The following is a 57,671-nucleotide window of genomic DNA, read 5'->3' as shown; positions in this document are numbered from 1 at the left end:
CAACAATTCGACGGACTCTGGCTCGGCCCGAAGATTCTCGGCGACAGCGTCGGCATCACACCGTTCTGGGTCATCACGTCGATCATCATCGGCGGCAGCCTGTTCGGCCTCGTCGGGATGTTCATCAGCGTGCCGGTCACGGCGATGATTCAAGTCGTATTCTCACGCTTGATCGACTACCGGCTCAGTCGCAAAAATTTGAATGAATTGTTATGACACATTGACGATTTAGATTGACACATTTCACAGAAATATCATAATCTTGAAGAGAAGACAGTCCAATGCAGAAAGGAGAGGTACCAATGTCAGTCATTCCACGCTCGCACGTCCAAGTCCATATTGACCGGCAGGCGCCTCTCCGTGATTTGAATCCGTGACGTTCGCCTGCCTTCCGAGGCATGTCTAAGATCGTAGGGACGCGTATGCCTTTGTGCATGCTGCGTCCCTTTTTACATTCCAATAATTAAAGCAGGTGAACCTAATGATTCAATCACTCAAACGACTCGACCGCAATATTTGGATCCGTTTCCTCGGGGAGACGATCACCGGCGTCATGATGTTCATGATCGCGCCGTTCCTTGTCCTCTATTACAGTGACAAGCTCGACAGTTATATCCAGGTCGGTGTCATCATGGCGACCGGTCCGATCATGGCCCTCATCGGTTCGGTCGTCGGCGGACGGCTCGCGGATTTGTATGGCCGCAAACCGATCATGATGATCGCCATCCTCGGCGATGCGCTCGCGCTCGTAGGTTTCGCGTTCGCCGAGACGTTTTGGCCGCTCCTCCTTTTGAACGCCATGCTCGGCTTGACGAACTCGTTGTTTCATCCGGCCGCGAGCGCGATGGTGGCGGACGTGACCGAGCCCGAACAGATGAACGAGGCGTTCGGCCTGTTGCGGATGGGCCATAACATCGGGGCGGCGCTCGGCCCGCTCCTCGGCAGCGCCGTCCTGTTCATCGACCGGCAGTATATCTTCTTCTCGGCGTCATTCGTCTTTATCCTTTATGCGCTCGTCCTCGGCCGCTTCATCCGGGAGTCGCTCCCGGAGACGACCGAGGACGATACACCGTCTAACCGGGACGTCCTACGGGTGTTCTATAACGATAAGGTGTTCCTCGTCTTCATCTTCGCCGGTGTGTTCATCTCGATGGGCTTCTCGCTCATCGAGAGCATGTTGCCGCTGTTCTTGCGCGAGTCGATGCCGTCGTTCACCGACCGTGAGAATCCGTTCGCCTATATGCTCGCCTTGAACGGCATCATGGTCGTGTTGTTCCAGTTCCCGATTGCCTCGAAACTCGGGCGCAAGCCGTTCGGCAACGTCATGCTCGCCGGGGCGACCATCTTCGGGGTCGGCATGATCCTGATCGCGGTCATGCCGCGTCTCCTCTACTCCCTCGGGACACCGTACCTCGTCCTCGTCAGCGTCTTGCTCGCGGTATACGCGTTCTATACGCTCGGTGAGATGATCATGTCCCCGGTCCAACAGACGTTCATCGCCTTGATCGCTCCGGAGAATATGCGTGGGGCCTATAACGGGGCCGCCAGTATCCAATGGTTGATCGGCGGGGTGACGGCTCCAATCATGGCGAGCCTATTCTTCGATCAGCGGGCCGGTCATATCGCCTTAATCCTCGTCGGGGCGGCCAGCTGTGTGTCAGGCCTCATCTACTGGCAGCTCGGACGTCGCGTCAGTGCGGCCGAAGCGAAACAAAAGACGGCTTGACCTATATAAATCACACTGAACCTAGTCGTTTAGTGTGATTTTTTAATTCGTTGCAAATTCGTTAAATTTTGAATATTTGCTTCTATTATTCTTTACAAACATAATGATTCTTTTTATGATAATACGGTTAAGGAGGGATCTTTCATGGAAAGGATCGATAAACAGAAAATTGTGGACAGCGTGCCACAAAAAGGTTTTTTCGGACAGCCTAAAGGGTTGTTCACGCTATTCTTCACTGAGTTTTGGGAACGGTTCTCGTATTACGGGATGCGTGCCATCCTCGTCTTCTACATGTATTACGAGGTATCAGATGGCGGTCTCGGTCTCGACCAGAACGTCGCCTTGTCCATCATGTCGGTGTATGGCGCACTCGTCTACATGTCGGGGGTCATCGGGGGATGGCTCGCTGACCGTGTGTTCGGGACGTCCCGGTCCGTCTTCTTCGGCGGTGTGTTCATCATGCTCGGTCATATCGTACTGTCGATTCCTGGTAGCCTGACGTTCTTGTTCATCTCGATGGCGTTGATCGTCATCGGGACCGGTCTCTTAAAACCGAACGTCTCGAGTATCGTCGGTGACCTGTACAATGAGACGGACCGTCGTCGTGACGCCGGGTTCAGTATCTTCTATATGGGGATCAACCTCGGTGCCTTCATCTCGCCTTTGATCGTCGGTGGGGTTCAAAAGAGTTATGGCTTCCATTGGGGCTTCGCCCTCGCCGCGGTCGGGATGTTCATCGGTCTCGTCGTCTTCATGGTCACGAAGAAAAAGAATCTCGGTCTCGCCGGTTCATACGTACCGAACCCGTTGACGCCGTCTGAAAAGAAAAACGCGATCAAGTATACGACGATCGCAGTCGTCCTCATCGGTGGTCTGTTGGCTGTCTTGATTCCACAAGGATTGTTCACGATTAACACGTTCATCGGTCTCGTCGGTGTGTTCGGGATCGCGATTCCGACGATTTATTTCATCGTCATGTATCGTAGCCCGAAAACGACGGAAGTCGAGCGGTCACGGATTATCGCCTATATCCCGCTCTTCATCGCCTCGGTCATGTTCTGGGCGATTCAAGAGCAAGGCGCGACGATTTTGGCCAGCTATGCCGATAAGCGGACCGACCTTGAATTTTTAGGGTTCACGCTGTCACCTGCCTGGTTCCAGTCGCTCAACCCGTTATTCATCATCATGCTCGCTCCGGTGTTCGCATGGCTTTGGGTCCGACTCGGTGACCGTGAGCCGAGCATCCCGACGAAGTTTGCCTTCGGGATTTTGTTCGCAGGGTTAAGTTTCTTGGTGATCTTGCTCCCGGCCTACTTCGGTGGCCCCGACACGCTCGTCAACCCGCTCTGGCTCGTCCTCAGTTACTTCATCGTCGTGCTCGGTGAGCTCAGCCTGTCGCCGGTCGGTCTGTCGGCGACGACGAAACTCGCCCCGGCCGCCTTCTCGGCCCAGACGATGTCACTCTGGTTCTTGTCGAACGCGGCGGCACAAGGGATTAACGCCCAGCTCGTTCGTTTCTATTCACCAGAGAACGAGATGCTCTACTTCGGGATTATCGGTGGAGCAGCGATTGTACTCAGTATGATTTTGTTCGCTCTCGCCCCGGTCATCAAAAAGTATATGCGCGGGATTCATTAAGCGTAAAAGCCCATTCCTCGGCCGAGGAATGGGCTTTTGTATACGTTGCTTATTTACGGACTTGGATGAGCGACAAGTAGCGGTCAATCAAGTCATGGTTGAAGTAATCATGGAACCGGTCCGACTTGAGCGATTGAATTGACTCATGGAACGTCGCCGGGAGTGACGAGATGCCTTGGCTCTCGATTTGCTTCGCCGAGTACTCGAACAAGTCGTCCTCGTTCGGTGCCGACGGCTCGAGCTGTTGCTCGATGCCCTCGAGTCCGGCATAAATCAATGCCGCAAGCGCGAAGTACGGGTTCGCACTCGGGTCTGGGTTACGGACTTCGACGCGCGTCGCGCTTCCACGTGACGCCGGGATCCGAATCATCGAACTGCGGTTCGACGGGCTCCAACAGATGTTAACCGGTGCCTCGAAACCTGGCACGAGACGCTCATACGACTCTGGGAGCGGGTTCGTGAAGATGGCCGTCGCGCGGGCATGCTTCAGAATCCCTTCGATGAAGTGACGGGCCGTGAGCGATAGACCGTAGTCTGACTCCGGCTCTTCGAATGCGTTCACCGTCGGGTTGCCGTCCTTGTCGTTCTTCCATACCGAGATGTTGAGGTGCATCCCCGAACCGTTCACGTCACGGAGCGGTTTCGGCAAGAACGATACTTTTGCACCTTTCTCTTGGGCTGCCAATTGAACGATTTCTTTGAAGAACTGGATGTTGTCGGCCGTGTGGAGCGCGTCATCATATTTGATCCCGATTTCGTGCTGGGCCGGTGCGACTTCGTGGTGGACCGCCTCGATGTTGAACCCGACTTCGCTCAAGCGGTTGGCGATATGTTGGCGGACCTCATACCCTTTGTCTTCCGAACGTGTCGAGAAGTAACCCGCCTCATCGTAAAATTCACCATTCTCGTCGAAGATGAAGAATTCTGGCTCGGCGCCGACGAAAATCGAGTAGCCGTCACGTGCAGCCCGCTCGAGGGCATCTTTCAAGACGTTGCGCGGGTCGAACTCGTAACGTTCGCCGTCCGGTGTGCAGACGTCACAGAAGAAGGCGAGAATGCTCTCGTCCCCATCCTGCTCGTAGCGTGGACAATCTAAATCCGGTCTCAAGAATAGGTCTGAGTTTTTGATGGAAGAAAAACCGGCGATGGATGAACCGTCAAACATCGTCTTCCCTTCAAAGACTTCCGGCAACAATTTTGCAGAGAGAGTCAGTAGCTTCAAGTCTCCAAGCACGTCGGAGAAGTACATGTGGATTTGTGTGATCCCATTCTCCTGAACCGTTTTTTCAATCTCTTCTTGCTTCTTCCTGTTGCCATCCTTGTCTGTTCCGAATAGATTAGCCATGATTCTAAAAAACCTCACTTAAGTTATTTGACAGATCAACACTGTCATGACGTATCCTTGCGTACGCTTCTCCTTAAGTCATAACCGACTTTAAAAATTGTTAAACCCCTAATTTTATTCTTTAGGTTGAAAGTGGCTCATTCCGTTGCCACTTGTTATGATGGGGAGAGACTGAAAAGAGAGGAAGAACGCTGTGAATATTTTTATGACCGGTGCGACCGGATTTTTGGGAGGACGGCTCGCCCGCGAGCTGATTCATTGTGGGCATACGCTGTGCGTCCTCGCCCGTACACCTGAGAAAATGGAGGCGATGTTCTCACGGGACGAACTTCGCTCCATCACCGTCCTAGCCGGGGATTTGACGGCCCCGTTCCTTGGAGCAGACGAGCGGTTCATCACCGACCATGACCGTTCCATCGACTTGGTGCTCCACATGGCGGCCCTCGTCAAATTCGATGAGGAGCTCCGTGAGGAACTGTTCGAGACGAATTTGACCGGGACGAGACAAGCGCTCGCGCTCGCAAAGGCGCTGCATTGCCCTCGCTTCTTCCACGTCAGCACGGCGTACACGCTCGGAGCACGCGAGGTCGGCGATGAGACGTTGTATGCGACCGACCAGACGTTCCATAATCCGTACGAGGAGAGCAAGGCGCACGCCGAACAGGCCGTCTGGGCGGAACGGGACCAGCTCGACGTCTCGATTTTCCGTCCCGCCATCATCGTTGGGGACTCGAAGACCGGCGAGGCCGACTCGAAGTTCACGATGTACGGCTATATGCGCGCCCTCGAGGTGTTCAAGCGCCGTCTCGAGCGCCGCGGGGCACCGGATGGACCGATTCGTCTGCTCGGCTCGGAGACCGGCACGTCGAACCTCGTCCCGGTCGATTACGTGACCGATGTGCTCCTCGCCGCCATCGAACACGCCAAGCCGGACACGATTTATAACGTGACGAACGATGACCCGCCGCGCAATGTGACCATGCTCGACTATATGAAGCAAGCGCTCGCGTTCCCGCACTTGAAGATCACCGAGACGCCGACGTCTTCGCTCAGCCAAGCCGAACAGACGTTCAACGAGATGGTGAAAGTGTTCAACCCTTACTTGAATCGCAATATCGCGTTCGACGACGCCAACACGAAACGTCTGTTAGAGGACGCCGGGTACAAACCGCTCGACTTGAACGAGCGTTCGCTGCGCCGGATCGTGAACGCCTATTACGAGACAAAATGACGAAAAGAGCCGGGACTGACGAGGTCAGTTCCGGCTCTTTTTATGGTTTGTCGCAGACGAGGACGATTTTCCCGGCCTGAATCTCTCCTTCGAGCGATTCGACCATCTCTTTCGTCAGACCGAGGCTCTCGAGCTGCTCGATCCGGTCATCCGAATTTTTTGTAAACTTCGACATGAGTGACTCCCACAGCCCTTTTTCAGTGATGCGGTATGGTTGCACACCCGCTTCTGCAGCGAGCCGCACCGTCAATTCTTCATCTCTCGCAAATAAGTAAATGTGCTCGTTGACACATCCCCCTGACACCATCCCGTTCACTTCATGGTCGACCGAGGTCATATCCCGCACGATTCTTGTTTCTAACATATTCATCCTCCTAAACGTCCGCTGATCTAAAATCGAATAATATACTATTCCCGAAAAATGAGTCACAAAACCCATTTCGTTCAGCGATTTGAAAAAGAGGGGTTCAAGAAAACGTGGCAGTCCAGTCCTCGATTCCGAAATGGTCGACGATGCCTTGGATGCGGGTCCGTTCGTCCGATTCAGACGACACCTCTTCGCGACTGACCCGAACGATATTAATGCCGGTCTGCCAGTCGATCTTTCCAGACCGATAGCCTGCTTGTTGTAACAACCCGGCAACAATCTCGAGCTTCTCGCGCTCGGTCGATTTCAACGTATGGCTCACTCTCACGCGTGACACTCCTTCCCGTTCCAAACCGTATTGTATCATAGGGGCGGACAACAGATGCGACACCGATTTCTTTGATGCTATACTACATATAATGAGACAAGGAGTGATGTTGATGCCGAGACAGGATATGAACACGATCATGCTCGACTATATGAATGAGAAAGAAGATTACGAGGCGTTCGCAGCCAAGCTGAAGTTACTCCTCAGCGAGCTGTTGAACGACGCCGGCATCCAGTTCCACTCGATCGTCGCCCGGGCGAAGGAAGCCGAGAGCCTGTATGCCAAGTTATCCCGCAAACCGTATCAATACCGGTCGTTGCGCGACGTCCAGGATTTGGCGGGGATTCGGATCGTGACCTATTTCCACGACGATGTCCGTGCCGTGGCCCAAATCCTCGAGGATGAGTTCCGGATAGACCGCGAACAGTCGATTGATAAATCCACGTTGCTCGACCCGAATGAGTTCGGTTATTTGTCGGTCCATTACGTCGTCGGCTTGAGCGACACGCGGCTCGCCCTCGGGGAGTACCGTCGCTATGAGGACAAAGAAGCCGAGATTCAAGTCCGGTCCATCTTGCAGCACGCGTGGGCCGAAATCGAGCATGACCTCGGTTATAAGAACCCGAACGCCGTGCCACCGGAAATCAAGCGCAGCTTCAGCCGTGTCGCCGGGCTCCTCGAGATTGCCGACTCCGAGTTCGTCAATATCCGCAAACAGTTGCGGACGTTCGAACAAGAGACCGTCGAACGGATCGTCGAATCGCCCGATAAGGTGAGTATCACGCGAGATAATTTGAATTACTATATCGCCAATGACGTCACCGTCGAGAAGCTTGACAACGCCATCTTCCAGAGCGATTGGCTGCTCGACACCGACTTGTCGACGATCATCGAGCTGACGCGTATGTTCCATTACGCGGAGATTCGCACGTTCCAGGACTTGAGCGACACGCTCGACCTTTACTTCAATCGGGCTATCCAATGTGCGACGCTGTTGCCATCGTCTCTCCTGCCCCGTCAAGGGATGGGTGTCGTCTATGCCGTCCTCGCGAAATTGCTCGCAGAAGGCGATGACCAGCAGATCGAGTTCTTCTTCCGACGCTTCTATCCGGATTTGAAACATTACGACGAGGTCATCCAAGAACTTCGTACCCGCGAAGAGCCATCATAACTTTACAGACATCATGTTTTTGTTGTAGAATGTTTTTATGTTCTGAAATATATGCAAATAATGATATTTTATGTAGGAGGTATTCTTGAGGATGACAACACCTGTACAAACAGCATCCCGCCGTCAGCTCGTCGCCGATGCTGAGCGAGGGATTCGCATGAACTATCGCGGAGTGAAAAAGAACCTCCGGTCGATGTTCTCACAATACTTGACGCGAAACGAATTTTTCATTCTCCGCTCGCTTTGTCAAAACAGTCCTCAAATCGCCTCGGCTCTATCGAACGAGTTCCAATTCTCGGCTTCGATGATTACCGCTCTCGCGGATGAACTCACGAAAAAAGGGTTGATCTCCCGCGAACGCAGCGAACGTGATCGTCGTGTCGTCGAATTGCAAGCGACTGAAGAAGGCCGTGCCCTGTTCGAGACACTGGAAGACATGAAAATCGAGTATTTGATGGACGTGTTCACCGATTTCTCAGATGACGAATTGATTCTTCTGTCAAGACTGCTTGACCGAATGGACGCATAAGAACGACTGGGCCGATTATTGCGGCCTGGTCGTTTTTTGTTTCGCCACGCTACAACAAAAAACCCGAGTATGGTTGGACCACACTCGGGTTCATTCTTGATTTAAGACTTGACGATCGCCGTGACGACGATTCGGTCCCGGTATCCATACTCTGGGTCATAAGGGCCCGTACAAGTGATTAGCTGGAGCCGTTCCGCCTGGGTCGCCGCAAAAATCGAGGCGAGCGGGACGTCTTCGAGCCGATACCGTTCGACGGAAACGACTTCATACGCGATTGCCTTTTTGCCACGCTGGAGCGTCACCGATTCTCCGAGGCGTAAGTCGCCAAGGTTCGCGAAGATGGCCGGACCACTGAGGTCATCGAGATGACCAGATAATACCACGTTTCCGGTCGCCCCTGCTTTCGCCCCGTACCGATACCAGCCGACCTCATCTGTCTCCGTCGGAGTATCCATCCGGTCGAGTCGGTCTTTCCCGACCGGTTGGATGACCGCGTTGACATCAATTGACGGAATCTTCAGTCGTTTTGGGATAAATGTGTCGGTACGGAATGACTGCCGATCAATTTCGGTCGTTTCTAGGACGAGCGGTTCGGCGAAGCCGACCGTCGTCAATTTCGCGTCCGCATCCGGTGCGTCTGCGCCCGGTGCAATCATAAGGAACGATAACGTTCCGATGAAGAGTAGTTTAAGCGTCTTGCTTCTGACGACGAAAGACGTAGAAGCCAGCTGCTGCTGCACCAAGAACCGCTGCTGCGAGCAACCAGTTCATCGATGCTGTCTGAGCGAGACCACCTTGACCTGTGTCAGGTGCTCCAGCCATTTCCCCACCGTCTGCTGCGAGAAGGACTTCAAACGCTGGTTCGCCTTCAAGGAGTCCGATGGCGAATGCCGTGTAGTTTTTACCGCCTTCGAGAGCGACACCGTCAAGTGCCTTCACGACGTCAGTCGCGCCGGCCGGACGAACTTCAAGGTCATACGTGCCAGCGTCGAGTGTACCGTAGTCACTTACTGCTTTGAACTCGAGGTTCGAGAAGAGTGGGTCGCCGCCTTTAGGAGCGACATCGACTGCCGGTGCGTCAGGTGCGAAGTGAGCGACGCGGACTTTCGATTTTCCATCTTCGAAGTTCGCATCGTCTTCCATTGCTGCGATCTCGATGTTTTCAAGTTGACCGATTGCTGCCGCTGTGTAGAATTTGCCTGCTTCGATTGAGAGGTCTGCCGCAACGACGACCGTCTCTGTATCACCAGCTGGCTTGATTTCCACGTTGTAATCTCCAGCCGGGAGAGTCAAGTAGTCTGTGAGCGCTTTAAACTCTGCGCCTTCGACCGCGACTTCACCATTGACGTACACATCTACTGCAGGTGCGTCAGGTGAAGCGTGGAGTACACGTACCATCGCGTTCTCGTGTCCATCTGCACTGACCGGCACGATGAGTGCGAACGCCAAGGCGAGTGTACCAAGTAAAGACATCAATTTCTTCATGTGAAATTTCCTCCTTTTTCTGCTTGGGTTGACCGATTGACTGTATACAACAAGTTTGATGCGGTGCTGCAATGTGTGCTACATCTGATTGCTATGTAGCTGGTGACATCTTAAATTTAAGACAACGGAGCAACGGCGTAAAGGTGACGGTATGCTCTCAATATGCCGCTCAGCACATTTGAAAGAAACCGCTTTCTTTACATTAACCAGACTTCCCCTTCCCTATTATTTAAAAACCCCGTAACGCGTAACGTTACGGGGTTGAATGTGCTTTTGCCCAGTCGATGTCATTTACGAACACCGCATCGACGCCGAGTTGACTGAACCGCTCTAGGTCGTGGACTGTTTTCACGGTATAGGGACGTACGGAGAGACCTTCGTCCTGAAGATGAAGAATCTCTTCATCGGTCATCGTCAGGACATTCGGATGAACGGCGGTCGCGCCGACTTTCTTGCAATATGCGACGAGGTCATATAGCGGTTGTGCCAACAATACGGCACACTCAATTTCTGGCGCCAATTGGTTCAAACGCTGGAGCGTCGAATGGTTAAAAGAAGAGAACATGACTTGTCCAACTGGAAGACGCTGGTTTCGAATGGTGTCAATCAAGAGTTGTTCAATACCAGGATACCGCTCGATATCCGTCTTGACCTCGAGATTGAGGACCATCGATGTCCCTCGGCACAGATCGATCAGTTCGTCTAACGTCGGAATCTGTTCTTGGATAGCGAACGTGACACCGGCATTATAGCCTCGCAGCTCTGATAAAGTCATATCGGCGACACGTCCACGCCCATCTGTCGTCCGATTGATCGTCTCATCGTGGATAAGGACGAGCTTTCCGTCCTTTGTCATGTGCACGTCCGCCTCAATCCCATCGCTTTGTGCTTCGAGTGCTGCCCGGAACGCCGTCATCGTATTCTCCGGATGATGGGCCATCACCCCTCGGTGCGCGAAAAGTTTCATTCGTTTTCGCCTCAGTTCGTTTTGTATTTGTTCGTCAAATAGCGGATGAGCGGGCGGACCGAGATGTCCTCTCCGGTCACTTGCTTGATGAGTTCGTTCGGGGTCAGCGCTTTACCATGGCGGTGGACATTGTCCTCGAGCCATTGTTTGATTGGACCGAACGTGCCCGTGCTGATGAGCGACTCGAAGTCAGGATGCTCGTTCTTGAGTGATTCCGTCAATTGAGCGGCGTAAATCAGACCGAGGGCGTAACTCGGGAAGTAACCGAACGACCCGCCGGCCCAGTGAACGTCTTGTAGGACGCCTTTCGAATCACTCGGCACATCGACACCTAGATATTCCTTATAGAGCGCGTTCCATGCCGCTGGCAAATCCTCGACCGACAAATCACCTTGGATGAGTTGCTTTTCAAGCTCATAGCGGATGATGATATGCAGGCTGTATGTCAGTTCGTCCGCCTCGATCCGGATGAGAGACGGTTTCGCCTCGTTCACGCCGGCATAGAACGTATCAAAATCTATGTTCTGCAACTGTGGATGCTCGGATTGAAGGCGCGGATAGACGCTCTTCAAAAACACCTCGCTTCGTCCGACAAAGTTTTCAAAGAAGAGGGACTGTGACTCATGGATGCCCATCGAGGCACCGCCCCCGAGACCGAGTTCGTCGAGTTCAGAGTCGATTTGCTGTTCGTACGTCGCGTGCCCGGCCTCGTGCATCGTACCGAACAAGGCGTTACGGAAATCGGTCTCATCATATTTCGTCGTGATGCGCACATCGCGACGGTTGATCGTGATCTCGAACGGATGCACCGTGGCATCGAGACGGCCGCGCGTCAAATCATAGTCGACGACACGCATCCAGTCCTCACACAGTCGTTGCTGAACGGCCTTGTCCATCGACCAGTCGAGCACTTGGACCGGTTCAGGCAGCTGACGGATCAGCGGGACGAGCTCGTCGCGAAGCGTCCGGAACAATTCATCGAGCTGGTCGACGGTCATCCCTGGCTCATAATCGTAAAGGAGGGCGTCATACGGATGCGATTCGTAGCCGAAATAGTCGGCGAACTTCCGCTGAAATCCGATGATTTTCTCGAGATATGGGGCGAACATGTGCCAGTCATTCTGATCCTTCGCTTTCTCCCACGCCGTCTCAGCCTCAGAGACGAGCGTCACATACGCCTGATATTCTGAGGACGGGATTTTGGCATTCCGTTCATATTGGGTTTTGGCGACCGCGACCGAACGCAACTCGATCGGTGTCAAGTCCTCCGTCTCGGTCATCTCGGCCAACAGTGCCTTGAAGGATTCGCTCGTCTGGCGTTTGAACGCCTCGGTCGACAGATAACCGATTGTCTCGGCCCGTAGCGGTGCCGACTGTTCCGGCATCTGGGTACGCATGTCCCAATACAGTAAAGAAATCGCCTCGTCGAAGGCACGCAATTGTTTGAAATGGTCACGCCACTGCTTTGTTAGTTCCATTCTGATTCCACCCCTATGACAGTTATATCGTTACTTCTTTACTTTAATATAGACGACCCGCGTTGCCTATTGTTTCGGCACATCGATTTTCCGATCATAGGCGAGCGGTTGTGTCGCCGGTCCTTCCAACACGTTTCCTTTCGTGTCGAACCGTGAACCGTGGCACGGACAATCCCATGAGCGTTCCGCATCGTTCCAATTGACGGTACATCCCATATGGGTGCATCGTGTCGAGACGAGATGGCATTCGTTGTCGAGGTCACGGTACGCGCCGACCTTCTTGCCGTTTACCTGGACGATCCCGCCTTCATCAAGTTGCAGGTCGTCGAGTGTACCCGGTCTTTCCAGTGACCCTTTGACGAATTGAACGGCCGTGTCGAGGTTCGTCTTTAAGAATTGCCCGACGTCGGCCGGTTTCAATTTCGAGCGTTGTGGGTCCAATAAGTCGTTGAACCGATTCGGGCGCCCGGTCAGTCGATCGGCCAGCAACAGTCCGCCGGCAATCCCGTTCGTCATCCCCCATTTGGCGAACCCGGTGGCGACGAACACGTCCGGCTCACGGCTGAACATTTGCCCGATGTACGGGAGGTGGTCCAACGTGATCAGATCCTGGGATGACCAGCGGAAACTCGCTTTCTTGGCCCCGAACGAATCATGGGCGAAGCGGTCCAAGCGGTCATAGCGCGAGCGGGTCTCGGTGACGTGTCCGCTCAAGTGTCCTTCGCCTCCGACGAGCATATACGTCTTGTCGCCATCCTTGAACGTACGGAACGACCGGCTCGGCTGATCGACACTCAAATACATACCGTCCGGGACGCTCTGTTCCGTCTCACAAGCGACGATATAGGAACGCTCGACCTCAAACTTCGAGAAGTACAGCCCCCGGATGTCGTTGAACGGGTAATGGGTGGCGACCACGACCTGATTCGCCTGGACCCGTCGCCCTGTCGACGTCGTGACGATCGGGCGCGGTCCCGAACTGATTTCGGTCGCCCGTGTCTTCTCGTGGAGTCTCCCGCCAGCCGCGACGAAGCGGTTGGCGAGCTCGTGTAAGTATTTGACCGGATGCATCTGGGCCTGGTCGCGAATGACGATCGCTTGTTTGACCTCGAACGGGAGGACCGCCTTCACTTCCTCGGTCGCGTCTCCCCCGGGCAGCTCAAGTTGTGCATACGCCTCGCGCTCAGCGACGAGTTGACTCGACCCATCGATTGAATATAAATATGAATCTTTTGTCTCGAAATCGATGTCGAACCCGGCCTCGACCTGTTGCCGCAAATAGGCGAGTCCCTGCTCGTTGAACTCGTAATAGAGGCGCGCCGTCTCTTGATTGAACGTCCGAATCAATTTGGAATAGACGGTCCCATGCTGAACGGAACATTTCGCGGTCGTGTGGCCGGTCGTCCCCCGGCCGATTTCAGTCGCTTCGAGCAAGACGACTTGCTTGCCGCGCTGTTGCAACTCATATGCCGTGACGAGCCCGGCGATTCCTGCCCCGATGACGACAATGTCACACGAAATAGAGCTCTCAAGTCGCGGATAAGGTGTTGCCGCATTGTGCTGACGCCAGAGTGAATTGGTGAACGGATGACGATGCATAAACGTACCCCCTCTAAATAAGATAAGTGTCTGTTACTGTGTATACCCCTTCCGATTCATTTCATACGCCTCAATTATTGACCTGATTCTTGATTTTGAAGACGATTTCAGGAGGCCTCATCCATTATGGTAGAAAAGTAAACAATGAAGGAGCGATTATCTAGTGAAACGAAACCGCAGACATCGAAGAAACACGTACATCATGAGGCGACTCTTTGTCGGCCTCGCCATGATTGGATTACTTGCCATCATCCCTGCATTGATCGGCTTTAAACAAGAAGCAGAACCGAAAACCGTTGCGCCGGCCGCGGCCGCCGTACCGGTCAAACAAGGACCGTCGTTCCCCGAGATTCCAATCAAACCATGGACGACTCAACCGCTCGTGTCGCCCGACACGGCCGAACTTCTCGTCGGGTCGATGGCGTTCGTCAATTTGACAGATGGCCAGGTGCTGATTGACAAGAATGGTGCCGACCGCGTCTTCCCGGCCAGTACGACCAAACTGATGACCGCACTTCTCGCTTATGAGAAGGCCGTCGCCGAGAAAGAACTCGATCAAAACGTCGTCATCGTCAAAAAATCTACTTTGGATATCCCATGGGACAGCCATATTGTCCATCTCGCGGTCGGTGACCGCTTGACCGTTCGCCAGGCCTTATACGCGACATTGCTCGAATCAGGAAATGACGCGGCCAATAGTCTAGCCGAGTACGTGAGCGGCTCGACGAATGAGTTCGTCGAACTGATGAACGCACGCGCCCAAGTGCTTGGACTGACCGGGACCCAGTTCCGGAATGCCCATGGCTACTCCGACCCGAATCATTATACGACCGCGCTCGACATGGCTCGCATCACGTATGCGTTCGGCACTTATCCTGAACTCGTCGAGATTGCCGGAACGTATGAATATGAGGCAAAGTTTAAAGATGCTGCCGGAAATCAAAAGCGACGCTGGTGGTATCATCTCGGATCGGCCGTCAATGAACGGAGCATTCATTACTCGAAACTCGTCACAGCGACCAAGACCGGCTATACCGACGAATCGGGCTATACGATGGTGTTCTTGATGGAGCGGGATGGGAAACAATATGCCTTGGTAACGATGCAAGCCAAATCCGGGCAGACGTTCCCGACGATGCGTTCTGTCGAAAAAATCGCGTTCAATCTCACCACCGAATGATTTAAGCAATCAAACGACGGTTTCTCTCTGCAAAGGGAGAAGCCGTCGTTTGCGTTTAAAGACATAAAATATGACGAGTTATATGACAAATAGATGACACAGAAGTGTCACGAACATAACTAATTGTCAGAATGTTTAAACTTTAATCACGAAAAATAATGCACTCATCCGTTGATACTATGCGCTTTAGAGCCGTTTTTATGAAAACATGACAGTTTGCAATGATTTCCGTGGTCCGTTATGGTTAGTCACAAGTTCGCCTAGTCATTCAAGTTTGACTCATTTGTGTGAGACACACACATGATTGAACCGTGATTGATTGAATCGACACAATTGAAAGCAAACAGGAGGTAATCAAATGTTATGGCAAGAATGGGTATCCATCGCGCTTTACCTCGTGATGATGCTCCTCATCGGATACGTCGCTTATAAACGGACGACCGATTCATCAGATTATATGTTAGGTGGCCGCAAGATGGGGCCAGGTGTTACCGCCATGTCAGCCGGAGCTTCGGATATGAGTGGTTGGATGTTAATGGGACTTCCGGGCGCAATGTATGCCACGGGATTATCAGCGATTTGGTTAGCCGTTGGATTGGTCATCGGAGCTTACTTGAACTACTTGTTAGTCGCTCCCCGTCTACGTGTCTTCACAGAGATGGCAAATGACTCGATCACGATTCCTGACTTTTTAGAGAATCGGTTCCGAGATCACTCGAACTGGCTACGGATCCTGTCTGCATCCGTCATCATCATCTTTTTCACGTTCTATACGTCAGCTGGACTTGTCTCTGGCGGGAAGTTGTTTGAAAGCTCATTCGGGCTCGACTATCAGACAGGTGTCATCGTGACGATTAGCGTCGTCGCACTATATACACTGTTCGGCGGTTTCACAGCCGTCAGTTGGACGGACTTTGCGCAAGGTGTCATCATGTTCCTCGCTCTCGTCCTCGTCCCAGTCGTCGCCTTGACTGACGTCGGTGGTGTCTCGAACGCCGTCGATACGGCTTCGACAATCAACACGGAATTGTTCGACCTGTTCAAAGGAACAACGACGCTCGGAATTATCGGTCTCCTCGCTTGGGGACTTGGGTACTTCGGTCAACCGCACATCATCGTCCGCTTTATGGCGATTCGTGATGTGAAATCATTGAAGACGGCACGCCGTATCGGTATGGGCTGGATGACAGTCTCAATCATCGGTGCCGTCATGACTGGACTTGTCGGGATCGCCTACTTCCGTGGTCAAGGCAATCCTCTCGCTGACCCGGAGACGGTGTTCATCCGTTTCTCAGAAGTATTGTTCCACCCGTTCATCACTGGATTCTTGCTCGCTGCAATTCTGGCAGCGGTCATGTCGACGGTATCGTCGCAGCTTCTCGTGACATCTTCGGCTTTGACAGAAGACTTCTATCGCAAGTTCTTCAATAAAGATGCCAGTGAAAAAACGATGGTCCTCGCCGGTCGAATCGGCGTCTTGACGGTCGGACTTGTCGCGACACTCATGTCGCTCAGCCCGTCGAACACGATTTTGACGCTCGTCGGTTATGCTTGGGCCGGTTTTGGCTCAGCGTTCGGTCCAGCGATTCTCTTGTCACTCTACTGGAACAAGATGACGCGCCAAGGTGCACTTGCCGGTATCCTCGTCGGGGCCATCACGGTCATCGTTTGGATCGTCACCGGACTCTCGACGGTCATCTATGAAATGGTGCCAGGCTTCTTCCTCAGTATGCTCGCCATCGTGCTCGTCAGTACGTTCACGAGCCAAAGTGAGCAGAAACGGATCAACCGTGAATTCAGTGAAATGGAAGCTGAACTCGCCGTTGCGAAAAAAGAATAACATCAATCAAAAAACGCGGGCCGTTCGGCTCGCGTTTTTTGTTGCGCACGGTCACGTATCCTTATTCTAACGCGGCTCGTTTTATAAATGACTGTGACAATGGATTAAAGAAAAAACCACAGACATCTTGTCTGTGGTCTGAATAAATTACATCGCTCTCGCCATGAACCATAGTTGAATGAAGAATGGCACGAGGACGAGCACGAGCATCGCGTTGCGCATCCGACGATTCCGGTTCCAATAATACGCCATCAAGACGAACGGATGAAGCGCCGTCAGCTGGTAAGGGTTGAACCAGAACCAAGTGAGCAACAAGACGATAAAGAAATATAGGACCGAGCGCTGTTTCGTGGCACGCCATTCTCGCCACATATCGAACGCCCCTTTGAAGAACACAATAAACGTTACTACCCAAAATACCATCACAATCACACTATTCAATGATTAGACCACCTTCATGAGACATTTTCGATATAGAATCCGCCCCAGTAGATATGCCGATACGTGTACTCTTTCCCACTCTCTGCCGTGATGATAATTTCATCCTCTGTCAACACGAGCACGTGTACTGGAATCTCACCTTTTCGAAGCATCGGACTGAACAATTGGAACTGCTTGTTCAACCACTTCCGTTCTGTGAAGTCACGGTAATGGTGTAAGGCGAGCGAAGGATGGACCAAGAACACGCCTAGCACAAAGGCGATGGCCCCTGGCGATGCTGAGACTTCAAGCAGTAAAGAGAAGACGAGGACGAGCGATAGCACCGCATAGCCGAATTCGAGTAACTCCATCAACGAAGCCCGGCTCGCAATCACGTACTGCATGACACGGAACGCCACATACAGCAACAGACTGACCGCCACATACTGGGAAAACGGGGCACTGCTCATCGAAACGTCTAGATAGAACAAGACCGGTAGTAACATAACCCACTTCCATAATTGTAAGGCGAGGTAAAACAATGTTTGATCGATGAAACGACGATTGTGTACGAGCCGTTGCATATCCATGTTTCCCACCTCCGATTAAAAGATGTGACCTTAACCGTATCATTCCCTGAATCAAAGAATGATAACAAGCATTTACACGTCAACCGGATATTTCTTTTCGTTCGATAAGCGTGGCGTTTAACAGCCCCCCGAGAAGGATGACCGAGGCCGCCAAATAAAACCAGATCAGCAAGATGATGAAGGCACCAAGTTGACCGTAAAACTGTTCATAGTTTGCATACTGTGAATAGTAGCTGAAGACGTTCGAAACTGTCAAGATGCCGATGGTAGCAAACGCCGCCCCGGCCCAACTGTCACGGAATGTTCCGCGATGGCTCGGCAACCACTTATAGACGAGCAAGAAGACGCTGAACAGGACGAGCGTGCCGACAATCCAACGGAAATAGAACCAGATTTGCGCATAGCGTTCGACGATGTCGTCAATAAAGATGATATGTGTCGCCAACTCCCTGAGCGCGGTCTCGATGACCGGGATCAGTAGCGAGAATGGCAAGACGAACATGAGCGCGAGCGTCACGGCGATGTCTTGCAAGACGCCCCGCCAGAACGCTTTGTTTCGGATCAGTCGATAGGCGTCGTTCAAGGAGCGAACGAGCGATTGGACGGCCATCGAAGAGATCCAAAGTGCCGGTAAGATGCTGAGCGAGGCCAAGCGTAGTCTCGAATCATCAAAAATGGCCTCGATGTTCCCTTGTAACAATCGATAACTCGCCTCGGGCATCACCAAGGACAACGCCGAGATGACGTCTCCGCTCGAGAACGGCAGCCACCCGACGATACCGAGGACGAACAATAGAAATGGGAATGTGGACAGGATGAAATAGTAAGCCAACATCGCGGCTTGATCGAAGAATCGTTCGGCAAAAAATCGTTTGAATGTGTGAAGAAAGGGTTGTATCATGTCGTGCGCTCTTTTCTATTTTTATTATATAAATACGGTACGTGAAATAAAAAGATTCAACAAGCAAAGGCAAGGCTGGCGCTGTGCGTCAATCCTTGCCTTACGCTCAACTAATATTCTCTCGTTTCGCTTCCCATGCTTCGACGTGCTCTTTCCCTGGCAGCTCGACGTCGTCCCGATTGAACACCGGATCGCGCCCTGCTCGTTTCTGGGCCACGTAATCATCAAGCAACAGTTTTGCGACTTTACTGAGCCGGAAGATGGCGTACATGTTGACGAGTGCCATCAGACCCATGAAGATGTCGGCGATCGACCAGACAAGCCCGGCCGAACGGACCGAACCGAACAACACCATCCCGATGACGGCAATCCGGTAAATGACGAGATACACTTTCCGTTCCGAGATGAACTCGATGTTCGTCTCCCCGTAATAATAGTTTGCCAAGATCGAGCTGAAGGCGAACAATAAAATCGCGATCGTCATGAGCGATGTCGCGACCGGCCCGATCTCGGTGAGGAGCGCCTCTTGGGCAAGTTCGATGCCTTGGAAATCTTCTGAACCCGGCACGCCGGAGATGAGGACGATCATCGCCGTCGCCGTACAAATAAAGAGCGTATCGACGAACACGCTGAGTGACTGAATGAGACCTTGCTTGACCGGGTGACTGACCTCGGCGGTCGCAGCCGCGTTCGGGGCCGACCCCATCCCCGCCTCGTTCGAGAACAAGCCTCGGCGAATCCCTTGCAAGACGGCCGCACCGACCGCTCCGCCAAGCAGTTGTCGGAACCCGAGCACACCTTCTGAGAAAATGGCCGAGAATACGGCCGGGACGACCTCCAAATTCGTCAAGACGACCCACAGGGCGAGCAAGATATAACCGCCAGCCATGATTGGGACGATAATCCCTGACAGCGTCGAGATGGACCGGATCCCACCGAAGATGACGATCCCCGTCACGACGGCCAAAATAATTCCGATCCAAAGCGTATCGATCTCGAAGACGTTGTTGACCGACAAGGCGATCGTGTTGGCCTGGACCGAGTTGAATGCAAATCCAAACGCGAACGTGATCAGAATGGCGAACACGACGCCGAGCCATCGCTGGCCGAGCGCCCGTTCGATATAGTAGGCCGGTCCGCCGCGCCACGCCTTGCCGTCATGCACTTTGTACACTTGGGCGAGCGTGCTCTCAACGAACGCTGACGCCGAACCGATCAACGCGATGAGCCACATCCAAAACACGGCACCCGGTCCCCCGAGTGCGATCGCGGTCGAGACGCCGGCGATATTCCCGGTCCCGACCCGTGCTGCCGTCCCGATGGCGAACGCCTGGAACGACGATACTTGTCCTTTTTCGTGCTTGATCCCTTTGACGAATAACAGCTTGAACATCTCGGGCAGCATCCGGAACTGGACGAACCCCATCCGAATCGTGAAATAAAGCCCACCGGCAATCAATACAAAAATAAGTACGTACGTCCATAACAAATCATTCGCCTGCATGACGAGCTCGCGAATGTCCATGCGCATCCCCTCCTTTTACGGAGTTATTACCCGCTCGACGGACCGCAGAAACGAGACGGTCAGCGCGAAGCCTCTTCTAGTATGCGTTCACAGAGCGCATGCGTCGTCAGACTATCAGCAGCGAGCACCGACTCGTTCGGTTCGCCGTTCAGTAGCTTGATGAACGCATCGATCATCGTCGTGAAGCCGCGACGCATAAGGTTCGACTCCCACGGACTCAGAGCCCGCTCGAGCATGCCGTCGCGCGTGAAGTCATACACGCGCTCGACGTCGCGGGTCACCCGCTTCAGACTCGGAGACATCACTTCCATCACTTCTTCCGTACAGCCGTTGTCGCGGTTCATGATCCCGAGCGCTTCGATCCCATCCGCCGTGAATTGAATCTGCAACTGTTTCAGCGTCTCTCCTTCATAGCGCGTCCGCACCGACAAATTCTCAACCGGTGCGAGCCCCGTCAAGTAACGGAGCGTGTCGACGACGTGGACGAAATCCTCGATAATGAACTCTCGGAGCGTCGCCGGTTGATACGTGCGATTCTTTTGAATGAGGACGAGGTTTTGGTCCGTGACTTCCTTCAAGGCCGCCGTCGCCGTCGCGAAACGACGATTGAAGCCGGTGACGAGTTCGACCCCGTTGTCTGCCGCGAGCCGCACGAGCCGCTCCGTCTCGTCGAGCGAGAACGTGACCGGCTTATCGATGAACACATGGACGCCCCGTTCGAGCACGTAGCCGACCTGGTCCGCGTGGGCCGACGTCGTCGAATGGATCAACACGCCATCCACCTCATCGAGCGGCACGTCTTGTAACGACCGGTAATGGCCGCTGAATCGGTATTTGTCGACGAGCTGCCCCGCTTTCGCCTCATCTCTCGAAACGAGATAGACGTCCACCCCTTCTAATCCGGCATAAACCGGTAAATACGCTTTTTTCGCGACATCCCCTAACCCAACAACCACGATCTTCATTTCAACATCTCTCCTCTTCGATGGACTGAACAAAACCCCATGGCGTACGCCCGGGGTCGATGGTTCACTTAATGGACGGCAAGAATCTCAAAACTCGTGATCGGCTTGCGAATCGCATCCGACACGATTTGATATAGGTCGGCGAGTTGCTCATTATCCTTTAAATCTGGCGTCCGGTCGAGCTCGACTTCACACGTTCGTGTCGTCTGTTCCTTATCTTGAAACGCATATTCAATCGTATATGTCTGCATGATATGTCTCCTCTCAAGCGATGTATACGTATGTATAGCCTGAAACGAAATGATTGAAACGCCTCGGGTGTGCGACTCAAATCGCTCGAGAGCCCCCTGTTCGACCCGTTCTCCCCCCATTGTACCATTCGTACCTAGGGCGACGCCTCCCCCATCTGTGACAAAATCTGTCTCGTTTGTCGGAAGCACGATTAAAACCGCCTCCAATCCGTTTGCTTGAAAATGTGGGCGAAGATTCCTAGAATGGACAAGTATGCATCAGAGACATAGGAGTTTTAACATGAAAAACAATCTTACTTATCTTGCCTTCCCGCTGGCCATGCTGTTGTTGGCCGGTTGCACGAACGAGACAGAACCGAATCCCGAGTCGAAGACGGAACCTCAGGAACAGGTTACCGTTGAGACGGAGCCCCCTGACCAGACCGAAACGAACGATCACTTCACGGGCTACGACTTGATTGAAGTCGAGGGTGGAGATTTGTCAGGCGACCGCGAGCATAATGTCGTCGTCGATATCGGATACGGGGAACGCGAGTACTGGGCGTTCACGAACGAGCACGGACAACTCGTGAAAGTGCTCGCCGACGAGATCGTCTTGCAAGATGATGAGCTCGAGGACGTCACGTCTTCGGGTCGCTATTATTCAGACGAGGCGAAAGTGCCTGGTGTCGAGCATCGCGACCTCGACGAAGGGCACGTCATCGCCGATTCGCTCGGCGGCGTCTCGAACGCCTTCAACATCACTCCGCAAGACAGCACGCTCAACCGCCACGGGGACCAGGCGTACATGGAGAGCGTGATCCGGAGCGCAGGCGGCGCGACCGACTTCGAGGCCATCATCACCTATCCGGATACGGAGACGCAAATCCCTTCACACTATGAGTACACATACACTGTCAAAGGAAATGTTATTACCGATTCGTTCGACAACGTGAACCCGGACGAGGTGAACGAGTCGCTCGGGCTGACCGAGAGTGCGACTGAAGCCGAGTCCGTGTCTGAAGACGGTGACGTCGCGAGCATCGATATGAATGGGAACGGCCAAGTGACGATCCAAGAAGCAAAAGATGCCGGGTTCAGCATGCCGATCACAAGCGATCATTGGCTCTATCCTTACATGCATGACAATGATGGCGACGGGATGGTCGGAGAATAAGCTATCGGGATCACCCACAACGATATGAAAGAATCATCGACGTCACGCTCTTCCTGATCAAAGGGAGAGCGTTTTTTTATGGCGCGTCGATATGAGATTGAATTGTCGGCCCTTCGATATTGTAAAACATAAAATCAAGCAAAAAAAGGACCATAGACGAGTGTCTACGATCCTTCGACCAATTGTTATTTTGAGTCAGCCGACTCAACAGGACGTCTCGGCGGACGCTTGCCGAAAAACTGGTAGTACTGTTTATAACATTCCATCCGTTATCAATCACCATCTCTTGATATCCATACGAAGTAAAATGATTGGGTTGACACCATTAATTATCCACCTAGTCTGCAATGCAGTGTGCAATGCAATATAAATACGATTCTGTGCAATATGGTTTATATAATTTAATAAAACAAATCATTATCCTGTATTATAATAGTAACTCTATACTTAAACGATGCCTTTATACATAAACGCTAAATATCTTGGGTATTCGGATTTCATGGTGGAAAAGGGCTTATAAATCACCCTTCTCCAAATTCTTAATAAGTGTGGAAAAATCGACACCAAAGTTGTCTGTAATGTCGTGATCATTCACTTCATACCAATTGAAAGTATCGTATAACATAGCTTTATTGAAAGCACTTGAATTAAATCGTGGCTTACGCTTTTTATGGAGCTTCTCATTGAAAAGGATTTTGGCTCGTAAGGCATCAAACGAGTAACCTCTACCCATTCGCTCTACCTGCCTAATAATGCTGTTAATTGACTCCGTATAAGCATTAGTGAGCCTTTTATCAAAGTAGTTGAATATTTCGACATGCCAGTTGTCTACGGCTCTCACGAGGTCTTTATATGCGTCTTTAGAGTTGCTGGACATGCAACGGTGTCTCCATTGACTATAACGAAGATGACCTTCATCTGGATCAGGAGTATCCCATATCCAGTAAAACTCTTCTTTGAGTTCATAGGCTTCTTTTAAAGCAGGAAGATTACCTAACCAAGTATCTAAGAGGAATGATTCACGTTCATTTAGATCGTGTTTACTCTTTAGAAGGATAAACCTTTCACGCATAAGGGTACGTCTTTCTTTTTGGCTCATATGGGCTTTCAAAGACTTTCTGACGTTATCTAAGGCTTGATTAGCCATTCTAACTACATGAAACTTATCTACGACAACTTTAGCGTGTGGAAGGATAGTGTTCACTGCATCTTTGTAGGGCTTCCACATATCCATTGTGACGTACTCAATGTAAGTCCTGTCACTGATTTCTGAAAGACGTTGGATGACTGTTTCCTTGTTACGGTTAGGCTTGATGTCATAAATAGTCCTGCGTTCAATATTAGTCAATACAAGCCGAGGTCTACGGATAATATGTATCTCGTCTATCCCAAGCCACTTAGGAGTTTCAAACTGGTATTCACGTTCTTTGAGTGCCACATAGTCCTTAAAAACGTTCCTAATGGTTTTCTCGTCAACACCAACGCTTTCTGCGACTTCTACAAAGGTCTTAGACATGGATTGCTCTTGAATGGACTTTAAAAGCCTTTTGGTCATACTACGCTTTTCATCTACAGATATTAGGCGTTCCCAGAAGGTAGATCCGCATTCACGACACTTGTATCGTCTACGGTTCAATTGTAAGCCCACTCGCTTTAAACGAATGGGCAAATCCATAATTAGTTGATTTCTTGAACTGTGTTTGTACAACTTGTCAAAACCACATTCAGGACAACGTTCAGGTGGTCCGACTGCTTCAACTTTAAACATCATATCGGTTTCATTTTCTTGTGGCGGTTCTATTGTTTTAATGTCTGGTAGGGATAATAAGTCTGACATATTATTCATCCTTTATTACTCTGCGGTGTTAAGGTATCAATTATAGATTTGATGTCGAAATCATCAGTGTTAAATTATTTTTGTGACCACAAATGCACTTAGAAAATCCCTTAAAGCATTAGCTGGTTCACTTGAATAGGGAGTTGTAAAAAAGTTCCCTTAGCCTGCACAACAAGATAATTTCGAAATATCTTTATCGAACGTAAGTGCAGCTAATTTTAGCCCTTCAGCCATTGTTAAATATGGTGCTAGGGTTTCTGTTAAATCTTCTATCGTTAAGCCAAATTTAACAGCTAATGATGCTGCATAGATGACATCTCCTGCATTCTCAGATACAATATGAACCCCTAATACTTTTAGTGTTTCTGCATCTGCTACTAGTTTAAATACACCGGTTGTTTCACGGTTTACAATTGCTCTTGGAACAGCATCTAAAGGTAATACAGATGTCTTCACATCATACCCTTTCTCTTTTGCTTGTTCTTCTGTTAAACCAACCGTTGCAACCGTCGGATTCGTAAACGTAACAGCAGGAACTACCGATAAATCTATTTTTTTGTTTAATCTACCAATAGCATTATCAGTAATAATTCCACCTTCATAGGCTGCTACATATACAAATTGTGGTCCTAAAGTCACATCTCCTGCTGCATAAATCTTTTCATTACTTGTTTGACCAAAATCATTGATCAGGATTTCATTATTTTTTCCAGTTTCAACACCTGCTGCACTTAAATTTAAAGAATCCGTATTTGGTTTTCTTCCAGTGGCAACAAGTAACTGATCTGATTCAATGACTTCTCTACTGCCATTTACTGTTACGTAAACCCTTTTTATCTCTCCACTTTGTTCAACACGCTCAAAAGTTGCCCCTTTGACAAGGTTTATACCCTGTTCAATTAACGCTTTTTCAACTGACTCTGAAATCTCATGATCATACTCCTTTAAAAGTCGCTCACTTCTTTGCATAAGCGTTATTTCTGAACCTAAATGATGAAATAGTTGTCCAAGCTCCATTCCAATGTATCCTGAACCAATTACAGTTAATCGTTTTGGTATTTTCTTTAACTCAAGAAGTGTTGTACTAGTTAAATAGTCCATTTTTTCAAGTCCTGAAATTTGGGGCAACGAAGGCGATGCACCTGTTGCAATTAAAAAGCGTTTTGCAGATAACTTTGCCCCATTGACCTCAACCGTACTAGCATCAACGAATTTTGCTTCACCTTTAATTAAATCAAAATTATATTCATCAATTAAATCCATATATTTTTGATTCCGAAGTTCGCTCACCAATTTATCCTTTTGCGTGATTAAACTAGCTAAATCCACTTCTCCAGCGGATGTTTGTAAACCTATAAACGGATTGTCTTTTGATAAATGATTGATTTCCCCTGCCCTAAGAAGAGTTTTTGACGGAACACAGCCAATATTCACACAGGTTCCCCCAACCGTTCCACGCTCAATCATTCCAACTTTTGCACCGTATTCTATAGCTTTAATTGCCGAAGAAAAGGCAGCAGCACCAGAACCAATAATAAGAAGGTCATAATTGTCTTCATTAATTAACGCCACGTTTTCTAGTGATGATACTTCTTCAATTTCTCCGGCTTGGTAATTTGCTTCATCAATCGCCTTTATTGCACTTTCAACCTCAATATCATCGGGCAGTTCAAATACTGCTTCACCACGACGATAACTAGACTCAATATTTTTAGCACCTATCTTTTCAAGTGCTGATTCTACGTGTTTTTCACAACCCGTACAAGTCATTCCTGAAATGTTTACCTTAAATTTATTCATAAAAAAGCTCCTTTCGTTAATTAATCTCTCATGTTAATGTTTCTATTATTGGACACGAATGTAATTGCTTTTCATCTGGACATCGTTGTTTTAAGTCGTCTAACATAGTTTCAATTCGTTTTAAATCCTCTATTTGTTTTTGCACTTCCTTTTGTTTTTTAGAAACAAATTCGAACATATCTTGACAACGAACTTCATCTTTATCTACAACACCAAGTAATTTATAAATCTCGCTTAAAGAAAAACCAAGTTCCTGTATTCGTTTAATAAACCCAACACGCTTAACGTCATCATATGAATATATCCGATAACCAGCTTCCGTTCGGTGAGGTTCTTGTAATAAATTTTTTCGCTCGTAATATCTGATCGTTTCTTTATTAACTCCACATTTATCTGCAAACTCACTAATGCGATAAATCATCTTATTTCACCCCATGAATATTATAAACCGTGTACCATAGTACACGGTCAAGTAAATTGGACTATTTTATTTTTTTCCCAAAGTATCACTCGTATGTGATTGATACTTTTATATAATATTATTGATTATCCTAACATCCCACCAGAAAATCCGATTTAAACACCAGTTGTTTTTAAACTATTAAGAAAGTAATTCCACTATATATTCCGAAGACCCATAATAATCAACTGGTATTTAAAACGCTTGACCAGGCAATCGTACGATTGCATCAAGAACACCCACTGATTCATAGTGATCGTGGATTCCAATACACCTCTAAGGCGTTCAAGCGTAAATTAGAGGCGGCAGGAATGACTCAAAGTATGTCACGGGTTGGTCGCTGTATTGATAATGGACCAATGGAATCTTTTTTCGGCACGTTAAAATGTGAAAAGTATTATTTACATAAGTATCAGACCTTTGAAGAACTTAACATTGCCATAAATGAGTACATCTATTTTTATAATCACGAAAGATACCAGAAACGATTAAACGGCCTCAGCCCTAAAGAATATAGAGCGAAAGCCGCTTAAATCACTTTTATTATTTCCACTGTCTACTTGACGGGGGGGCAGTTCAGATTATTTTTTAATAATTTATTAAACTCAAAAGGGCACTAAACGTTTCGTTCTCTGCCATGATGTATACCCCTAATCCAACAAAGACTATAGGGATAATCCATCTTCCGTATTTCTCCAAAACTTCAGAAACATGTCTGAAGGAAGCTAAACGATATCCTACAAAACACCAGACAGCAACCATTATAAAGAAGATAATAACCGTAATTACCAGTTCATTCACACTTAAAGTTGTAAAATAAGGCACATAGATGCCGATATTGTCCCCGCCATTAGCGAATGTGATGAAGGCTACACTCATAAATAGTTTGTTAAATCTCCCTGAGTTTAAACTGGAGAGGATCGCACCTTCATCTTCATCTTCACCCTTAATAAACAGTTTAATCCCTAAATAGATCGGAATTAAACCAAGCAATCCAACCCATTTTTCTGGAATCAACATGACGCCAAAAGTTCCCAAAAGACTGATCAAAACCAGCAAGGCAAAACCTAAGTATTGCCCAATGACTATATCTTTAGGGTAGATCCGGTTACTCTTTGTCTGCGCGTTCATCTTTAAACCGCCAGTCGCTCTAGCCTGTGCATTTGCCTGAGAGAACAGCAGCATCAAAACAAAAATATCATCAATATTGGTTACTAAGAAAGCCCCAATTGCGGAAATAATAGTCAAAGCCACTTTTATCAACTCCATGGTAAGTTATTAAAACATTCACACGTATGTTTGAATGTTATGAATAGGTTCTCCCCTGCTTAGTGTAAATATACGGGAAGTAGCTCCCCTATCCAGTGAAGAGCAAAATATAGCAATATCCCTACAAAAAAGAAAAGAATAACGACTCTGTCTTCAGTGGCACTAACAACAGGCAGCAAGTCAACGGTAGATATGTATAGAAATATTCCTGCTGTAATGGAAAGAGCTATCGCGAGGATGCTGCTATCTACCATAAAAAATTGTGTTAGAGACACGGCTGCGATCGCGCCTGTTATCGTTGATAGACCCAATAAGAAAGATGCTCCTATCGCCTTCTTCTTGCTTTCAAAGCTTGCAAATACGATGGAAGAAATCGTTAAACCATCCGGAATTTTATGTATTAATACAGCAATCAATACAACAAATCCTATTCTCTCGTCTATTTTGAAACTGGCTACAATAGAGACACCATCAAAAAACGTGTGAACCAGCATGCCCAATAAAGCACTAAAGGTTGTGCTTTGAGAATGAGAATGTTTATGAGTCTCTTCTCCGAAATGAAAATGGGGTGCAAGAAACTGCTGGAACAAAAAGATCAAACCAAATCCAATAACAATATATAGGGCACTGGATTCCTGAATTTCTAATGCTTCTGGTATTAAATCCATAATCGCAATAGCGAAAAGTATCCCGGCGCTCAGCGCCATTAAGCCATTTAAGCCCCTTCTAGACCAATTTTTTTTAAGAAAGATCACAAAGCCACCCAGGACATTTGCGAAAGCCGCAGTTAGGACGTAAAACAAAATGTCCATTAATTCCCCCACTCCATTAAATGAAAAGTTTAACCTGCACTTATGAAAAGTGCCGGTCTGCTGCATTCACATTATTTCTTTTTATTCAGCATGTGAATGGCGTGCCCCATCACACCTTCCGCCGCTTCCATCAATGGCTCAGGCAACGTTGGATGGGCATGGATTGTAAGGCTTAGATCTTCGGCAGTTGCTCCAGATTCAATGGCAAAAACTGCTTCAGCAATAAGCGACGATACTTCTGGTCCTACCATCTGTGCGCCTAACACCCTTTTGCTGTTCTTCTCGGCTACAATCTGCACAAAGCCATCTGCATCTGAAACAGATAATGCCCTTCCGTTCGCTTGGAATGGAAAACGGCTGGAAACCGTTTCGTATCCCTGTTCTTTTGCTTCTTTCTCTGTTAATCCTGTGTAGGCAACTTCAGGATCACTGAAGATAACAAAAGGCATGGCTTGAAAATCAATGATGCTGTTTTGTCCGCTAATCACTTCTGCAGCTACTTTTCCTTCGTAGCTAGCTTTATGGGCAAGGAGGTATCCGCCAGCACAGTCACCTATTGCATAAACATGCTCCACGTTTGTCTGGCATTTCTCATTTATCTTAATAAAACCACGCTCGTCTAATTCTACTCCGATATTTTCCAACCCAATTTTCCCTGTGTTCGGCTTTCTTCCTATAGAAACTAAGCAATAATCTCCGTTAACCACTTCTTCCTTGCCATCAACCTGTACACGAACTTTTACTTCATCCCCTGTGTTTTCTCCGCCTTGGACCAGAGCATTGGTTACAACTGTGATACCTAGTTCTTTTAGATGCCGTTTTACCACATTTGTAAGCATAGGATCGGTACCTGGAAGAATCGTGTTGGACCCTTCGAGAATGGTCACTTTTGATCCGAATTTGGCATAAGCAGTGCCCAGCTCCAAACCAATATAACCACCGCCTACCACAACTAAATGTTTTGGTACTTCCTGCAGCACCAATGCCTCAGTGGAAGAAATGATTCTTTTTTTATCAAATGGCATACTTTTTAGTTCGAAAGGCAAAGATCCTATCGCAAGGATTAAATCTTTGTAGGAATATACTTGTTCTTCGTTATTCATTTTGATTTTAGCCGTATAGGGTTTAGTAAGATAGGCTTCTCCACTGATTACCTCTACTCCATTGCCTTTCAGTAAGGTCTTAACCCCGCTGGTTAACTTATTCACGATGCCGTCTTTCCACTTTACTACTTCCGGCATATCTACTTGAACTTCACCAGAAACCTTGATGCCCATTGCACTGGCGTGTTGAATATGTTTTACCCGCTCAGACGCACTAATAAGAGCTTTTGATGGGATACACCCCCGGTTAAGGCAAACGCCCCCTAGTTCTGCTTTATCTACCAGAACCACTTTTTTCCCCAACTGGGCCGCCCGTATGGCCGCCACATAACCTCCAGATCCTGCTCCTATTACTAACAAATCGACATCTTTTGTCATTTTAGCTTCCTCCTCCGGTGATTTCAGAATGAAATAAACGAACGGTCTTTCACGAAAAAACAGAACCGTTTTCGTGCAATATGTAATCCTAAAACTGCTGTGAACCAACCTGTAACGTATACCCATTTTTAATCATTTTTAATGTAACTAACCCCCAAATTTCTATACATGGTAAGAAAAAGGGCTTTCCAGACAACCAGAAAGCCCTTTTCCCTTTTATTCCTTGACCCGCATAAGCCGCATACTATTTAACGCTACCAGAAGAGTTGCCCCCATGTCTGAAAGGATGGCAATCCAAAGTGTTAACCAGCCCGGTATGACCAATAGCAAGGCAATAAATTTAATGGCAATTGCAAAGGTGATGTTAGCTTTGATGATATTTAGGGATTTACGGCTTAGTTTCACAGTGAATGGAAGTTTTCTTAAATCATCTCCCATTAAAGCAACGTCTGCCGTTTCCAGTGCTGTATCTGTACCAGCTCCACCCATTGCAATCCCAACGGTAGAAGCTGCTAACGCAGGGGCATCATTGACACCATCTCCAATCATGGCTACTTTTCCGTACTCGGATCTCAATTGTTTAATATAGTTTAATTTGTCCTCTGGCATCAGTTCTGCCTGAATATCCGATACGCCAACATGGCCGCCGATCGCATTCGCGGTACCTTGGTTATCGCCTGTAAGCATAATGGTCTTTTTGATGCCAAGTTGATGCAATTTCTGAATAACGTCTTTACTTGATTCACGTACTTCATCCGCTACCGCAATCACAGCAAGTATTTCTTTTTCAGTTCCGACCACCATAGCTGTCTTGCCTTGGTTTTGAAGAGTAGTAACATTTTGCTCTAAGTCTTTATCGAAATCATTAGTCAATAATTCCTTAAAGAGTTTCGGGCTACCGATGTAATAAGTCGTCCCGTTTACGATACCCTTTATACCCTTTCCTGTGATAGAAGAGAAATCCTCTACCTGTACGTCAGAATAATTAATGTTCTCCGCTTCTGCTTTTTTCATAATGGCTGAAGCAAGAGGATGCTGGGAACGATATTCTAATGCAGTAATGATGGACAGCAATTCTTTTTCATTTGCCTGCTTGTTCAACACATTAAAATCAGTTACCACTGGGACACCTTTTGTTAGTGTGCCCGTTTTATCAAATGCAATGGCCTTTAAGGCACCCATTTCTTCTAGATAAATACCGCCTTTTATAAGAACGCCCTTTTTCGCTGCATTCCCGATTGCTGAAACAATGGAAATCGGAGTGGAAATAACCAATGCACAAGGACAGCCGACAACAAGAACAGCTAATCCTTGATAAATCCATGTTTCCCAACTGCCATCAAAGAATAATGGAGGGACTATAGCGACTAAAGCTGCAATGACCATAATGACTGGCGTATAATATTTCGCGAATTTTTCGACAAATGCTTGAGATGGGGCACGTTCTCCCTGTGCTTCCTCTACAAGATGAATAATTTTTGCAATCGTTGTGTCTTCTACCAGCTTAGTTATTTTTACCTCAAGCAAGCCTTCTTCATTTAAAGTACCTGCAAACACTTCATCATCAACCGTTTTCGCAACAGGAACAGACTCGCCCGTAATGGCCGCCTGGTTAACAGCCGAATAGCCGCTTACTACAGTCCCGTCCATGGCAATCTTCTGGCCGGGTTTCACGATCATAATATCACCAATGGCAATGTCATCCACATGGATCATCATTTCTTGCCCATTTCGTCTAACGAGTGCCTCTTTTGGTGCAATATCCATTAATGAACGAATGGATTGTCTTGCTTTATCCATAGAGAATCGTTCAAGAGCTTCACTAATCGCAAAGAGAATGACAACAATGGCCACTTCTCCCCATTCCCCAATGATAGCGCCACCTATAACAGCCACTGTCATAAGGGTTTTCATGTCAAACTCAAAGCGAAACAAGTTTTGCAAACCGACTTTGAAAAGCGATAATCCTCCGATCAACATGGATGCTAAAAATAATAATGTAGTAACGAGGTTCTCTTCCCCATTCACACTCTGGGACAGGTAACCGAACGCAATCAATAAGGACGCAAAGAGCAGCGTACTGTGCTTTTTATAAAATGGCACTTTATCTTCTTTCGTATCTTCTTTTACCTCTTGTGATGCTTGGCGAGCAGATTTTTCAGGTGTCACTTTGAGATTCTCAAATGCACCTGCTTTTTCTAGTTCTTCTATCGTTGCATTACCATAAACAACAATTTTAGATGCACCAAAATTTACTTTTGCATCCTCAACTCCAGATAGCTGTTTTACATTTTTTTCGAATTTACCCGCGCAGTTTGCGCAAGTAAAACCTTGTACACGATAGGCCTTCATTTCTTGTTCAGATGTTATTGCCTTTTGATCAGACATTGACATTCACTTCTTTCTTATGTTCTAGTACAATCATCATTATTTGTCTAATATGTTCATCGTCTAACGAATAAAACGCTAGTTTTCCTTCTTTTCTATATCTTACAATCCCCTGCTTATGAAGGGTCCTTAAATGATGAGAAGCATTTGCCACCGTAATACCAATAATATTTGCTATATCACACACACATAACTCTTCATCTTGACACAAAGCATAGGTAATCTTTGCCCTATTTTCATCCGCAATTGCTTTTAACATTTGGGCAACACTAACAATATCGATTGTTTTTAAATCACCTTGTATTCGATTGACCTTTTCCTCGTCATAACAAAAAATTTCACAAGTATCTTTCTTATTCACATTATCACCCCGTTGATATTCAAGTGTTAACTTGAATATAGTATATACCTTTCCTTGGTCAATATTCAAGTGAATATTTGAATGAAAAACATAAAATGATTTTTCTAATAGTAATTCCCGTTAACGAACGTTAGAAAGACATATTTGTTTATCTTTTCACAAAAAATGAAAAGGGCTTTAAATAGTCCTTTTCATTTTGTCTTAATTGTCCATTAACTCATCTTTTTATCAATGTTCGTTTTTTATATTTGATGAGTAAGCAAACGAACAGAGGTCCTTAATGATGAAATTGGATATACACGAGTCTCAAACAACTTGGATTCACAGTCAGATAAATAAAAGAATTGGTAATACTGAAACTATTCATTCAAAGAGAAAGGAAATGAATTTCACTTACTCAGCCGCACCTCAAGCTATACCTTTATTTTCCTGATGTTCCCAATAGAGCAGTTCCTCTACAGTAGAGAACACAGAAAAAATACTTACGACAGAGGAAAAACATCAAGACGTCCGAGCCGGGCACCACGGAATCAAGTGCGGCGACTATTACAGAAGGACCTGTCGATATCAAATATGGGGATTGCGAGTATTGTGCGTCCACGAATGAGCATTGTAAATTGATCCGTGTCACGTCAGACGGTCGTTAAGGTTTCAGGCGTCGAATACAGTAAGCTCGACAGGTGACATGTTATCCGTAAGGACGGCGGCGCGATTGACTTTAAAATGATCATCACATATCTAGATACGAAAACTTATATTACATCACATTACCAATACACATATACGGTCAAAAGAAATGTGGTTACCGACTCGTTCGACAAGGTCAATCCGGACGAGTTGAACGAGGCACTCACAGAAAGTGAGTTGGAATCCCCAGCCACGAACGAGCCTGCTGGTGATGAGATACGAATGGAGACGGTCAGGTGACGATTCAATAGGCGAAAGACGCCGGTTTCACGATGCCGATAATGAGCGACCATTGGCTTTATCCTTATATGCGTGATAACGACAATGACGGGATGGTCGGGGAATGATTTCAACCCAAAAATTAAAACAATGATGATTGTAAAAAAGACATTCTCCATTTCTAAGAGAATGTCTTTTTATATTCATTTACGTTTTCGATTCACTTTATCGAGCCGAATTTTCTCAATTAACGCGTGGATGATTTGCTCATCTCTTCCACCGAAATCTTTATTGAAGGGAATCCGCTCTCCTTCGAACATGAAGTAATCGAGCAGGTACGGGACTCGAGGTGTTGCGTGGCCCCACGTGTGCTCCGAGCAACGTTCCCACACCTCGGCTTCGAACTCTTTTGAATAGCGCATATGCTCGACGGCAGCCTTGACCTCCGATTTCTTCAGGACAAAATAGTCTTCAAAGACGAATTTACCGAGAAGCTCATACCACATCTCCTCGCGGACCCGTTCTTTAATCGCTTCTACATCGACTTCAACATGATACGGGGCCTCTTCTTCATTCTTGATGACATCCCTTGCTTCCCCTGTCACCGACTCCGGATGCAGCTCCCACCCTTCAGGCATCCGTTCTTTGATGAACTGTTCGAGCGCCTCCTCACTGATCCGATATCCTTTTTTACGTGACTCGAGCGGTTCTGCCTGGATCACGCCTTTTCGTACCCAGTTGCGGACCGTCTCCTTATGGCTTGTGAGCTTGTTCTTCGATAAGATTTCAAATGCCTCATCAATCGTATACATGATAAGCCTCCTTTTAACACAACGATGATTTTATTAAATAATACCATGACCATTGTATTAAAGTAAGCTGTTACTTTAATCGGTTTCAAATTGATAAGAAATTACTAAATGGATACCAAACAAAAACACCATTCCGGAGAATGGTGTACCTCTAGAAAATTGTTTTCATTTCTTAAAAAATATTTTTAATACTTATTATACTGCTTAACGAGACTTATCTCCTACTTGCGAATACGTTTGAGTAACTTTAAGTCCAGTTGACGTAGAAGCATCCCATCTCACTTTACTTGTTATTGACATATCAAATGACATTAATCCAATTCCGTTATAGCCACCGACAGTAACGTTGTATAATCCCATAGCGTTAATATCGTATCCGATTTTTTCAGCACGTGAATCAATTGCTTGCGAAGAAGCTTTGATTGCTGTCGGAAAAATACTCGACGTCCCACTAGTACTGTGCCCAGTTAATCTTAAGCCATCAGATCTTGTGGTATAGGTAGTCACAAGACCACAAGTAGAATCAGGGTACAATAACGCACGGATACTATATGCAATTTTATAAGAATATGTACCAAAACTTCGTGTTAATTGAAGACTTTGAACAGTAGCTTTATTTTGAGGAGTTTTTGCCAATTCAACTAATTCGTTTGATGTCACCACTGTAATTTCTGCTCCAGTTTTAGGAAGTGTATACGTCACTTTAGAATTCCCTCCTAAATTTTCATCATCAGCGATAGAAAAAACAGAGATTTCCTCTTCTAACAATTCGTTATATTGATTAAGAACTTCTGGGCTAGTATTTTTAATTAATGTTAATTCTTCTGAAAGTAAACCTTCATTTGATGAGAGTACAGAATAACTGAAAGATTTAGAGTTGTTTATTTTAGTCAACTTTTGATTAGTTTTGCTAGCTTTTTTCTTATCCATTATTTCTTTACTTTCTTGTGAAAATTCACTCAAGCTATCAATAAAGTAGTTTACATTTTCTTCAGCGCCAACTGATGGGATAAATAGATTAGCAGAAAGTAAAGTTGCTAAAGTTAAAGTGGAAATTTTTTTCATTTTATTCCTCTGCTTTTGAGTTATAATAAGTATTAAAGAAGCAAATAGCCTCTATTTCTTTCTTACAGAATAATATTAGAACATTATTTTCTTTTAATAAACAAATTTTAGGATTTTTTTGGATTTGATTAATAATAAATACCTTTTTTATTCATCTTTATTGCTTATATGCGTAGGATTAACAAGTAATATCCTTCTTGAAAAATTAGGTATGTTTTCAAACAGTACATTTAGCATCTTAAGTATTCCTATTGGTTCAGTTGATAATTATTTTTATCCCGGATTATTTTTATTGTTTTTGACCACGATAGGTCTGTATTTATTGCCCTTCTCATTCCTTCTTATTAAATGAGAAAAAAGCCACTATTAGTTTCACATTCTTAGTAGCAGTTATAATCTTCCCTCACATTCCATTTTAATTTTTCAGTAAGTAAATGCTGGTTAGCATTAATCTTGGCGAGTGCGTCTGCTAGTTCGTCATCACTGACCTATGAGAAGTTTAAACCCTTCGGGAAGAACTAGCGGAGAAGACTGTTGAGGTTCACATCGCTCCCCTGCTACCGTGATGAATAAGGGTCGGCGAAATAAAGTGGCATGCCAAGTGAGGACCGGATGCGCTCGTAACAGCTGAACGCCTTGCCTCAGTCCGTCGTCGCCGTCATGAATGTACCCCTCTGGGAAGACGCCATGGAACGTGTTGATCACCTCCAAAATCGAGGCCGCACTGCGGTTCGCGATTGGTAGGACGAGGTAGAACCGGTCCTTGCGCTCGATGAACGTCGCGACGCAAGCCTCCGACCTCCCGCGGCCGGTCCGAGACGGTCAGCCCGACGTTGATGCGCCCGACGATCTGTTCCGGGGACCAGGTCGCCCGCAGTTTCTCGATGATCGTCAGACGCATCATGTCGTCGAGCTTCGTCTTAGCGCCACAGTTCTCTTTCGCCCTCACATAGCGTTCCTGTGCACGTTCCGATTTTTACCCGGGGTTCCGTCTGATCTCCCGCGAGACGGTCGAGGACTGCCGCCCAAGCCCCAGATAGGTCTCTATTTCCACGCGCTCGGTTGTGGTAAGATGGGTATAGCTCATGGCGACTCCTCCGTCTGAATGTTTGCGTCGTAACTTCATTCTACACTAGGCCGCCGCTATGGGCTTTTTTTGCGTTCACGTTGGGGTATTGCACTTAATTTTATAATTCATCTAATATAAATAATGGTACGATTTACAACTTCCACTTTGAAACTATTGAATTATATTTAATCACAGAATGTCATAATTTTAAAAAAAGTATATCCATCCAAATAAATATACGCACAATAGTCAGTTGTTGAAGATACACTAAAATTTACGGATGCCGCTTGATTTAGTCCGATGCTCGCGTCCCCGTTTGTGGTAATTGTATTGTTATTATAAAAATCTCCGTTCACAATCAAAAAATTCGACCATCGTTTTGTAAATGCGTGTCTCGATTTTCCGTAACAGTTGGTTCGCTGGCACGAGTTCGTCGAACGTTACTATCTCCAATTGAGTTCGGTTGGTTTTCCGATTTTGTTGATTTCCTGATCATTCGATTCTCCTACATAACTGTTTCTATGTCCCTCATTATAAAAAAGCGATGACGTTACGAAAAAAAGGATTGATGCGTGGACCGACCAAGGGCACGGCGAGACTTCCAGGGGATCAGCAAGCAAAGGGAGGTCCAGCAGCGACAATGTCTCGATGCGGCTCCCTGTTTGTCCTCAGAAAAGCGAACTGTGCCCGGTCGGGCAAATAAAAAAGACTGCAGACAATGTGATGTCTACAATCTGAGACAGCACGGGCCGTCTTAAGAGTTCTGTAAAATCTTGATGTCGTTGACGATGTCCTCGATCGGCACGTCTTGGAATCCTTGATACGCCTTGATGATTTTCCCGTCCTGATCGACGAGATAGAACCACGTCGCGTGATCCACTTGGGTGCCTTCTGACGGTTTGCGGACGAGCGCTTTGAAGTTTTGTTGCGCAAACGCCTCAATCTCTTCTTGCGAATAGCCCGTCAAGAATTGCCAATCGGCTTTCGCCAAGTCGTAATCAGCCATGAACGCTTGAATCTTGTCCGGCGTATCGACGGTCGGGTCGACGCTGAACGACACGAATTGGACGTCTTCGACGCCTTCCTCGACGAGCGCTTCATTGAGTTTCGTCATGTTGTACGTCATCGGTGGACAGACCGTCTCACAGTTTGTGAACACGAAGTCGGCCATCCATACCTTCCCTTTCAAATCATCGAGACTGACCATCTCTTCATTTTGATTCATATAATTGAACGACTCGATCTCCCAATTGAGCGGGTCTTCAATTTCATTGCTGCACGCGGCGAGCACCGCCATCAGGCTAATCAAGCCAATGAGCATCCATTTCTTCACACGTTCCATCTCCTTCATTGTCAGTTGCGTCTCACGCGCCAGACGAGGAGCGTGATCAAAGTAAATGCCGTCAAGGCAAGGAACGGGATCGTGACGAACCCGAACCAGTTGATGTATTGCACGTTGCACGGTACGCCTTGCACGCACGGCTTGATATCGGCGAAACCGGGTACTTTTTGAACCAAATAATGGTACAGTGAAACCAGACCTCCGAGGATGGAGAGCGGCAATACATACTTCTTCACCGCTCGGTCGTCCGTGAACACGGCGACCCCGAGCAAGATGACGAGCGGATACATAAAGATGCGTTGAATCCAGCAGAGCTCACATGGCACGAACTCGCGAATCTCGCTGAAATAAAGGCTGCCGAGCGTCGCCGTGAGGGCGACGAGCCAAGCGAGATACAGACCATAACGGGTCAAGAATGAATGCTTCATGGCGTGCCTTGCTCAATCAATCGCTCAATCGTCTCGTAGTCGAACGGGTCTTCGAGCATGACGCCGTTAATCATGATCGATGGCGTGAACTGGACACCGTGCTCTTTGACAAGCCCGTCATCGAGACTCACCTGTTCGAGCACCGTCGAGTTTTCACTCAAATCGTCCTCGAGCTTCGCCACGTCGACCGATGTCGTCTCGCTCGCAATCTCTGTCAACCGCTCGACCGTGACCCATGCCTCGTCGTGCTGCTGACTCGCCGGTTGCGCGTCGTAGAGCGCCTTATGGAAATCCCAGAACGCGTCCGGGTCTTGTTCATACACCGACTCTGAAGCGAGCGATGCCAAAATCGACTCTTGTCCGTGGAACAGGACGTTGATGTAGCTGAAACTGATTTTTCCGGTGTCGATATAGTCTTCCTTCAACTTCGGATAGACCGTTTCGCCCCACTGTTTACAAGACGGGCATTTATAATCCCCGAACTCCACGACCGAGACGGGTGCGTCCGCATCGCCGAGCGTCGGCTGGCCTTCCGTCGACACGTGTTCTGTCGTCGCCGGTGCCGCCGTTTCGGCTTGTTCGGTCGGTTGATTCATCAGGACGACCACGACGGCCACCAAGGCGACCGCGAAGAGCGTCGCGATGACCAATAGTTTATTCTGTTTCATTATGTCTCACCTCTATTTATATCGATTCGTCTTTCATTATAACGAAAGCGCTATCTGTTTCCACGAAATCGACCTTGTTTTTTCTCAACTTTACTTCATGTCATGGAAAAGATGACGATGACGTCGCATCAACTCGTGAACAAGCTCAGACAATCTTCATTCAAAAAAGAGTGTCTTTCCTAGTGAAATTATGTCTCGAGTTCACTATACCTAGACGATTCTTCATCCCTCTGTGAACGCTAGAATAAAATTGACAGTTTTTGCTCGATACGATTTTACACTATTGCCGAAAAATCAGAACAGAACTCCGATAGAGTAGTTGAGGCTATTTTATCTGGAGGGAATGGATTTGGAGGAAAAGTTAGTGTTACATATCAAGATTCATCAAATGTATCAGCAAAACATGAAAGTGGCTCAAATCGCACAGCACTAAAAATATCGAGACCGACGGTATATAAGTACCTGAAGATGACATATGAAGATGCCCTACATGAATTTGACGAGAAAGCCTGTTCACGAAAGAAGAAGCTCGATGCCTACCGAGACTGGATCATTGCATGGTTGGAGGAGTATCTGCATTTGAGCAGCGCACAAGTACATGACTGGTTACTTGAAAGATATCCCGACCTGTCGGTCGGATCGAGCACGGTCAGGACATACGTGAATGAAATCCGAGAAATCTATCAGATCGAAAAGAAAAGGGTCGTCCGCCATTACGAGGCCATCCCAGAACAACCGATGGGCAAGCAAATACAGGTGGACTGGGGTGAGACCAGACAACGGACTAAAGATGGAAAAATGATAAAGCTTTATTTCATCGCGTTCTTACTTACGCACTCTCGGATGAAATATGCCGAATGGAGAGAACGACCGTTCACCACCAAGGACACCATTCACTGCCACGAAAATGCGTTCCAATTTTATGGTGGGCGCCCTTCTGAAATCGTCTACGACCAGGATCACCTCATCGCAATCAACGAGAACGCAGGTGACGTCCTATTGACCAATGAGTTTCAAGCCTACGTGAACGAACGGAAGTTCAAGATTCATTTATGTCGCAGGGCCGACCCGGAGTCGAAGGGTATGATCGAGAACGTCGTGAAGTACATCAAACGGAACTTTGCGGACAGCCGAGTGTACCGGCATATCGAGGATTGGAACCACCGTTCCATGAGATGGTTGGAGAGGACTGGAAATCATAACGTCCATCAGACAACGAAAAAAAGACCAGCTGAAGTGTTCTCCGTCGAAAAACAACACTTACAACCGGTCTTATCGCTACTCTCTTTCGAAAGTATCCGTACCGAAAGTATAGCAAGGAACGTCAGCAAGGACAACACAATCCGTTATCGCTCAAACCGTTACACCGTCCCAATCGGGACCTACTCATCGGTCAAGAAGAAGGTGGTGTTCCTCGAGGTGACCGAACAGGAACGGTTATTGATTCGCGAATCTCCCGAGGGAGAAGTGATCGCAGACCACCGGGTCAGCAAAGAGAGCGGAAAACTGATTCAAAGCCGTGACCACCTTCGGGATCGTTCCAAAGGAATCGAAGAACTGAAGCAACAGGTCCTCACCTATTTCGAGGACAGAGGGGCGGCGTCCGATTATCTGGGTAGCTCTCAAAGCGTTACCCGAGATACCGACGTGACCAGTTCAACATCATTAGGGACGTCGCGACCATGTATCCTAATCACTTAACGATAGCACTGGAAAAGTGTTCGCAAGAGAGTCTGTTCAGCGCCAACGATTTCCGGGACGTGGTCCACTATCTCGCGATCCTCGCGGACGATGGGTGTGATACAAAACCCGATACCGAACGTCCGAAGAAATCCGGGATACAGGTCGCAACGAGGCCGATCCAAGCCTACACCGACATCCTGAAAGGGGTGACGGCAAAATGAGTCAAAGCGTTTCCGAGTTACAACAGGACTTTCGGCAGCTTCGTCTCGCCGAGACGGCTGACGCCCTCCCACAGATTTTGAGAGAGGCCGAAATGGCCTCCTGGACGTATATCGAATTTCTAAGTGCCATCACGAACCATGAACGCGCAAAACGAGACGCTAAAAGTTTGGAAAGACGAATGAAGTGGGCCCGATTCCCGTTCATCAAATCCCTCTCGGAGTTCAATTTAGTGGAACAGACCGCACTAACCGCCCGACAGCTGAAGCAGTTGAAACAACTCAACTGGCTCGAACAACAGTACAACCTGATCCTCTTGGGCCCTCCGGGCGTCGGAAAGACGTTTTTGGCTGTGGGGCTGGGAATCGAGGCGGTCAACCACGGGTTCAAGGTATACTTCGTCACGATGGGCGAACTCGTCCAACTATTAAAAAGTGAAGAGTTCTCAAGCAAGTCGAAGATCCAGTTAAAAAGGTTGCGAGATTCGGACCTGGTCATCATCGATGACTTGATGTACATGGCGATGGACCAACGAGAAGCCAATCTCTTCTTCCATCTTGTCAATCACCTTTATGAGCGCAGCTCGATCATCCTGACCTCGAACAAAAGCCCCGATCAATGGGGCGAATTGATCGGGGACCAGGGCATCACGACTGCGATACTGGACCGCTTACTCCATCGCGTCGAAATCATACATAGTGATGACGACAGTCATCGGATGAGGAACCGGAAATCATTGTTTTCGGCAGAAGTGTAAAAGGCAAACGAGCAAAAAGTGTCAAATTCAACTTGACGTCTACACCCTCGCATATGACCACCCAGAAACATATCTCCACTAAAATCCTTTCTGAACAAACCCTATCCGCTTATAATGACAAAGGTCTACCTATTGTCGTTCTAAGGTTTGGTGCCATCTGTGCAGAAACGAATTCTTATGGGGTGGCGATCACATTAAACGCATGCTGAACTTCGACAATGTGACATGGGTTCACCTTGATGACTCCGTTCCTTAGGTCCATACCGATAATTTATTAGAAATGATTTACATAGTTTTATTACAAGGCATAGACGGAGAAGTCTACCACGCCATAAAACAGAATGTAGACAATCGCAATTCCCGTGTAAGATTAGCCATTGCCGCAAAAAAAGAAAATCATTGCTCCCAATTATCAAGTAAAAAGTGACCTATACATTCGATAAGATTCAAGCAATTGGATATAGACCGCGTAAAACATGCAAGCAGACGGTGGGAAAACTTCAAAAAAATCGGGAGAAGAATAAGGGTATGGTCTCATTTTTGAACACAAAAACACCATTCGCCCGATTAGTCAGGCTATTGACAAACCAAATCGCCCTTTGCGATTTGAACCGCTCCCCGTCAAGTAGACAGGGCAAATAATGAAAACCAATCTAAACGGCTTGAGACCTGTATTCGACAGGGCTCAAGCCGTTTAGTCGTTTCTAGAGTAGACCATGGTTGTAGAACGATATGTAGGTCTCGATGGCCGACGTGAGTTCGCTATAGACCTGGAACTCACGCAAGTAGTACATCTCGACTTTCAAAGTGCCCCAAAAACTCTCGATCGGGGCGTTGTCGAGACAACGACCAACTCAGGACATGTTGCCGATTAGTCCTGCGTCTTTCACCATACGTTTGAACCCTCTCGAGGTATATTGGAGCCCTCGGTCACTATGGATCATCGGACGCGCTCCTGGACGGAGCCCCGCGATGGCTGGCATCATCGTCTGGAAGACGATCCCGTTGTTGTTGGACCTTCCGATACGATAGGCGACGATCGATCCGTCGTACAGGTCGATGATCGCGCTCAGATACGCCTTCTTCCCGGTACCATATTTGAACTCGGTGACGTCGGTGCACCATTTCTCGTCCGGCCGAGACGCACCGAATTCTCGGTTCATCAGGTTCTCGGCCACATGCTGTGGCATCGACTTCTTATGTCTCTTCCGCTTCCCGCGGATGATCGATTGGATCCCATGGATATGCATCAGGCGATAGACTTGCTTTTCATTGAACGTGGACAGACCTTGTTGCCTGCGTAGCCGATTGATTGTCATCGTGACCCGACGGTAGCCGTATGTACGGTTCGCCTGGTCATAGAGTAGACGAATGTCCTCCAGGAGCTTCTCGTTCTCTTCTTGACGCACCGATACGGTGCGGTTCAACCATTTGTAATAGGCCGCACGTGAGATGCCAGCTGGGAAACCTGGGTCTATCAAGGATTGGCGGTTCTAATAGTGGGTTGCCCGTGTGCCTTAGTCATTTCGACGCCGATTTCGATTGTTTCCGCCATCGGTAATGCTGCCAAAAAAGGGGTCTTGATTAAAGGCGGCGTATACCTGGAAGAAATGGGCGCGCTGAAAGCTATTGCATTTGACAAAACCGGTACCCTGACCAAAGGTGTACCTGTCGTCACAGACTTTAAAATCACGAACAAGCAGGTAAACGAGAGAGAACTGCTTTCTATCGTGACGGCATTGGAATATCGTTCTCAGCATCCGTTGGCCTCTGCCATCATGAAAAAAGCGGACGAGGAAAACATACCTTACACCTCTATCAGAGTTGAGGACTTCTCTTCCATCACAGGAAAAGGCATTAAAGGAACGATAGACGGCACCACCTACTTTATCGGAAGCCCGCTTCTCTTTAACGAGCTAGGTGTTGAAAGTATTGATAATAATCTGGACCAAACCGTAACGGCTCTGCAACAGCAAGGTAAGACTTCGATGATTATCGGAACGAAACAAAGCATATTGGCGGTTATCGCCGTAGCCGACGAAGTCCGGGAATCCAGCAAAGAAATCATCCGGAAACTACATGATATGGGTATTAAAAAGACAATTATGCTGACGGGTGACAACAAAGGGACAGGCAAAGCTATCGGCCAGCAAGTTGGCGTCAACGAAATCCAGGCAGAATTGATGCCAGAGGATAAATTAAATGTCATTAAACGCTTGCGAGCTGAGTACGACAATGTCGCGATGGTCGGGGACGGCGTAAATGACGCTCCGGCACTCGCTGCCTCTACTGTTGGAATTGCCATGGGTGGTGCTGGAACGGATACCGCTTTGGAAACAGCAGATGTCGCCCTGATGGGCGACGATTTGAGCAAACTACCGTTTACGATAAAATTGAGCCGAAAATCCCTAAATATTATCAAAGTGAACATCGCGTTCGCTATCAGTATCAAAGCGATTGCATTACTCTTGGTCATCCCAGGCTGGCTCACCCTATGGATAGCTATTATGTCCGATATGGGGGCAACTCTTCTGGTAGCACTGAACAGTTTAAGACTGATGAATGTCAAAGAATAAAAAAACAAAAATATTCATTTTTATATCCTCGAATTTGTACTGGGTATGATAAAAATAAATGATCTCTGTTTTTTAAGACGGCTTTAAGATGACTTCGGTATTGTTCCCGAGTCATCTTTTTAGGTTTCATTGTCAGCTTTTTTATCATCAGACAGTTTTAATCGAGGCCGAACCTTATTCATTGACCGGAATATTCTCCGAAGTATGGAAAGAAAATCCGGTCGATAGGTCTACTAAACTATGACAATTAAATCTAAATATTTGAACGTTCGTTTTGGAATCATTCATTCATTCGAATACATCCTATTTTAAGAGACGAAATTTCGATAGTGTTCAAAAAAAAAACGAATGAGGGGGTTTCTAAATATACCCTCATTCGATATTCAGTTTCCTTGCACGTAGAAAAGTATTTATTGGTATCAGACGGTATGAAGTATAGAATTTTTACTCATATGTCGAACCTCAGTGTGGATTTGGTGCAAGGATGACTTATTTCTTTAGTTGTGTTTTTTTGATTCTAACTCTATTGTAGAATGTTTAATATCTAGTTTTGAAGTCACTTCTTTGACTTTTTGTTTAACAATAGTTGAATCCTTTAGATTCATCTCTTCTACTATTAAGTGTAAATTCATGGCGTTATCTTCGCCATCAATTGACCAGACATATAGGTTTTGAACAGAAATCACTTCTTCAATACCTTCAATCTTTTGCTTCACCTCATCGATGTCAATACCATCAGGGACAGCACCTAAAAGTATTTTCATTGTTTTAACTAAATTACGAAACACATTCACTAATATAAACAACGCAATAGCAATTGATAGGATGGGGTCAAGTATATGTATATCCTTGAAGAGTAAAACTATCCCTACTACAAGAACGGCAATCCAACCTAAAACATCTTCTAAAAGGTGCCAAGATAGTACTCCCTCATTTACTGATTTTCCTTTGTGTAGACGGAATGCCGCAAAACCATTTAAAAGCACACCAAAAATTGCAAACCAAATCATTCCTTGTGCATTAGAATGCTCCGGTTCAAACAGTAGAGGAATTGCTTGAGTAAAAATATATACAGATCCAATTATTAATATTGTCGCATTTATTAATGCTCCTAAAAGGGAAAAACGATTATATCCAAAAGTGAAGTTATGATCGGGTTTTTTGTTCGAAAATTTTTGTAAGAACCAGGACAGGCCCAATGCAAGAGCATCACCTAAATCGTGAATGGCGTCCGACATGATTGCAACACTATTAATCAAAAATCCCCCGATAAATTCACCAATCGAGAAAACAAGATTAATTATAAATGCTAGTTTGATATTTTTTGATGCCTTATCAGTACTCGCCATTGTTCGATCTCTCCTCACTTGGTAGTCCATCCTTAAAAAGGTTAGTTGTTAGAATAATACTGGTCTCTAGCGTTCTGCAATATAATAAATTTCTTTGCCTATTGATTGTAAACAACGCATACTTGAGAACTTAAGCGCAGTTCTTAATATTTTAATAAACAATCGAAGGACGTAATTTTTGAAAGCGAAATTAAATACATGTATCTAATTTGTTAGAACCATTTAGGCACTAATTTTATATATAAGACTTCTCCGAACAATTCGGTAACGGTCTGTAAAATGATCACTACAGCTACTTGTGTTGATAGGGGCTCTGGTAATATAGATGCTAATGGAAGAACTACAAGTGAATTCCTTGTTCCCATACTAAATGTAATTGCTCTTCTTGAAGCAATATCTAGTTTGAACAACTTACCAAGGGACTTTGACACCCATGGTATGATAAGTAGAAATAAAATATAAACTGGTATTACATCTATTAATGTCCCGAGGTCACTATACACTTCCCTAATTTGAGAGGCAACTACCACAAAAAGTACAAAAGACATAAATGGAACGGGAATCCATGGCGGCATTTTCATGATACGATTACCTAAAGAACTCTTTTTAGAACACAATTGTGTCATTATCGCTAATAGAAGCGGTATAAAAATCAAAAATAGAAATGCATCTAGAAATGGACCCATCCTAACGATACTAATAGCCTTTTCTCCTAATAATACGAATAAATATATGGGTAAGAGTATCGTCTGTAAAATTAAAAGAATCGGTGTTACTTTTAACAATATTGATTCGTTTCCCTTTCCCATCTTTGTAAAAACAATCACATAGTCGATGCACGGTGTTAACAACACCAAATACACCCCCAGCATTAGTGATGAATCTTGAAGAAATATGATAACCAAAACCTAAACTATTAAAGGAACGGCAACAAAATTTCCTAATAAAAGAGCTACCACAAACCTCATGTTTGTAGCAGATCCATTCGATTTCAGAAACGGAATTTGAACGAACATCCCATACATCAAAACTCCTAAAAGGGGAGAAATAAAAATATCGAGATATACAGCTTCTGTATTCAATAGACCAAAGATTACTGCCAACATCAAAAAAATGATGTATATACTGACTTGGTGGGCTTCCACCTTCTCTAGCACTTGAATTCCGAATTTGCTTTCCTTCTCTATCAAAATCACCCCCAAAATTTTCAGGAAATTTCAGAATGAAATAGATAACTCCACGATTTTAATTGCCAGGGCAAGAGGTTTTATATTTTTTCTTCTAGTATTTTTATTTATCCAACAGTAAAAATACCGACTGAAAGTAAATATAATTAAGGCTCATTATTTACACTTCCGAATATAGTTAGTATCTTGAATATATATCAGTCAAAAAATAAAGTGATAACCATTAAAAAAATAATTATTTTAGCCTAAAGCCACATCTAAAATCATCATGATTGTAAAGCCAAACATTAAACAAACAGAAGCCAAGTCCTTGTTTCCATTTTCTTGAGATCCTGGGACTACCTCCTCCACTACAACAAAAATCATTGCTCCTGCAGCAAAGCTTAGCGCAAACGGAAGTAAAGGCTCCATTATGAGTACTGCTACTACTCCTACCAACGCCGCGAACGGTTCAACCATACCAGATAACTGGCCATAGAAAAAACTTTTACGACGAGATAATCCATCTCGTCTCAATGGCATTGACACAGCAGCACCCTCAGGGAAATTTTGTATGCCGATTCCGATTGCCAGCGCGATAGCTCCCGTGATTGATGATGAAGGGAATCCTGCTGCAACTGCTCCAAATGCAACGCCTATGGCAAGTCCCTCTGGAATATTATGCAATGTTATTGCTAACACCAGTAACGTGCTCCGCTTTCTCTTCTTAGGGTTTATACCCTCAGCCTCATCCATCGGTGAAGTGGGATGCAGATGTGGAATCACTTTATCAACACCTGATAAAAAGAATCCTCCAAGTAAGAAACCGATTGCAGCTGGTAACCACGCCGGAAGAGAATCTTGTTCCGCCATCTCAATTGCAGGTGAGAGTAATGACCAAAAACTAGCGGCAATCATTACTCCTCCAGCAAAACCGAGCATCCCATCCATTAGCTTTTGATTCATTGATTTTGTCATAAACACTAACGCGGCACCAAGCGCCGTCATCCCCCAAGTGAATAAAGTACCCAGCAATGCTTGAGTAAGGGGTTCTAACGAAGAAATATATTCAATCATCTATCAAAACTCCGTTGCCAAAAATCGAGTTTCTATACATGCTCAAAATTAAGTAACTATTATCCAAAATCAGCATTGCTGTCTCCTCCTCTTGATTGTCAATCCTACTCAACAGGTGATTTTTTTAATGTTGATGTACTACTTCCCCTACCTTCAGTTTGCAAAGCAATTCATCGCTGTGAGGATGAGAAAGAGTTTCGAATTGAATCGTAGAGTGTTGAACGTTCAGATGTGCTAAATCGTGTTCAATTTCTTGAAGTAGATTCTCACTGTCATAGATTTGTAAATTACCATCAACGACAACATGACATGAGAGTGCATTCATTCCACTTGTGATACTCCAAAGATGAAAGTCGTGTATACTCCGTACCCCCTCCTTGTTGTGAATGACTTGAAGAACCTTTTCGACATCAACGTTTTGTGGTGCACCTTCCATTAATACGTTCAATCCGGATTTCGTCACGAAATAACCACTTCGTAAAACAAGTCCCGCTACAATGATTCCTGCGAGCGGATCTGCCCAGTTCCATCCAAATGCCATGATAAGAAGCGCTGCCAGTATTGCACCGACTGAACCCAACGTATCGCTTACAACATGTAGATAAGCACCTCGCATATTCAAATTATGTTCTACGTCTGCACCTCTTAACATAATCCATCCAACAAGAAGGTTTATAGCAAGGCCAATACTGCTAACAATTAACATTCCTACGGATGCGACCTCAGGTGGTTGAATAAATCGATTGATGGCCTCATAAAAGATATATATGGAAATCAGTATGAGTGTGACCCCGTTTAAAACAGCTGCTAGAATCTCGAAGCGTCTATATCCGAACGTTTTACGATTGTTCGCTATTTGTTCACCTAATTTAAAGGCAAGTAATGCAATAGCGAGCGAAGCCGCATCACTAAGCATGTGACCTGCGTCCGCTAAAAGTGCTAAGCTATTTGTAAGGTACCCTCCAATCGCCTCTACAACCATGTATGCCGAAATAATAAAGAATGAAATGATCAAAATCTTTTTGTTAGAGGTATGAGAATGATCATGTGCATGATTATGTGCCATAAGATTAACTCTCCTTACTATATTTAGTGGTGTTTCGCATGCTCAATCGCCTGTCTTAGTAAGTTCATGACATGGTGATCATCTTCTGAATAAAATAGAGTAGTTCCTTCTCTTCTAAACTTGACAAGTCGAAGATTTTTTAAAAAACGTAGCTGATGAGACACGTTTGATTGACTTAAGTTAAGAAGATCAGCTATTCCGTTGACCGAATGTTCCTTTGTGCATAGCAGGGTTAATATTTTAATTCTTGTCGGGTCACTAAGTGCCTTGAACGTCTGAGATACAATAAATAGAGTCTCATCGTCAATCTGCGCCCCTATTTCTATTTCATTTTCTGTAGTATCTTCAATCGGTTCATCCATAAGTCAGTACCTCCGCTCATGATAACTATACATGTTCATATGTTCATATATAACTTATTAGACTTTTGCTGTGCCGTCAACACTTAATTTAAAAAACATTTATTCTATCAGCTCTACATACTTGAAGATTTGAGATACTTTCTCTGGTTTTGCGATTATTTCTTATTTTTAGCCATACAAAAACTACCTATTAGAGAGCTAGTTAGATCTCATACTCGATAGGTAGTCACGCTTTTTCAAAAAATCAATATAGTACACTAACGTTTTAAGAAAACGTCAATTGAATTATTTACTGGGTATTGTCTAATCTATTTTCCAACTTCAAAAAGCTTTTCATGTTTTTCTAAATCAAAGCTGTTTTTTAGTAAGCATACCAATTTGATACAATTAGTTCTTCATTTTTCAAATCCAAATCAAAAACTACTGTTTGGTACTGATTCGTCCAAGAATGACTGTAATCAGAAAAAAGGCGGTCAACGCTAAAAACGGAATTGTGATAAAACCCATCCAGTCAATGTACTGTGCATTACAGGAAACTCCTTGTTCACATGGTCTGACTTCCGAAAAGCCGGGCACCTTTTGTACAAGATAGTGGTAAAAAGAGATACAGAATCCGATTATTGATAAAGGGAGAACATAAAATTTGATTGAGCTATCTTCTCTGAAAACTGCAATTGCAAGAATCAAAGCTATTGGGTACATAAAGATACGTTGAATCCAACAGAGTTCACAAGGTATAAAACCACGAATTTCGCTAAAATATAGACTTCCAAGTACTGCAGTAATTGAAACAACCCAGGCGAGGTACAGTCCATATCGGTTTATTACTGAAGCGCTCATTGGGTTAGCTCCTTTTCAATTTGTTTTTTTATAGAGGTATAGTCGAATGGATTTTCAAGGATGACCCCATTAACTGCAATCGTCGGGGTCAGTGTAACATTGTATTTTTCTACGAGCGCCGCATCCATTTTAACTGATTCTAATCTAGAAGAACGACTTGATAGGTCTTCTCTAAATTTATTTAAATCTAGAGAAGGGACAGTCTTCGTCGCAATCTCTTCCATTTTCTCCACCGTAACCCATGGATTATCGTGTATTTGCACGTCAGGTTGAGCTTCATAAATAGCTTTGTGAAATTGCCAAAATGATTCTGGGTGATTTTTGTAAACAGATTCTGATGCAAGGGCAGCTAAAGTGGACTCATCTCCGTGAAACAAAACATTAATGTAACTAAAGGAAGCTTTCCCACTTTCAATGTAATCTTTTACAAGTTGAGGATAGATTGTTTCACCCCACTCTTTACACGAAGGGCATTTATAGTCTCCGAATTCTACAATTGATATCGGCGCTTCCTTTTTACCTATTGTAGGTTGATTATTAACTGATATCTTTTCATCTTGAACAATTTTAGTCTTTGATTTTTCGGAACTTTGATCATTTAAAAATAAAAAAGCTAAGACTGCAATTACTAATACGGATGTAAAAATAGTCAATAGTTGATTAGTTTTCAAAACAATTCACCTCTTTTATAAATTCGTTATTTCTTTTATCAGAATTATAGCTAAAAATACTAGAGTATCCTTAGTTTTTCAACATTGAATCCATGGACTTCTAAAAACGAAATCTATGAGTCAAACAAGTTACATTCTAACACATTCATGCAACTAAACTTTTATGCAGATGAAAGGAGGGCCAATTTATTTCTTAAAATACGTCTATTCCCCTTAATAATAGTGCATTTTAAAACAGGGCAAGAAAACTTTTAACTGTAGATAGACGAAAGCCAATAATCGTTGCATAGAATGACTAATATTTAAAGGATAAGTACCATACAGATAGTAAAAAACCATTCATGGGTCTTTACAACCAAAAAAACTACATATGAGGAGTCTATTATGAAGTCTAAACATAAATTTCGAATAAGCTTAGTAATTTCCTTGGCTTTATTAACTTCTTTTTTCTATCCCTTTAAGCTTTTAACTAGTGTTAACGTCCTAAACGTCGTACATGCAGAGGAATCTCTATTCATAACAACTGAAAATTTGAATTTGCGTTCCTCGTTCTCTTCAAAAAGCAAAGTCCTTTTGACGATTCCAAAAGGAAAAACCATTAAGAAGATAGGTGTATATGGAGAAGATAAATCCTGGTTTAAAGTTTCATTTAATTCAAAAATCGGTTATGTCTCAACGAAGTACGTGACGCCAAAACCTATACCTAAAAATTCAGTCAGTTCAATAAACACAATATATAAAACTAAAACTTCACTAAATCTGCGTAAGGGCCCATCTGTCAAATCACCCGTTTTAATGACTATCCCAAAGTCCAGCCCACTAATGTACCATGCTGCCTCAGGCCCTTGGTATAAAGTATCATACAATGGGACTCAAGGCTATGTGGCAAGTCAGTATGTAACCATATCGCCCTCGGCTATGAAGTCACGAAGTAAGCAAACGACCGAGATTCGCTCAAGCATGTCTTTAGTGAACTCAAAGGTCCTTATTACGATTCCAGCATCTACTGAAGTGACTGTACTAGGAAAATCGGGCACAACGGGTTCTTGGTTAAAAGTTATGTATAACGGTATTACAGGATTCACACCTGCTCGACATTATATAGTGCAAGTGGCACCGGGGGATTCTTTATCCACTTATCCAACATATATTACTATCGAAAATCTTAATTTACGTAACCAAGCGAGTCGTTACGGATCTATTTTGACAACAATTCCCTCAGGCACTTCGATTTCTGTCATATCGAAAAGCGCCAGTTGGTACAAGGTGCGATATAACAATCAAGTCGGTTACGTATCATCTGGTTTTGTGCAACCATTTACCGGAAAAACTCCTATAAAATCACCGGTGATTCCAGCTAACAAACACGTGATTTTAATTGACGCTGGACACGGTGGGGGAGATGCTGGTGCAGTGACTTCAAACGGTACAGTTCAAGAAAAAGTACTCACCCTAAACATTGCTAATCGTGTGGCCGACGAACTAAAGAAAAACTATGAGCTTTATGAAGTGAAACTAACGCGCTCAAATGATAGATACTTGTCACTTGTTGAGCGGACCAATCTATCAGAAAGGCTTGATGCTGACGCTTTCATAAGCGTCCACATTAATTCTTCACCTTCTTTCGCTACAGGTCATGAAGCACTCGTCCCTACTTCTAGCGCGTACACCACAAATCCATATGCGAACGCTAGCCGCAGATTAGGTGAAGTAATTAATCAAGAAATCGCCATGAACGTTCCAGATTTTAAAAATCGAGGCGTTAAGCGACAAGATGTCTATGTGGTAGGAAGAAACACGGTACCTTCTACTCTCATCGAATATGGCTTTATTGCTAACTCAGTAGATCGCTCCTATATGTCGGGAAGTAACATGATCAAAGCAACCGCCAAAGGAATTGATAAATTTATGAAGAGTTACTACTAAATAAACACCAAACAAATACTAACAAACGATTTGACCACTGAATTTGAGACAAAATGTCCTAAATTCAGTGGTCATCATTCATTTCCTCATCAAAATGGCATTATAAGTATTTCTCTTGATATACTCGAATGACAATAAACTCAAAAGAACAACTGACATAGAAATGAAAAGAAATAGAAATATAGATGGTGAAGTAATATTGATACAATGATTCCGGTTCGAGTTTTAATCATGATACGAATACTTTTATCCAGCAACGCATTTTTTATAATAGAGATAAGTTACGGAGGCAACAACATTGTTTACCATGAAAAAAATTATAGCTTCAACTTTACTTGGTGTTATGTTAGTTCAAAGCGCATCCCCTTCTTACGCTTTAAACTTGACTGAAAAACAAAAAAATATCCAGCAGAAGCAAGCGCAAAATTCTACAGAGCAACGTAAAGCTAATACGTCAATTCAGCAGCGTGAACAAGATATCACACTCGAAGAACAGAAACTGAATGACTTGGAATCCGAGTTACAGGATATTATCAATGAGGTCACCCAGAAGAAGGCTGAAATTCGGACAACCCAAAAGAAAATTGCTCAGATTCAAACTCAAATTAAAGAATTCCAGAAAAAAATGAGCTCTCAAAAGACATTGATGGAAGAACGCATGGTCACGATGCAAAAAAACGGTGGTTCTTCTATAAACTGGGCTGAATTTATTTTTGGTTCAAAAGACTTTGGTGATCTGGTTTCACGCATGATCACCGCAGGGACGATTCAAGAAAATGATCAAGAACTTTTCAAAGAATATCAATCAACAAAAAATAAGCTTCAAATTGCTAAAGCTGAATTGGACACTGAAAAAGATAAGCTTATTAGTCAAAAAGAAGAGCTAGAGAATAGTCAGAAAAAATTGAACGGCAAAATTAAAGTGCGGGCTGCTCAAATAAAAAAATTAGAGGCCGAAAAAATCCAGTTCACATCTAAATTGGTAAGCTTGCAACAAATGGAATCGACGCTTCAAGAACAAGAAAAATCAATTCAAGCAGAGATTGAAGCCCAAAGGCTTGAAGAACAAGCTAAAATTCGTACCAAAGAGGCTGCGCGTAAAGCTGCAGAAGCAAAAAGTGCCGAAAAAAATGAAATCAGCGAGAATAAAGCCTCTCTCGAAAAATCACCAAACTCTGAGAAAGTGGTAAACACTTCAAAGACTACGGATTCACTCGCTTCTCCAACAAGTGGCGGAGTTTTTCAACGTCCAACCTCAGGTATCGTAACCCAAGGATGGGGTCCAGCAGGCGGGGCCAATGGCTACAGCTTCCATAATGCACTAGATACAGCTGGACCAGTAGGAACTCCTATTATGGCTGCTCAAACAGGAACTGTAACTCGAGCAGGCTGGGGTGGACCTTATGGAAATCATGTCATCATTACGCATGTCATAGGCGGTCAAGTTTGGACTACCCTTTATGCTCACATGAGCTCATTGTCCGTTTCCGCCGGACAACGTGTGACCCGAGGACAGAACATCGGTGCGATGGGGAGTACCGGAAATTCGACCGGTTCTCATTTACACTTTGAAGTCCATCGAGGAAACTATTCGTACTCAGCTACAAGTGCAGGGAATACAGTCAACCCATCCCAATTTTTCTGAATTTCAGAGGCGAAATTGTTTAACACTATATAATTACTTCAGTAAATCACTTAATATTTAGACCACAGAATATTAGATGCCCCGTAAAAGTTGGACCTGATAATCTAATTTTTATGGGGCGATTTTTATGTCCGAAAGCTTTTAAAGTCTCGGTGACCAAACGCTAACTGACTCGCAAGAAAAACTTCAGAAAGTTAGGATGAGCTTTCGTTCGTGCCCCCACCCCCCTACGAGTGCCTGGGGAATACAATCTCAGGTGCGACATACACATTCACTATGTAGATATTAAAAACGATATGGATGGGTAGACAATCTTTAATCGATTCAATCTTGAAGTACAGACTCTTCTCTCCTTTGATGACCTTCAACTGGCAATATACGTCGAGACGAACCTTAGGTTACTAAGGCCGTGTCTAACGGTCGATGATAAATTTACGGATATGAAGGTCCAAATTCAAACCTAGGTTGTCGAAGTCACCAGATGATCTATTTCATGATCCAACTTTTTGGATTAAGTTCAATTAATATCTTTTGAACTTAATATATAAAATTGAACTTAATATATAAAATGTACATTTCTTTATTTTTTATATAGAAAAGTAAACCAATCGAGCATACGACGCTCTATAAAGTCTTGAACCTTAAAAGTGACATGGGGTCTATGCTCGATAGCTAATAAGATTGCATGATCAGGTCACTTTTAATGTAATAATCAATACATCACATTTTCGTGTATGTTAATATTAAATCGTTTAAAGGAGAGAAAAAAGATGGCAAGGTTTTTTTCACTGTTGATTGTTTTGTTAGTATTATCTGGTTGTGGAAGTACAGTAAGCAATAATGGACCTGAAGTGATTCCAGAATTAATTGATGTACAATTTAAAACAGATCCTGAAATAGTAAAAGCAAACGAAGTTATTGAACTTATAGCAACTGTTTCTCAAGGAAACGAGAAAGTAGACGATGCGGATAAAGTTGAATTCGAGATATGGAAAGAAGGCCAAGAGGAAAGCCAACACGAAAAAATTGAAGCCAATTATCAACAAGACGGACTGTATGTAATTTCTTATATTTTTGAAGAGCCCGGTAAATACTTTATATATTCACATACGACAGCAAGAAGCTATCATTCTATGCCCAAAAACGAAATATTAGTAAAATAATAAATTTTAATTATTACAATTAATAATATAGACGAGCTAATCCATGATGAAAAAACTCGTTTTTATTGAATCGCGCGACAACATCAACCTTGTGATATATGCTCGAAAAATACCAATTTTATGATATATCCTTTCCGCTCCAATGTCTGATACGTCCATTCCGTCGCTCCACCTTGGAAACTACCATCAGTTGTATGCTTATATGTAGGAATATAAACGCGAGTCAAATAGAGTCACATTGCTCAAACGCATCCTCAAAAACTCGAAGGATGCGTTTTTTGTCCTGCTGAGTATTGCGGATACAGAGAGCCACTAGTGCGGACGACTGAGCGAGTCAATATGAAGAAAAAGGCCATCGACTCATCGATGGCCAAGATCTTAGCTTATCCCTAGCCCGTGGTGTTCCCTCATTGAGGTTTCGCCATCGACCAGGATTTTATAGGAGTCGTGTACGATCCTGTCGAGAATTGCGTCCGCGATTTGGGCCTGTCCTAGATTCGAATGCCACTCCGCGTGGCGTTAGACGCGCCCACGCTCTTGCTTTTGACGTTGCCCTTACGCTCCGTGCCTCCCGTTAGAAAGGGCCAGGAACATAGAGATGCGGCGGTGAGCCAGCAGCTCTTGTTATCGGGCCGTCAGGGGGGCAGCGGTGCGATGAGCGACTTCGCCATAAGGCGTTAGACGCTCACGCATGAGCCCGGATTACCATTCCTTCTCCCATGCCCCGTCTTCAGACACGCCCCAATCCTCGAAGCGATACTTGATGAGCCACTGGACATGCATCACCTCATATTCGAATACACCCTTGGAGAGCTCTGAGACCACAAAACTGACGTCTCCCTTCCCCACCACCCATGTCCCATATAGATATACGATCTTAATCGGACGCTCTTCTGCATCCAGATAGATCACCACCCGGAAGTAAGGCGAGTTCCGTCCGTCATCAAACCGGACGACCTTCTCGACGCAATGTTCCTTGTCGACAACACGCATCCACTCGGGATGTTCCATCAGTTCCGAGAACACGGTCCGGACGAACGGATCCAATCCATCGAACGCATAGTCATCAAGTATCCGCTCGTCCATCACGTCTCCCCCCTTCTGGTCCTCTCTAAAACGATTCCCCGTCCAGAGCCAGTTCAGTCCTTGTTCATGAACCTACAGAAATGAAGACTTTAAAAAATGTATACATGTATACGCGTATACAAATCTACATGTATACATGTATACAAATATTTTTGTTCTTATGTACGACGATTCCGTCGAATCATATTGGTATTGAAAAAGACGGTGAGGTGGGTCAAGCGTTCTCCTTCCTTCACATCACAAAGAAGATCCATGCTCACAAGTTTTAAGTCGTCAAAATCTTCTTGGAGCCGGTCCGGAAGGCGTCGAAGCAATACCTCCGTCATCTCGTCCATCGTCTGTTGATCTAGTTGGTAGCTGTCCATCTGAATCATCCTCTCCTGTTGATAGCCTCATGATACCTCGCATCCACGCAATCAACATCTCGGCTTATTTCACGTAAGCCCTGGTGTTGTTTCAAACAAGCCCTAGGGCTTGTTTAGAAATCATGGTCATTTTCAATAAACAAACTATGTTGTCACTTCTACCATTTCATCAAACAATCTTCTTATGAGACAGACCAAAACAACGTCCAATTTTCACACACGAACCATCTCGTTTTCGTTATTGTGTAATGCAAAATAGGAGTGCAGAAGTGTGCAACGGAAACGTACACAACTCTGCACTCCTATTTTAGAAAAGAAAAAGGACTTGCC

General features: G+C 45.7%; 48 protein-coding genes and 7 pseudogenes (1 of these 55 running past the window's edge). 17 read left to right on the top strand and 38 right to left on the bottom strand.

Going from position 1 to position 57,671, the window contains the following annotated elements; all coding sequences use genetic code 11:
* The 3 genes from KNP72_RS07035 to KNP72_RS07025 form a co-directional block, all read left to right on the top strand.
* Positions 1–216: the end of an AI-2E family transporter gene (locus KNP72_RS07035; protein WP_214832630.1), read on the top strand. Its footprint begins 885 nt before the window's first position; the window shows 216 of its 1,101 coding nt (coding positions 886–1,101); its start codon lies beyond the left edge, outside the window; the stop codon is at positions 214–216.
* A gap of 265 nt (positions 217–481) precedes the next feature.
* Positions 482–1,726, top strand: a complete 1,245-nt coding sequence (locus KNP72_RS07030) for an MDR family MFS transporter (RefSeq protein WP_214832628.1) — start codon at positions 482–484, stop codon at positions 1,724–1,726.
* Positions 1,727–1,870: 144 nt separating this feature from the next.
* Complete coding sequence (locus KNP72_RS07025; RefSeq protein ID WP_214720021.1) at positions 1,871–3,364, top strand: peptide MFS transporter; 1,494 nt, start codon at positions 1,871–1,873, stop codon at positions 3,362–3,364.
* Between the two features lie 49 nt (positions 3,365–3,413).
* Here the strand turns inward: KNP72_RS07025 and KNP72_RS07020 are convergent, their stop codons facing one another.
* Positions 3,414–4,709 (bottom strand): glutamine synthetase family protein, encoded by a 1,296-nt coding sequence (locus KNP72_RS07020; RefSeq protein ID WP_214720020.1) that lies wholly within the window; start codon positions 4,707–4,709, stop codon positions 3,414–3,416.
* Positions 4,710–4,902: 193 nt separating this feature from the next.
* On the opposite strand from KNP72_RS07020, the gene KNP72_RS07015 reads away from it, so the two are divergent.
* Positions 4,903–5,940: an SDR family oxidoreductase gene (locus KNP72_RS07015; RefSeq protein WP_214832626.1), complete on the top strand. Its 1,038-nt coding sequence runs from the start codon at positions 4,903–4,905 to the stop codon at positions 5,938–5,940.
* A gap of 40 nt (positions 5,941–5,980) precedes the next feature.
* Here the strand turns inward: KNP72_RS07015 and KNP72_RS07010 are convergent, their stop codons facing one another.
* Positions 5,981–6,304 (bottom strand): YflT domain-containing protein, encoded by a 324-nt coding sequence (locus tag KNP72_RS07010; RefSeq protein WP_251128919.1) that lies wholly within the window; start codon positions 6,302–6,304, stop codon positions 5,981–5,983.
* A 103-nt stretch (positions 6,305–6,407) separates the two neighbouring features.
* Positions 6,408–6,635, bottom strand: a complete 228-nt coding sequence (locus KNP72_RS07005; RefSeq protein WP_214720018.1) for a hypothetical protein — start codon at positions 6,633–6,635, stop codon at positions 6,408–6,410.
* 112 nt (positions 6,636–6,747) lie between these two features.
* Between KNP72_RS07005 and KNP72_RS07000 the strand changes: the two genes are divergently transcribed.
* On the top strand, positions 6,748–7,806 hold the full coding sequence (locus KNP72_RS07000) for a GTP pyrophosphokinase (protein WP_021067493.1): 1,059 nt from the start codon (positions 6,748–6,750) through the stop codon (positions 7,804–7,806).
* A 91-nt stretch (positions 7,807–7,897) separates the two neighbouring features.
* On the top strand, positions 7,898–8,335 hold the full coding sequence (locus KNP72_RS06995) for a MarR family winged helix-turn-helix transcriptional regulator (RefSeq protein ID WP_021067494.1): 438 nt from the start codon (positions 7,898–7,900) through the stop codon (positions 8,333–8,335).
* 101 nt (positions 8,336–8,436) lie between these two features.
* Here the strand turns inward: KNP72_RS06995 and KNP72_RS06990 are convergent, their stop codons facing one another.
* The 5 genes from KNP72_RS06990 to KNP72_RS06970 all read right to left on the bottom strand — a co-directional run bounded on the left by KNP72_RS06990 (position 8,437) and on the right by KNP72_RS06970 (position 13,864).
* Positions 8,437–9,075 (bottom strand): class F sortase, encoded by a 639-nt coding sequence (locus KNP72_RS06990; protein WP_286038195.1) that lies wholly within the window; start codon positions 9,073–9,075, stop codon positions 8,437–8,439.
* Positions 9,023–9,820 carry a DUF4397 domain-containing protein gene (locus KNP72_RS06985; RefSeq protein ID WP_214720017.1) on the bottom strand — a complete coding sequence of 266 codons (798 nt, stop codon included), beginning with the start codon at positions 9,818–9,820 and terminating at the stop codon, positions 9,023–9,025. The genes KNP72_RS06990 and KNP72_RS06985 overlap by 53 nt, the downstream gene beginning before the upstream one ends.
* 253 nt (positions 9,821–10,073) lie before the next feature.
* The gene (locus KNP72_RS06980) at positions 10,074–10,787 is read right to left on the bottom strand and encodes a glycerophosphodiester phosphodiesterase (RefSeq protein WP_021067497.1); all 714 of its coding nucleotides are present in this window, start codon (positions 10,785–10,787) and stop codon (positions 10,074–10,076) included.
* 11 nt (positions 10,788–10,798) lie between these two features.
* Positions 10,799–12,265 (bottom strand): carboxypeptidase M32, encoded by a 1,467-nt coding sequence (locus tag KNP72_RS06975; RefSeq protein ID WP_214720015.1) that lies wholly within the window; start codon positions 12,263–12,265, stop codon positions 10,799–10,801.
* 66 nt (positions 12,266–12,331) lie between these two features.
* Positions 12,332–13,864 carry an FAD-dependent oxidoreductase gene (locus KNP72_RS06970; protein WP_214720014.1) on the bottom strand — a complete coding sequence of 511 codons (1,533 nt, stop codon included), beginning with the start codon at positions 13,862–13,864 and terminating at the stop codon, positions 12,332–12,334.
* A gap of 202 nt (positions 13,865–14,066) precedes the next feature.
* Between KNP72_RS06970 and KNP72_RS06965 the strand changes: the two genes are divergently transcribed.
* Positions 14,067–15,044 carry a D-alanyl-D-alanine carboxypeptidase family protein gene (locus KNP72_RS06965; protein WP_214720013.1) on the top strand — a complete coding sequence of 326 codons (978 nt, stop codon included), beginning with the start codon at positions 14,067–14,069 and terminating at the stop codon, positions 15,042–15,044.
* 358 nt (positions 15,045–15,402) lie between these two features.
* Positions 15,403–16,884: a sodium/proline symporter PutP gene (putP, locus tag KNP72_RS06960; RefSeq protein ID WP_214720012.1), complete on the top strand. Its 1,482-nt coding sequence runs from the start codon at positions 15,403–15,405 to the stop codon at positions 16,882–16,884.
* A 147-nt stretch (positions 16,885–17,031) separates the two neighbouring features.
* Here the strand turns inward: putP and KNP72_RS06955 are convergent, their stop codons facing one another.
* From KNP72_RS06955 to KNP72_RS15850, 6 genes are all read right to left on the bottom strand, one after another.
* On the bottom strand, positions 17,032–17,256 hold the full coding sequence (locus tag KNP72_RS06955) for a hypothetical protein (RefSeq protein ID WP_251026068.1): 225 nt from the start codon (positions 17,254–17,256) through the stop codon (positions 17,032–17,034).
* Between the two features lie 83 nt (positions 17,257–17,339).
* Positions 17,340–17,894 carry a hypothetical protein gene (locus KNP72_RS06950; protein WP_021067503.1) on the bottom strand — a complete coding sequence of 185 codons (555 nt, stop codon included), beginning with the start codon at positions 17,892–17,894 and terminating at the stop codon, positions 17,340–17,342.
* Between the two features lie 79 nt (positions 17,895–17,973).
* The gene (locus tag KNP72_RS06945) at positions 17,974–18,795 is read right to left on the bottom strand and encodes a YihY/virulence factor BrkB family protein (protein ID WP_214720010.1); all 822 of its coding nucleotides are present in this window, start codon (positions 18,793–18,795) and stop codon (positions 17,974–17,976) included.
* A 106-nt stretch (positions 18,796–18,901) separates the two neighbouring features.
* The gene (locus tag KNP72_RS06940) at positions 18,902–20,320 is read right to left on the bottom strand and encodes an alanine/glycine:cation symporter family protein (protein WP_205729363.1); all 1,419 of its coding nucleotides are present in this window, start codon (positions 20,318–20,320) and stop codon (positions 18,902–18,904) included.
* Between the two features lie 59 nt (positions 20,321–20,379).
* Positions 20,380–21,285 (bottom strand): Gfo/Idh/MocA family protein, encoded by a 906-nt coding sequence (locus KNP72_RS06935; RefSeq protein WP_214720009.1) that lies wholly within the window; start codon positions 21,283–21,285, stop codon positions 20,380–20,382.
* A 68-nt stretch (positions 21,286–21,353) separates the two neighbouring features.
* A complete protein-coding gene (locus KNP72_RS15850; RefSeq protein WP_251128918.1) occupies positions 21,354–21,725 on the bottom strand; it encodes a hypothetical protein in 372 nt (123 codons plus the stop codon).
* A 91-nt stretch (positions 21,726–21,816) separates the two neighbouring features.
* On the opposite strand from KNP72_RS15850, the gene KNP72_RS06925 reads away from it, so the two are divergent.
* Positions 21,817–22,692 (top strand): DNA/RNA non-specific endonuclease, encoded by an 876-nt coding sequence (locus tag KNP72_RS06925; RefSeq protein WP_214707710.1) that lies wholly within the window; start codon positions 21,817–21,819, stop codon positions 22,690–22,692.
* A gap of 514 nt (positions 22,693–23,206) precedes the next feature.
* Here the strand turns inward: KNP72_RS06925 and KNP72_RS06920 are convergent.
* From KNP72_RS06920 to merR, 3 genes are all read right to left on the bottom strand, one after another.
* Positions 23,207–24,529 (bottom strand): ISL3 family transposase, encoded by a 1,323-nt coding sequence (locus tag KNP72_RS06920; RefSeq protein WP_214720008.1) that lies wholly within the window; start codon positions 24,527–24,529, stop codon positions 23,207–23,209.
* A gap of 159 nt (positions 24,530–24,688) precedes the next feature.
* Positions 24,689–26,329 carry a mercury(II) reductase gene (gene merA / locus KNP72_RS06915; RefSeq protein ID WP_214720007.1) on the bottom strand — a complete coding sequence of 547 codons (1,641 nt, stop codon included), beginning with the start codon at positions 26,327–26,329 and terminating at the stop codon, positions 24,689–24,691.
* A 28-nt stretch (positions 26,330–26,357) separates the two neighbouring features.
* Positions 26,358–26,750, bottom strand: coding sequence for a mercury resistance transcriptional regulator MerR (gene merR / locus KNP72_RS06910; protein ID WP_001863748.1), 393 nt, complete (start codon positions 26,748–26,750; stop codon positions 26,358–26,360).
* Positions 26,751–26,938: 188 nt separating this feature from the next.
* On the opposite strand from merR, the pseudogene KNP72_RS06905 reads away from it, so the two are divergent.
* Positions 26,939–27,322: pseudogene (locus tag KNP72_RS06905) on the top strand (transposase); the annotation flags it as partial.
* 55 nt (positions 27,323–27,377) lie between these two features.
* On the opposite strand, the gene KNP72_RS06900 reads toward KNP72_RS06905, so the two are convergent.
* The 5 genes from KNP72_RS06900 to cadC all read right to left on the bottom strand — a co-directional run bounded on the left by KNP72_RS06900 (position 27,378) and on the right by cadC (position 33,100).
* Positions 27,378–28,058: a CadD family cadmium resistance transporter gene (locus tag KNP72_RS06900; protein WP_029336146.1), complete on the bottom strand. Its 681-nt coding sequence runs from the start codon at positions 28,056–28,058 to the stop codon at positions 27,378–27,380.
* 59 nt (positions 28,059–28,117) lie between these two features.
* Positions 28,118–28,936 carry a ZIP family metal transporter gene (locus KNP72_RS06895; protein WP_251024846.1) on the bottom strand — a complete coding sequence of 273 codons (819 nt, stop codon included), beginning with the start codon at positions 28,934–28,936 and terminating at the stop codon, positions 28,118–28,120.
* A 5-nt stretch (positions 28,937–28,941) separates the two neighbouring features.
* Complete coding sequence (gene lpdA / locus KNP72_RS06890) at positions 28,942–30,351, bottom strand: dihydrolipoyl dehydrogenase (RefSeq protein ID WP_029336149.1); 1,410 nt, start codon at positions 30,349–30,351, stop codon at positions 28,942–28,944.
* Between the two features lie 216 nt (positions 30,352–30,567).
* Positions 30,568–32,739 carry a heavy metal translocating P-type ATPase gene (locus KNP72_RS06885; protein WP_214704254.1) on the bottom strand — a complete coding sequence of 724 codons (2,172 nt, stop codon included), beginning with the start codon at positions 32,737–32,739 and terminating at the stop codon, positions 30,568–30,570.
* Complete coding sequence (gene cadC / locus KNP72_RS06880; protein ID WP_003322301.1) at positions 32,732–33,100, bottom strand: Cd(II)-sensing metalloregulatory transcriptional repressor CadC; 369 nt, start codon at positions 33,098–33,100, stop codon at positions 32,732–32,734. The genes KNP72_RS06885 and cadC overlap by 8 nt, the downstream gene beginning before the upstream one ends.
* A 560-nt stretch (positions 33,101–33,660) precedes the next feature.
* On the opposite strand from cadC, the pseudogene KNP72_RS15845 reads away from it, so the two are divergent.
* A pseudogene (locus KNP72_RS15845) lies at positions 33,661–34,134 on the top strand (DNA/RNA non-specific endonuclease); the annotation flags it as partial.
* Positions 34,135–34,209: 75 nt separating this feature from the next.
* On the opposite strand, the gene KNP72_RS06875 reads toward KNP72_RS15845, so the two are convergent.
* The 5 genes from KNP72_RS06875 to KNP72_RS06855 all read right to left on the bottom strand — a co-directional run bounded on the left by KNP72_RS06875 (position 34,210) and on the right by KNP72_RS06855 (position 39,390).
* Positions 34,210–34,818, bottom strand: coding sequence for a helix-turn-helix domain-containing protein (locus KNP72_RS06875; protein ID WP_214689682.1), 609 nt, complete (start codon positions 34,816–34,818; stop codon positions 34,210–34,212).
* A 204-nt stretch (positions 34,819–35,022) separates the two neighbouring features.
* A complete protein-coding gene (locus tag KNP72_RS06870; protein ID WP_214720005.1) occupies positions 35,023–35,883 on the bottom strand; it encodes a hypothetical protein in 861 nt (286 codons plus the stop codon).
* A gap of 1,823 nt (positions 35,884–37,706) precedes the next feature.
* The gene (locus tag KNP72_RS06865) at positions 37,707–38,294 is read right to left on the bottom strand and encodes an SCO family protein (RefSeq protein ID WP_214689690.1); all 588 of its coding nucleotides are present in this window, start codon (positions 38,292–38,294) and stop codon (positions 37,707–37,709) included.
* An 11-nt stretch (positions 38,295–38,305) separates the two neighbouring features.
* Entirely contained in the window at positions 38,306–38,722 is a 417-nt protein-coding gene (locus KNP72_RS06860) for a disulfide oxidoreductase (RefSeq protein ID WP_214704245.1), read from the bottom strand.
* Complete coding sequence (locus KNP72_RS06855) at positions 38,719–39,390, bottom strand: DsbA family protein (protein ID WP_214689672.1); 672 nt, start codon at positions 39,388–39,390, stop codon at positions 38,719–38,721. Before KNP72_RS06855 ends, KNP72_RS06860 begins: the two co-directional genes overlap by 4 nt.
* Before the next feature lie 364 nt (positions 39,391–39,754).
* On the opposite strand from KNP72_RS06855, the pseudogene istA reads away from it, so the two are divergent.
* A pseudogene (gene istA / locus KNP72_RS06850) lies at positions 39,755–41,294 on the top strand (IS21 family transposase).
* Positions 41,291–42,049 (top strand): IS21-like element helper ATPase IstB, encoded by a 759-nt coding sequence (gene istB, locus KNP72_RS06845; RefSeq protein ID WP_214719578.1) that lies wholly within the window; start codon positions 41,291–41,293, stop codon positions 42,047–42,049. The pseudogene istA and the gene istB overlap by 4 nt, the downstream one beginning before the upstream one ends.
* Positions 42,050–42,753: 704 nt before the next feature.
* Here the strand turns inward: istB and KNP72_RS06840 are convergent.
* Positions 42,754–43,509, bottom strand: a pseudogene (locus KNP72_RS06840) (IS3 family transposase); the annotation flags it as partial.
* Between KNP72_RS06840 and KNP72_RS06835 the strand changes: the two are divergent.
* Positions 43,501–44,625 (top strand): annotated as a pseudogene (locus tag KNP72_RS06835) (heavy metal translocating P-type ATPase); the annotation flags it as partial. The pseudogenes KNP72_RS06840 and KNP72_RS06835 sit on opposite strands and share 9 nt — an antisense overlap.
* 497 nt (positions 44,626–45,122) lie before the next feature.
* Here the strand turns inward: KNP72_RS06835 and KNP72_RS06830 are convergent.
* The 7 genes and pseudogenes from KNP72_RS06830 to KNP72_RS06800 form a co-directional block, all read right to left on the bottom strand.
* Positions 45,123–45,974, bottom strand: a complete 852-nt coding sequence (locus KNP72_RS06830) for a cation diffusion facilitator family transporter (RefSeq protein ID WP_029336174.1) — start codon at positions 45,972–45,974, stop codon at positions 45,123–45,125.
* 212 nt (positions 45,975–46,186) lie between these two features.
* A pseudogene (locus KNP72_RS06825) lies at positions 46,187–47,080 on the bottom strand (arsenic resistance protein).
* Positions 47,081–47,401: 321 nt separating this feature from the next.
* The gene (locus KNP72_RS06820; protein ID WP_029336175.1) at positions 47,402–48,217 is read right to left on the bottom strand and encodes a ZIP family metal transporter; all 816 of its coding nucleotides are present in this window, start codon (positions 48,215–48,217) and stop codon (positions 47,402–47,404) included.
* A gap of 124 nt (positions 48,218–48,341) precedes the next feature.
* Positions 48,342–49,283 (bottom strand): cation diffusion facilitator family transporter, encoded by a 942-nt coding sequence (locus KNP72_RS06815; RefSeq protein ID WP_029336176.1) that lies wholly within the window; start codon positions 49,281–49,283, stop codon positions 48,342–48,344.
* Between the two features lie 23 nt (positions 49,284–49,306).
* Positions 49,307–49,645, bottom strand: a complete 339-nt coding sequence (locus KNP72_RS06810) for an ArsR/SmtB family transcription factor (RefSeq protein WP_029336177.1) — start codon at positions 49,643–49,645, stop codon at positions 49,307–49,309.
* A gap of 420 nt (positions 49,646–50,065) precedes the next feature.
* Positions 50,066–50,485, bottom strand: coding sequence for a disulfide oxidoreductase (locus KNP72_RS06805; protein WP_029336179.1), 420 nt, complete (start codon positions 50,483–50,485; stop codon positions 50,066–50,068).
* Entirely contained in the window at positions 50,482–51,156 is a 675-nt protein-coding gene (locus KNP72_RS06800; RefSeq protein WP_029595508.1) for a thioredoxin domain-containing protein, read from the bottom strand. Before KNP72_RS06800 ends, KNP72_RS06805 begins: the two co-directional genes overlap by 4 nt.
* A gap of 384 nt (positions 51,157–51,540) precedes the next feature.
* Here KNP72_RS06800 and KNP72_RS06795 point away from each other — a divergent pair, with 384 nt between their 5' ends.
* The 3 genes from KNP72_RS06795 to KNP72_RS06785 all read left to right on the top strand — a co-directional run bounded on the left by KNP72_RS06795 (position 51,541) and on the right by KNP72_RS06785 (position 55,890).
* Positions 51,541–53,082 (top strand): N-acetylmuramoyl-L-alanine amidase, encoded by a 1,542-nt coding sequence (locus KNP72_RS06795; protein ID WP_081828362.1) that lies wholly within the window; start codon positions 51,541–51,543, stop codon positions 53,080–53,082.
* A gap of 307 nt (positions 53,083–53,389) precedes the next feature.
* On the top strand, positions 53,390–54,727 hold the full coding sequence (locus tag KNP72_RS06790; RefSeq protein WP_029336183.1) for a murein hydrolase activator EnvC family protein: 1,338 nt from the start codon (positions 53,390–53,392) through the stop codon (positions 54,725–54,727).
* Positions 54,728–55,497: 770 nt separating this feature from the next.
* Complete coding sequence (locus KNP72_RS06785; protein ID WP_029336184.1) at positions 55,498–55,890, top strand: FixH family protein; 393 nt, start codon at positions 55,498–55,500, stop codon at positions 55,888–55,890.
* A 378-nt stretch (positions 55,891–56,268) separates the two neighbouring features.
* On the opposite strand, the pseudogene KNP72_RS06780 reads toward KNP72_RS06785, so the two are convergent.
* The 3 genes and pseudogenes from KNP72_RS06780 to KNP72_RS06770 form a co-directional block, all read right to left on the bottom strand.
* A pseudogene (locus KNP72_RS06780) lies at positions 56,269–56,397 on the bottom strand (ATP-binding protein); the annotation flags it as partial.
* A gap of 195 nt (positions 56,398–56,592) precedes the next feature.
* Positions 56,593–56,976, bottom strand: coding sequence for a hypothetical protein (locus tag KNP72_RS06775; protein WP_214719580.1), 384 nt, complete (start codon positions 56,974–56,976; stop codon positions 56,593–56,595).
* A 158-nt stretch (positions 56,977–57,134) separates the two neighbouring features.
* Positions 57,135–57,341 carry a hypothetical protein gene (locus tag KNP72_RS06770; RefSeq protein WP_029596469.1) on the bottom strand — a complete coding sequence of 69 codons (207 nt, stop codon included), beginning with the start codon at positions 57,339–57,341 and terminating at the stop codon, positions 57,135–57,137.
* Positions 57,342–57,671 lie beyond the last annotated feature (330 nt).

This window comes from Exiguobacterium sp. s152, assembly GCF_018618335.1.
Taxonomy (GTDB): domain Bacteria; phylum Bacillota; class Bacilli; order Exiguobacteriales; family Exiguobacteriaceae; genus Exiguobacterium; species Exiguobacterium chiriqhucha.
Note: the sequence above shows the minus strand (reverse complement) of the source record. Positions and strands in the feature narration are given on the sequence as shown.

Excerpts from the sequence above, each read along its gene's own strand:
- KNP72_RS07030 (WP_214832628.1), top strand. The coding sequence starts at position 482 with ATGATTCAATCACTCAAACGACTCGACCGCAATATTTGGATCCGTTTC.
- KNP72_RS07025 (WP_214720021.1), top strand. The coding sequence starts at position 1,871 with ATGGAAAGGATCGATAAACAGAAAATTGTGGACAGCGTGCCACAAAAA.
- KNP72_RS07020 (WP_214720020.1), bottom strand. The coding sequence starts at position 4,709 with ATGGCTAATCTATTCGGAACAGACAAGGATGGCAACAGGAAGAAGCAA.
- KNP72_RS07010 (WP_251128919.1), bottom strand. The coding sequence starts at position 6,304 with ATGTTAGAAACAAGAATCGTGCGGGATATGACCTCGGTCGACCATGAA.
- KNP72_RS07000 (WP_021067493.1), top strand. The coding sequence starts at position 6,748 with ATGCCGAGACAGGATATGAACACGATCATGCTCGACTATATGAATGAG.
- KNP72_RS06995 (WP_021067494.1), top strand. The coding sequence starts at position 7,898 with ATGACAACACCTGTACAAACAGCATCCCGCCGTCAGCTCGTCGCCGAT.
- KNP72_RS06985 (WP_214720017.1), bottom strand. The coding sequence starts at position 9,820 with ATGAAGAAATTGATGTCTTTACTTGGTACACTCGCCTTGGCGTTCGCA.
- KNP72_RS06980 (WP_021067497.1), bottom strand. The coding sequence starts at position 10,787 with ATGAAACTTTTCGCGCACCGAGGGGTGATGGCCCATCATCCGGAGAAT.
- KNP72_RS06975 (WP_214720015.1), bottom strand. The coding sequence starts at position 12,265 with ATGGAACTAACAAAGCAGTGGCGTGACCATTTCAAACAATTGCGTGCC.
- KNP72_RS06970 (WP_214720014.1), bottom strand. The coding sequence starts at position 13,864 with ATGCATCGTCATCCGTTCACCAATTCACTCTGGCGTCAGCACAATGCG.
- KNP72_RS06965 (WP_214720013.1), top strand. The coding sequence starts at position 14,067 with ATGAGGCGACTCTTTGTCGGCCTCGCCATGATTGGATTACTTGCCATC.
- putP (WP_214720012.1), top strand. The coding sequence starts at position 15,403 with ATGTTATGGCAAGAATGGGTATCCATCGCGCTTTACCTCGTGATGATG.
- KNP72_RS06955 (WP_251026068.1), bottom strand. The coding sequence starts at position 17,256 with ATGTGGCGAGAATGGCGTGCCACGAAACAGCGCTCGGTCCTATATTTC.
- KNP72_RS06950 (WP_021067503.1), bottom strand. The coding sequence starts at position 17,894 with ATGGATATGCAACGGCTCGTACACAATCGTCGTTTCATCGATCAAACA.
- KNP72_RS06945 (WP_214720010.1), bottom strand. The coding sequence starts at position 18,795 with ATGATACAACCCTTTCTTCACACATTCAAACGATTTTTTGCCGAACGA.
- KNP72_RS06940 (WP_205729363.1), bottom strand. The coding sequence starts at position 20,320 with ATGGACATTCGCGAGCTCGTCATGCAGGCGAATGATTTGTTATGGACG.
- KNP72_RS06935 (WP_214720009.1), bottom strand. The coding sequence starts at position 21,285 with ATGAAGATCGTGGTTGTTGGGTTAGGGGATGTCGCGAAAAAAGCGTAT.
- KNP72_RS06925 (WP_214707710.1), top strand. The coding sequence starts at position 21,817 with ATGAAAAACAATCTTACTTATCTTGCCTTCCCGCTGGCCATGCTGTTG.
- KNP72_RS06920 (WP_214720008.1), bottom strand. The coding sequence starts at position 24,529 with ATGTCAGACTTATTATCCCTACCAGACATTAAAACAATAGAACCGCCA.
- merA (WP_214720007.1), bottom strand. The coding sequence starts at position 26,329 with ATGAATAAATTTAAGGTAAACATTTCAGGAATGACTTGTACGGGTTGT.
- merR (WP_001863748.1), bottom strand. The coding sequence starts at position 26,750 with ATGATTTATCGCATTAGTGAGTTTGCAGATAAATGTGGAGTTAATAAA.
- KNP72_RS06900 (WP_029336146.1), bottom strand. The coding sequence starts at position 28,058 with ATGGAGTTGATAAAAGTGGCTTTGACTATTATTTCCGCAATTGGGGCT.
- KNP72_RS06895 (WP_251024846.1), bottom strand. The coding sequence starts at position 28,936 with ATGCAGCAGACCGGCACTTTTCATAAGTGCAGGTTAAACTTTTCATTT.
- lpdA (WP_029336149.1), bottom strand. The coding sequence starts at position 30,351 with ATGACAAAAGATGTCGATTTGTTAGTAATAGGAGCAGGATCTGGAGGT.
- KNP72_RS06885 (WP_214704254.1), bottom strand. The coding sequence starts at position 32,739 with ATGTCTGATCAAAAGGCAATAACATCTGAACAAGAAATGAAGGCCTAT.
- KNP72_RS06875 (WP_214689682.1), bottom strand. The coding sequence starts at position 34,818 with ATGTATACGATTGATGAGGCATTTGAAATCTTATCGAAGAACAAGCTC.
- KNP72_RS06870 (WP_214720005.1), bottom strand. The coding sequence starts at position 35,883 with ATGAAAAAAATTTCCACTTTAACTTTAGCAACTTTACTTTCTGCTAAT.
- KNP72_RS06865 (WP_214689690.1), bottom strand. The coding sequence starts at position 38,294 with ATGGAACGTGTGAAGAAATGGATGCTCATTGGCTTGATTAGCCTGATG.
- KNP72_RS06860 (WP_214704245.1), bottom strand. The coding sequence starts at position 38,722 with ATGAAGCATTCATTCTTGACCCGTTATGGTCTGTATCTCGCTTGGCTC.
- KNP72_RS06855 (WP_214689672.1), bottom strand. The coding sequence starts at position 39,390 with ATGAAACAGAATAAACTATTGGTCATCGCGACGCTCTTCGCGGTCGCC.
- istB (WP_214719578.1), top strand. The coding sequence starts at position 41,291 with ATGAGTCAAAGCGTTTCCGAGTTACAACAGGACTTTCGGCAGCTTCGT.
- KNP72_RS06830 (WP_029336174.1), bottom strand. The coding sequence starts at position 45,974 with ATGGCGAGTACTGATAAGGCATCAAAAAATATCAAACTAGCATTTATA.
- KNP72_RS06820 (WP_029336175.1), bottom strand. The coding sequence starts at position 48,217 with ATGATTGAATATATTTCTTCGTTAGAACCCCTTACTCAAGCATTGCTG.
- KNP72_RS06815 (WP_029336176.1), bottom strand. The coding sequence starts at position 49,283 with ATGGCACATAATCATGCACATGATCATTCTCATACCTCTAACAAAAAG.
- KNP72_RS06810 (WP_029336177.1), bottom strand. The coding sequence starts at position 49,645 with ATGGATGAACCGATTGAAGATACTACAGAAAATGAAATAGAAATAGGG.
- KNP72_RS06805 (WP_029336179.1), bottom strand. The coding sequence starts at position 50,485 with ATGAGCGCTTCAGTAATAAACCGATATGGACTGTACCTCGCCTGGGTT.
- KNP72_RS06795 (WP_081828362.1), top strand. The coding sequence starts at position 51,541 with ATGAAGTCTAAACATAAATTTCGAATAAGCTTAGTAATTTCCTTGGCT.
- KNP72_RS06790 (WP_029336183.1), top strand. The coding sequence starts at position 53,390 with ATGAAAAAAATTATAGCTTCAACTTTACTTGGTGTTATGTTAGTTCAA.
- KNP72_RS06785 (WP_029336184.1), top strand. The coding sequence starts at position 55,498 with ATGGCAAGGTTTTTTTCACTGTTGATTGTTTTGTTAGTATTATCTGGT.
- KNP72_RS06775 (WP_214719580.1), bottom strand. The coding sequence starts at position 56,976 with ATGGACGAGCGGATACTTGATGACTATGCGTTCGATGGATTGGATCCG.
- KNP72_RS06770 (WP_029596469.1), bottom strand. The coding sequence starts at position 57,341 with ATGGACAGCTACCAACTAGATCAACAGACGATGGACGAGATGACGGAG.